The 57671-nt window shown below is 47.6% G+C and carries 51 protein-coding genes and 1 pseudogene (1 of these 52 running past the window's edge); 43 read left to right on the top strand and 9 right to left on the bottom strand.

The genetic code is table 11. The features are described from left to right. On the bottom strand, positions 1 to 780 hold the 5' portion of the coding sequence (locus CALK_RS03390; protein WP_022636251.1) for a diaminopimelate dehydrogenase. Its footprint begins 213 nt before the window's first position; the window shows 780 of its 993 coding nt (coding positions 1–780); its start codon is at positions 778 to 780; its stop codon lies off the left edge, out of view. Positions 781 to 985: 205 nt separating this feature from the next. On the opposite strand from CALK_RS03390, the gene rplU reads away from it, so the two are divergent. The 21 genes from rplU to CALK_RS12015 all read left to right on the top strand — a co-directional run bounded on the left by rplU (position 986) and on the right by CALK_RS12015 (position 19682). Then, on the top strand, positions 986 to 1297 hold the full coding sequence (gene rplU, locus CALK_RS03385) for a 50S ribosomal protein L21 (RefSeq protein WP_022636250.1): 312 nt from the start codon (positions 986 to 988) through the stop codon (positions 1295 to 1297). A gap of 14 nt (positions 1298 to 1311) precedes the next feature. Beyond that, positions 1312 to 1566: a 50S ribosomal protein L27 gene (gene rpmA / locus CALK_RS03380; protein ID WP_022636249.1), complete on the top strand. Its 255-nt coding sequence runs from the start codon at positions 1312 to 1314 to the stop codon at positions 1564 to 1566. Positions 1567 to 1626: 60 nt separating this feature from the next. Further along, positions 1627 to 2535 carry a tRNA modification radical SAM protein MnmL/YtqA gene (mnmL, locus tag CALK_RS03375; protein WP_022636248.1) on the top strand — a complete coding sequence of 303 codons (909 nt, stop codon included), beginning with the start codon at positions 1627 to 1629 and terminating at the stop codon, positions 2533 to 2535. A gap of 35 nt (positions 2536 to 2570) precedes the next feature. Next, a complete protein-coding gene (gene lspA / locus CALK_RS03370; RefSeq protein ID WP_022636247.1) occupies positions 2571 to 3101 on the top strand; it encodes a signal peptidase II in 531 nt (176 codons plus the stop codon). Then, positions 3102 to 4091: an RluA family pseudouridine synthase gene (locus tag CALK_RS03365; RefSeq protein WP_022636246.1), complete on the top strand. Its 990-nt coding sequence runs from the start codon at positions 3102 to 3104 to the stop codon at positions 4089 to 4091. It abuts the gene before it with no gap. 10 nt (positions 4092 to 4101) lie between these two features. Further along, positions 4102 to 4764, top strand: coding sequence for a hypothetical protein (locus CALK_RS03360; RefSeq protein WP_022636245.1), 663 nt, complete (start codon positions 4102 to 4104; stop codon positions 4762 to 4764). Further along, the gene (locus tag CALK_RS03355) at positions 4761 to 5864 is read left to right on the top strand and encodes an ABC transporter permease (RefSeq protein ID WP_022636244.1); all 1104 of its coding nucleotides are present in this window, start codon (positions 4761 to 4763) and stop codon (positions 5862 to 5864) included. Before CALK_RS03360 ends, CALK_RS03355 begins: the two co-directional genes overlap by 4 nt. A gap of 47 nt (positions 5865 to 5911) precedes the next feature. Next, the gene (locus CALK_RS03350; RefSeq protein WP_022636243.1) at positions 5912 to 7648 is read left to right on the top strand and encodes a hypothetical protein; all 1737 of its coding nucleotides are present in this window, start codon (positions 5912 to 5914) and stop codon (positions 7646 to 7648) included. Positions 7649 to 7694: 46 nt separating this feature from the next. After that, the gene (locus CALK_RS03345) at positions 7695 to 8810 is read left to right on the top strand and encodes a CNNM domain-containing protein (RefSeq protein ID WP_022636242.1); all 1116 of its coding nucleotides are present in this window, start codon (positions 7695 to 7697) and stop codon (positions 8808 to 8810) included. Continuing rightward, a complete protein-coding gene (locus CALK_RS03340; RefSeq protein ID WP_022636241.1) occupies positions 8807 to 9511 on the top strand; it encodes a hypothetical protein in 705 nt (234 codons plus the stop codon). Before CALK_RS03345 ends, CALK_RS03340 begins: the two co-directional genes overlap by 4 nt. A 48-nt stretch (positions 9512 to 9559) precedes the next feature. Then, the gene (locus CALK_RS03335; protein ID WP_034636587.1) at positions 9560 to 10063 is read left to right on the top strand and encodes a YceD family protein; all 504 of its coding nucleotides are present in this window, start codon (positions 9560 to 9562) and stop codon (positions 10061 to 10063) included. An 8-nt stretch (positions 10064 to 10071) separates the two neighbouring features. Next, a complete protein-coding gene (gene rpmF / locus CALK_RS12510) occupies positions 10072 to 10251 on the top strand; it encodes a 50S ribosomal protein L32 (RefSeq protein WP_022636319.1) in 180 nt (59 codons plus the stop codon). 2 nt (positions 10252 to 10253) lie between these two features. After that, the gene (locus tag CALK_RS03330) at positions 10254 to 11192 is read left to right on the top strand and encodes a fatty acid/phospholipid synthesis protein PlsX (RefSeq protein WP_022636239.1); all 939 of its coding nucleotides are present in this window, start codon (positions 10254 to 10256) and stop codon (positions 11190 to 11192) included. A 26-nt stretch (positions 11193 to 11218) separates the two neighbouring features. Beyond that, positions 11219 to 12175, top strand: a complete 957-nt coding sequence (locus CALK_RS03325; RefSeq protein WP_022636238.1) for a 3-oxoacyl-ACP synthase III family protein — start codon at positions 11219 to 11221, stop codon at positions 12173 to 12175. 9 nt (positions 12176 to 12184) lie between these two features. Then, complete coding sequence (gene fabD, locus CALK_RS03320; RefSeq protein WP_022636237.1) at positions 12185 to 13099, top strand: ACP S-malonyltransferase; 915 nt, start codon at positions 12185 to 12187, stop codon at positions 13097 to 13099. A gap of 65 nt (positions 13100 to 13164) precedes the next feature. Next, complete coding sequence (gene fabG / locus CALK_RS03315) at positions 13165 to 13908, top strand: 3-oxoacyl-[acyl-carrier-protein] reductase (protein ID WP_034636634.1); 744 nt, start codon at positions 13165 to 13167, stop codon at positions 13906 to 13908. Between the two features lie 41 nt (positions 13909 to 13949). Further along, on the top strand, positions 13950 to 14186 hold the full coding sequence (gene acpP / locus CALK_RS03310) for an acyl carrier protein (protein WP_022636235.1): 237 nt from the start codon (positions 13950 to 13952) through the stop codon (positions 14184 to 14186). A gap of 66 nt (positions 14187 to 14252) precedes the next feature. Beyond that, entirely contained in the window at positions 14253 to 15494 is a 1242-nt protein-coding gene (gene fabF / locus CALK_RS03305; protein WP_022636234.1) for a beta-ketoacyl-ACP synthase II, read from the top strand. An 8-nt stretch (positions 15495 to 15502) separates the two neighbouring features. Next, entirely contained in the window at positions 15503 to 16306 is an 804-nt protein-coding gene (gene rnc / locus CALK_RS03300; protein WP_022636233.1) for a ribonuclease III, read from the top strand. Then, entirely contained in the window at positions 16303 to 16653 is a 351-nt protein-coding gene (yciH, locus tag CALK_RS03295; RefSeq protein WP_022636232.1) for a stress response translation initiation inhibitor YciH, read from the top strand. The genes rnc and yciH overlap by 4 nt, the downstream gene beginning before the upstream one ends. A 227-nt stretch (positions 16654 to 16880) precedes the next feature. Next, positions 16881 to 19682 carry a family 8 glycosyl hydrolase gene (locus CALK_RS12015; RefSeq protein WP_022636231.1) on the top strand — a complete coding sequence of 934 codons (2802 nt, stop codon included), beginning with the start codon at positions 16881 to 16883 and terminating at the stop codon, positions 19680 to 19682. A gap of 30 nt (positions 19683 to 19712) precedes the next feature. Here CALK_RS12015 and CALK_RS03285 read toward each other — a convergent pair whose 3' ends face one another. Next, positions 19713 to 20444: a type 2 periplasmic-binding domain-containing protein gene (locus tag CALK_RS03285; RefSeq protein ID WP_022636230.1), complete on the bottom strand. Its 732-nt coding sequence runs from the start codon at positions 20442 to 20444 to the stop codon at positions 19713 to 19715. 258 nt (positions 20445 to 20702) lie between these two features. Between CALK_RS03285 and CALK_RS03280 the strand changes: the two genes are divergently transcribed. From CALK_RS03280 to CALK_RS03260, 5 genes are all read left to right on the top strand, one after another. Beyond that, positions 20703 to 21347, top strand: coding sequence for a DUF4402 domain-containing protein (locus CALK_RS03280; RefSeq protein ID WP_022636229.1), 645 nt, complete (start codon positions 20703 to 20705; stop codon positions 21345 to 21347). 75 nt (positions 21348 to 21422) lie between these two features. Beyond that, positions 21423 to 22232, top strand: coding sequence for a hypothetical protein (locus CALK_RS12010; protein ID WP_022636228.1), 810 nt, complete (start codon positions 21423 to 21425; stop codon positions 22230 to 22232). A 2-nt stretch (positions 22233 to 22234) separates the two neighbouring features. Beyond that, on the top strand, positions 22235 to 22771 hold the full coding sequence (locus CALK_RS03270; protein WP_022636227.1) for a DUF4402 domain-containing protein: 537 nt from the start codon (positions 22235 to 22237) through the stop codon (positions 22769 to 22771). A gap of 79 nt (positions 22772 to 22850) precedes the next feature. Then, on the top strand, positions 22851 to 26408 hold the full coding sequence (locus CALK_RS03265; RefSeq protein WP_155851776.1) for a hypothetical protein: 3558 nt from the start codon (positions 22851 to 22853) through the stop codon (positions 26406 to 26408). Between the two features lie 86 nt (positions 26409 to 26494). Further along, positions 26495 to 28744, top strand: a complete 2250-nt coding sequence (locus CALK_RS03260; protein WP_022636225.1) for a hybrid sensor histidine kinase/response regulator — start codon at positions 26495 to 26497, stop codon at positions 28742 to 28744. Here CALK_RS03260 and sppA read toward each other — a convergent pair. Together sppA and CALK_RS03250 are read right to left on the bottom strand one after the other, a co-directional pair. Then, the gene (gene sppA / locus CALK_RS03255) at positions 28741 to 29631 is read right to left on the bottom strand and encodes a signal peptide peptidase SppA (protein ID WP_022636224.1); all 891 of its coding nucleotides are present in this window, start codon (positions 29629 to 29631) and stop codon (positions 28741 to 28743) included. The genes CALK_RS03260 and sppA overlap by 4 nt on opposite strands. Before the next feature lie 2 nt (positions 29632 to 29633). Further along, entirely contained in the window at positions 29634 to 32249 is a 2616-nt protein-coding gene (locus tag CALK_RS03250) for a LysM peptidoglycan-binding domain-containing protein (protein ID WP_022636223.1), read from the bottom strand. 154 nt (positions 32250 to 32403) lie between these two features. Here CALK_RS03250 and CALK_RS03245 point away from each other — a divergent pair, with 154 nt between their 5' ends. The 8 genes from CALK_RS03245 to CALK_RS03210 all read left to right on the top strand — a co-directional run bounded on the left by CALK_RS03245 (position 32404) and on the right by CALK_RS03210 (position 44225). After that, positions 32404 to 33357 carry an ACP S-malonyltransferase gene (locus tag CALK_RS03245; RefSeq protein WP_022636222.1) on the top strand — a complete coding sequence of 318 codons (954 nt, stop codon included), beginning with the start codon at positions 32404 to 32406 and terminating at the stop codon, positions 33355 to 33357. After that, positions 33358 to 34011 (top strand): riboflavin synthase, encoded by a 654-nt coding sequence (locus tag CALK_RS03240; protein ID WP_022636221.1) that lies wholly within the window; start codon positions 33358 to 33360, stop codon positions 34009 to 34011. It begins immediately after the preceding gene. Continuing rightward, positions 34008 to 35303 (top strand): bifunctional 3,4-dihydroxy-2-butanone-4-phosphate synthase/GTP cyclohydrolase II, encoded by a 1296-nt coding sequence (locus CALK_RS03235; RefSeq protein ID WP_022636220.1) that lies wholly within the window; start codon positions 34008 to 34010, stop codon positions 35301 to 35303. The genes CALK_RS03240 and CALK_RS03235 overlap by 4 nt, the downstream gene beginning before the upstream one ends. 21 nt (positions 35304 to 35324) lie before the next feature. Continuing rightward, positions 35325 to 35789 carry a 6,7-dimethyl-8-ribityllumazine synthase gene (gene ribH, locus CALK_RS03230; RefSeq protein WP_022636219.1) on the top strand — a complete coding sequence of 155 codons (465 nt, stop codon included), beginning with the start codon at positions 35325 to 35327 and terminating at the stop codon, positions 35787 to 35789. A gap of 7 nt (positions 35790 to 35796) precedes the next feature. Then, complete coding sequence (nusB, locus tag CALK_RS03225) at positions 35797 to 36240, top strand: transcription antitermination factor NusB (protein ID WP_022636218.1); 444 nt, start codon at positions 35797 to 35799, stop codon at positions 36238 to 36240. A 4-nt stretch (positions 36241 to 36244) separates the two neighbouring features. Next, a complete protein-coding gene (locus CALK_RS03220; RefSeq protein WP_022636217.1) occupies positions 36245 to 40246 on the top strand; it encodes a protein O-mannosyl-transferase family in 4002 nt (1333 codons plus the stop codon). A 469-nt stretch (positions 40247 to 40715) separates the two neighbouring features. Then, positions 40716 to 42800, top strand: coding sequence for a TonB-dependent receptor family protein (locus CALK_RS03215; protein WP_081697969.1), 2085 nt, complete (start codon positions 40716 to 40718; stop codon positions 42798 to 42800). Positions 42801 to 42869: 69 nt separating this feature from the next. Continuing rightward, positions 42870 to 44225 carry a GDSL-type esterase/lipase family protein gene (locus CALK_RS03210; RefSeq protein ID WP_022636214.1) on the top strand — a complete coding sequence of 452 codons (1356 nt, stop codon included), beginning with the start codon at positions 42870 to 42872 and terminating at the stop codon, positions 44223 to 44225. Here CALK_RS03210 and CALK_RS03205 read toward each other — a convergent pair. The 3 genes from CALK_RS03205 to CALK_RS03195 all read right to left on the bottom strand — a co-directional run bounded on the left by CALK_RS03205 (position 44183) and on the right by CALK_RS03195 (position 46081). Beyond that, on the bottom strand, positions 44183 to 44758 hold the full coding sequence (locus CALK_RS03205; protein WP_022636213.1) for a YqiA/YcfP family alpha/beta fold hydrolase: 576 nt from the start codon (positions 44756 to 44758) through the stop codon (positions 44183 to 44185). The two genes, CALK_RS03210 and CALK_RS03205, sit on opposite strands and share 43 nt — an antisense overlap. Continuing rightward, entirely contained in the window at positions 44755 to 45294 is a 540-nt protein-coding gene (locus CALK_RS03200) for a YceI family protein (protein ID WP_022636212.1), read from the bottom strand. The genes CALK_RS03205 and CALK_RS03200 overlap by 4 nt, the downstream gene beginning before the upstream one ends. Before the next feature lie 64 nt (positions 45295 to 45358). Continuing rightward, a complete protein-coding gene (locus CALK_RS03195) occupies positions 45359 to 46081 on the bottom strand; it encodes a methyltransferase domain-containing protein (RefSeq protein ID WP_022636211.1) in 723 nt (240 codons plus the stop codon). A gap of 103 nt (positions 46082 to 46184) precedes the next feature. Here CALK_RS03195 and map point away from each other — a divergent pair, with 103 nt between their 5' ends. Genes map through CALK_RS03175 form a run of 4 tightly spaced genes read left to right on the top strand, consistent with a single transcriptional unit; the run spans position 46185 to position 50343 of the window. Then, positions 46185 to 47081 (top strand): type I methionyl aminopeptidase, encoded by an 897-nt coding sequence (gene map / locus CALK_RS03190; protein WP_022636210.1) that lies wholly within the window; start codon positions 46185 to 46187, stop codon positions 47079 to 47081. A gap of 4 nt (positions 47082 to 47085) precedes the next feature. Beyond that, a complete protein-coding gene (hflX, locus tag CALK_RS03185; RefSeq protein ID WP_022636209.1) occupies positions 47086 to 48255 on the top strand; it encodes a GTPase HflX in 1170 nt (389 codons plus the stop codon). Beyond that, positions 48245 to 49114 carry a YihY/virulence factor BrkB family protein gene (locus tag CALK_RS03180; RefSeq protein WP_022636208.1) on the top strand — a complete coding sequence of 290 codons (870 nt, stop codon included), beginning with the start codon at positions 48245 to 48247 and terminating at the stop codon, positions 49112 to 49114. The genes hflX and CALK_RS03180 overlap by 11 nt, the downstream gene beginning before the upstream one ends. Beyond that, positions 49111 to 50343, top strand: coding sequence for a U32 family peptidase (locus CALK_RS03175; protein ID WP_022636207.1), 1233 nt, complete (start codon positions 49111 to 49113; stop codon positions 50341 to 50343). The genes CALK_RS03180 and CALK_RS03175 overlap by 4 nt, the downstream gene beginning before the upstream one ends. Before the next feature lie 51 nt (positions 50344 to 50394). On the opposite strand, the gene CALK_RS03170 is transcribed toward CALK_RS03175, so the two are convergent. Further along, the gene (locus CALK_RS03170; RefSeq protein ID WP_022636206.1) at positions 50395 to 51885 is read right to left on the bottom strand and encodes a phytoene desaturase family protein; all 1491 of its coding nucleotides are present in this window, start codon (positions 51883 to 51885) and stop codon (positions 50395 to 50397) included. Between the two features lie 12 nt (positions 51886 to 51897). After that, complete coding sequence (locus CALK_RS03165) at positions 51898 to 53223, bottom strand: aldehyde dehydrogenase family protein (RefSeq protein WP_022636205.1); 1326 nt, start codon at positions 53221 to 53223, stop codon at positions 51898 to 51900. A gap of 105 nt (positions 53224 to 53328) precedes the next feature. On the opposite strand from CALK_RS03165, the gene CALK_RS03160 reads away from it, so the two are divergent. The 5 genes and pseudogenes from CALK_RS03160 (at position 53329) to CALK_RS03140 (ending at position 57660) form a co-directional block, all read left to right on the top strand. Beyond that, positions 53329 to 54063 carry a hypothetical protein gene (locus tag CALK_RS03160; protein WP_022636204.1) on the top strand — a complete coding sequence of 245 codons (735 nt, stop codon included), beginning with the start codon at positions 53329 to 53331 and terminating at the stop codon, positions 54061 to 54063. Beyond that, positions 54053 to 55546: a phytoene desaturase family protein gene (locus CALK_RS03155; protein ID WP_022636203.1), complete on the top strand. Its 1494-nt coding sequence runs from the start codon at positions 54053 to 54055 to the stop codon at positions 55544 to 55546. Before CALK_RS03160 ends, CALK_RS03155 begins: the two co-directional genes overlap by 11 nt. 12 nt (positions 55547 to 55558) lie before the next feature. After that, positions 55559 to 56647, top strand: coding sequence for a glycosyltransferase family 2 protein (locus CALK_RS03150; RefSeq protein ID WP_022636202.1), 1089 nt, complete (start codon positions 55559 to 55561; stop codon positions 56645 to 56647). Next, positions 56644 to 57119, top strand: a pseudogene (locus tag CALK_RS12005) (glycosyl-4,4'-diaponeurosporenoate acyltransferase CrtO family protein). The gene CALK_RS03150 and the pseudogene CALK_RS12005 overlap by 4 nt, the downstream one beginning before the upstream one ends. A gap of 4 nt (positions 57120 to 57123) precedes the next feature. Then, a complete protein-coding gene (locus CALK_RS03140) occupies positions 57124 to 57660 on the top strand; it encodes a hypothetical protein (RefSeq protein WP_022636200.1) in 537 nt (178 codons plus the stop codon). Positions 57661 to 57671: the final 11 nt, after the last annotated feature.

Here is a 57671-nt window from a genome sequence, read left to right as displayed (position 1 = left end):
CGAACCGATAACCATTCCTCCATGGGGAAACCCTGCGTGGTTTTCTTTGAGCTCTTCGGCAGATATAAAGTGGACTTCTGTTTTGTATGGCGCAAAATAGGCCGGCATGGTTGTAATCTCTTTTTCAATCTTTTCTGCATCTGCACCATCTTCTAATACAACGTAGCATTCCCGCCAATGCATTTCTTCCGGTTTTAGATCAGGGTTTTCTCCACGGCGTACCCGCTCAATGGCTTCAGGGATCGCATGGGTATATTGTCGTGCATCGGCTACTCCTTCTATGGTGCGGAGTGCATCAGAGTGCCCCATGCTGAGTCCGCCCTTTTCCGAGACACCGTAAAATCCGTATGTTTTTGTTCCGGGAAGAAAGGCGTTGCCTAAGACTCGTTCTAAGGAAAAGGTTCCTGGATCCCATCCGGTAGAAATAACAGAAACAGTTTTGTTATCCCGGGCAATCGGGTTCATTTTATTAAAATACTCAGGGATACAGCTGTGGTTGTCATAGCTGTCCACAGTACTTATGTGAGCGGCGAAATGGGGCCCCTGTACGGGAAGGTCGTTTTTTGATCCTCCACAGAGTATTGCCACGGAGCATTTCTGTAAGGCCTGCAAATCGTCCACAGAATATACGGGCACATCCTGAACATCCTGTTTTACCCGCTCAGGAGATCGGGAGAATATCCCCATAAGTTCCATATCAGGGTTCTGTTTGAGGGCGGTCTGTACGCCGCGTCCAACATTTCCGTAACCGATAATCGCTACTGCAATTTTTTGAGACATGGTCTAATCCTTTTGTATAGTACATTTTCGATTTATTTTGCCGTGTAAAATACGTTTTGAGCAGTAAAACCAAAAGGTATGGGGGTATTTTTTCCTTCAAGGTTTGGCACGGAGTGGTTTTCCGGTGTTTTTATAAAAAAAATTGCTTTTCATTGATGGATTGATCTATTTTCAAGCGGAAAATCATGGATATAAGGAGATAATAATGTTTTCAATCGTGGAACAGGCCGGTTTCCAGTATAAGGTAACTGAGGGTGATGTCCTTGAAGTTCCGCTTATTGATGCAAAAGAGGGTGACGAGATTGTTCTTGACCGCGTACTGCTTTTAAGTGATGGAGCAGATACAAAGGTCGGTTCTCCCACTGTTGACGGTGCAGAAGTAAAAGCGGAAGTAGTAGAGCACGGTAAGGGTGCAAAGGTTCTTGTAATCAAGCGGAAACGTCGGAAGGATTACAAGAGAAAGAATGGGCATAGACAAGCCTATACGAAAATTAAGATTACCTCTATAAACAGCTAAATTCGGAGAGTATAATGGCACATAAAAAAGGTCAGGGTAGTTCCAGTAATGGACGCGATAGTAATCCGAAGATGCTCGGTGTAAAAGCCTACGGTGGACAGCTTGTTACTGCGGGCAGCATCATTGTTCGTCAAAAAGGTACCAAAATTCATCCTGGGCAAAATGTCGGTATTGGAAGTGACAATACTCTTTTTGCTAAAGCTGAAGGTACTGTTGAGTTCCGAACCCGCAAAAACAAGCGGAAGTTCGTTAGTATTATTCCCGCGTAAGGGAACTATGAAAATCGATTGTGTAAAGTCCCGACAAGTGTGCGGGACTTTTTTTGTAGTATGAGCCTTCCCTATCGCACCTATCGGCAGTATCTCAAAGAACGCTTTGGAATGCCTGTTGTTAAGGTCCCTATCAACGGGGGGTTCTCTTGTCCGCATATGCAGGGGGCATCCGGAGGGTGTTTCTTCTGTGACAACACTGTTTTTAGCCCGGTGGCACAGCGCGTATCTACCGATGTTGCCCGGGAGCTGCATGAGTCCTGCCGTCGTCTGGCGCGGCGCCATAAAAAAAAGACATCCTTTATTGCATATTTGCAGCCCTATACCAACACCTATGCTCCGCAACCGGTATTGGAGGAGCTTTACGAGGCCCTTTTGGGGGTTCCCGATGTCGTGGGTCTTGCTGTGGGAACCCGTCCCGATGCTTTTACGCACGAGCTGTATGCCTATCTAGGAACGCTTGCGCAGCGCGCATATATCTCCGTTGAACTCGGCTTGCAAAGTGCCCACGATACAACCTTGGCGCGTATTAACCGGGGACACACCTTTGATGATTTTGTCAACTCCGTTGAAGCCTTGCACGCTCAAGGGGTTGAGGTGGTTGCGCATCTTATGGTAGGCCTTCCGGGAGAAACGCGCGAGCAGGTTCTGGATACAGCCCGCCGTGTCGGGCAGCTTCCTGTGGCAGGCGTAAAAATTCATCAGTTGATGATTGTTCGTAATACCCCCTTTGAAAAACTCTATCAAGCAGGGGAGATTGCGCCCGTCTCTCTAGATGAATATGGAGCTCTTCTGATTGAAATGATGCGTGTGCTTCCCCGTAGCATGGTGTATCATCGTATTATGGCTGATACGCCACGGCACGATAATACCCTCTGTGCACCTCTTTGGAGTTATGATAAGCATAAAAGCCTTGCGTTCTTGCAAGATAAAATTTCCAGGAATCTTAATGTGCCTCCCGGTTTCTAATTATATTTAGCCATGTTATTTTTCGTGAGGGTTGTATGAAAACACCGAGTCTTGCGTGGCGATGGTTCTTTCTAATTAGTTGTTCGGCCTTTATTATAGATCTTGTAACCAAGCGTCTTGCTTTGCGATATCTTGAACCCTATACCGATCTGTCAGTGTGGGGTGATGTTTTTTCCCTTACCCTGGTATTTAATCCCGGTGCTCTCTGGAGTATTGACCCATCGGTTTTTATTCCCGGGCTTTCAAGTCGCGCTTTCTTCATTATTTTCGGCATGATCGCCCTTGTGGTTCTTTCCTTCTTTGTGCGGTCGCTTTCCTGGGAAAAAACCCCATGGATGTTTGTGGGAAGTGCCTTTGTACTTGGCGGTGCCTTGGGAAATTTGATGGATCGATTGATATATCCGGAAGGGGTGGTTGATTTTATTAAGGTTGACCTTGGTTTCTTTCCAGCAGACCCGTGGCCCATATTCAATTTTGCTGATATTTGGCTGAGCCTTGGTATTGCCGCTATTCTTATTGGCACTGTGCGTGGCGAAGAGGATGAATCTTCTGGAAAGGGGGCCTGAATGGAGTTCCGTATAACCCCCAACGAGGCTGAAATTCGCCTTGATGTGTTTCTCTCTCATCTTCTTTCTGAGGCATCTCGGACTAGAATCCAAACCGCTATCCAAAAAGGACAGGTGTTAGTAAATGGAAAGAAGAGTAAAAAAAGTTGTGTTCTCTGGGAAGGTGATCTTGTGTCAGTTTTGTTGCAGGAGCTTTTAGCACCTCCCCGGGAGATGGTCGTAGAGCCTGAAGATATTCCCCTTGATATTGTGCACGAAGATGCACATATTATGGTGCTAAATAAACCGGCAGGACAGATTGTACACCCCGGTAATGGAAACCCCGGAGGGACGATTCTCAACGGCGTATATCACTATTTGCGTTCATGCCCCGGCACCCCACGTCTGATTCACCGCCTCGATAAAGATACTAGCGGCATTCTTCTTGTTGCCAAGAATGAAGAAGTGCATGAGAAAATGAGCCGTCTTTTTATGGATCGACAAGTCTACAAGGGCTATCTTGGCATTTGTCTTGGCCGATACCCGGAGCGATCCGGCCGTATTGAGGCTCCCCTGGGGCGTAGTAAGTCGAGCCCTATTAAACGAGCCGTGCGGCAGGATGGGCGGGCAGCCTGTACTGACTATGCACTATTACGCTATCGATGCGGAATCTCTGCCATGGCATTTCGTATTCATACGGGAAGGACGCATCAAATTCGTGTTCATTCTGCCTATGCTGGTTTTCCCATTGTACGTGACGATCTCTATTTGGGGGATAAGAGTCGGGTGAAGTTGTTGGAACCCATGGAGCGTCCCTTTGCATATCGCATGTACGCAGCATTTTCTCGCCAAGCCCTGCATTCCAGATATATTTCCTTTGTCTCTCCCTTTACCCAAAAGAAGCAGATCTTTACAGCTCCCCTGCAGAGCGATTTTTCCAAAGCAATGACAATTCTGGATCTTTCTCCTCAGGAGTATGATCTGTTTGAACGTGATCCCTTGAACGAGTAAGAGGTATTGTATGATACGGAATAAACTGATTCGAAATCTTTTTTTTGCTGTTGCAGCAGTAGCTGTGGTGCTCATTGGAATTTATGCCTATTATGGGGGGTATTCCCGAGTTGAATTTGTAGAAGATTACCGTCCCGGGGGATATCTGGTTCCCATTACCGTATCAGCGCAAAATCCCTATGAAATAGCGGGAACACTGTTGGATTCGCTGATGTCGGATCTTTCCGAGGTTGGTGTTGATACTCTCTCACCCCTGATGAGTGTGTTTTATCCCTATGATGGGGGGGAAGATAGTTTGCTCCACTATATGGCAGGTTTCTTAGTAACTTCCGAAGAGGCAGAGCGTATTCCCGAAGAGCACGATGTTATTTCTCTTTCTCCTTATGCCAGCCTCTCCGCCTATTGGGAGCATAAGGGGCAGATGTCTGTAATTATTGGATTGCATAAGATGCATACCGCCTTGGCAGATCTGGCGGAGGATGATGTCGTGGAGCAGCGCCCAACCGTAAGTGTGCTTGATGCGCGAAATAGTGAACTCTATTATGGCATTGCCCGGGGAGATGACCGAGAGTATTTTGTCGATCTCTGGAAGCGGCTTTCCGGCAATGAACAGGCCGATGGGGAACCCCTGGATGATTCTGCGGTTTCTGAGGAGGATCAGGAGGCGCTGTGAAGACAACCGTTGATGCTCTCAAAAGGCATCCCTTTGCTCTGGTTGGCGGAGGAGTTCTCCTTCTTTTGTATGGGGTAATGTTGTTCGCGGAGTTTCTCGCGCCCTTGGAACCGGATGACGAGTGGCGTCGTCACTCCTATGCACCGCCGACACGCATTTATTTTTTTGATGCAGAGGGGAATTTTTCCTTTCGTCCCTTTTTCTACCAGAGTGAATACACCTTTGATCACTATCGCCAGCGGGTATATCGTGAAGAGCGGAGGCGTCCCTACTATCTTCGGCTTTTTGCACCGGATCCATCGGCTCGCCTCTGGGGGGTATTTCCCCTTGGGCGTCGTCTTGTGGGTACTACCTGCGGCGAAGGCCGTTTTTATCTTTTAGGAGCAGACATGCGTGGGCGGGACCTCTTCAGCCGTATACTCTATGGCTCACGGGTCTCTCTGACCATTGGTTTTGTTGGTGTTGCCGTGAGTACCCTTGTGGGGGTGTTCCTTGGTGGGCTTGCAGGGTATGTTGGTGGCATGGTTGATGGGGCTATTATGCGTCTTACGGAAGTTGTGATGATGATTCCCGGGTTCTACCTCCTCTTGGGGTTGCGGGTTATTTTTCCCATGGATATGCCCTCTTCCCAGGTCTATTTTATGATCGTGTTTATCCTGAGTTTTATCGGATGGGCGGGGATGTCCCGTATTATTCGAGGTATGGCCAAGGCCATTCGCGAGGAAGAGTATGTACAGGCGGCGCAGGCCATGGGGCAGCATCCCGTACGAATTATACTACGCCATATTATTCCACAAACCTTTTCATACCTCGTGGTAACCCTTACTATCTCTATTCCAGGATACATTATTTTTGAAAGCAGTCTTAGTTTTTTGGGGTTGGGCATACAGGATCCGCAGGTGAGCTGGGGATTGCTGCTTTCCGATGCTATGGACGTAACACGTATTGCGGCCTATCCGTGGCTCCTCATCCCCGGATTTTTTATCTTGATTACCGTAATGGCATACAACTTTTTGGGGGATGCCCTGCGTGATGTTTTAGACCCCCATGGAGAATACGCACCACGTTCAGGAAAAAATATGCCGGACAGGGTAAAATAAGCTATTTTAAAGGCGCATTACTCTCTTTTTTCAGAAGGAAAATTTTCATGAAAAAGATGCTCGTTCCTGTTCTTGTCCTTGCGGTTGTTGCCATATCAATTGTTGTTTTTCACTGGACGGATCGTCCCTTGAAGGATGAAGTTCCCGCATTTATTCCCGACAAGGCGGTGTTTTTTACCATGGCACGCTCTTTTGCGTCTCTGGGAGAGGCCTTGCAGTATGATGTGGAAGAAGACTCTATTCTTGGCCAGTTTTCAGTGAAAGAGGCGTGGCAGCTTTTTGCTGAGGGAGCAGAGATTTCGGATGAAACAAGCCCTGCGGAGTTTTTTCGTGGCATCGACCCGTACCGCCCCCTTGGGATTGTCAGTACGAATATGGAACTCAAGATGGATGATTTTACGGGGTCATTTACCTTCTTTCTCCCCCTTTCCGACCCTGCTTTGAAATATCGCTTGGTTGAGTATATTATGGAAGAGATTGATGAGACTGAGGCCACAGTTGAGTGGGACGGGCAGGAGCTCCATCTGACCTTTGCCGGTGATACTCCCATGAGCCTCATTGTGGGAATGAATAAGGATTCCTACCTTCTTATGACCTACGGTGCAACACCGGAACAGGCCCATGAAGAGTATGCAGCCCTTGCAGGGGATCAGACATCCTTGTCACAGAGTTCCTCCTTTCAAAAAAAGCTTGGCGCACTACGCAACACCAATGATGTGTTGATGTATATCGATCCTTCCTACATGGGCGCCATGGTTTTTGAAGCATGGAATCTATTGGAAATTGAATACTCCCTCCTTTCTCATGAAAACTTCTTTTCTTTCCTCAGCTCCTATAAGGGAGTGCTGAGCGGTATATCCATGACGGGTGAAGATTTTCTCTGGGAAACCGTAACCCATGTGGATCAATCGCCAGCTTTTACACGGGATTTCTTTGTAGCCCCCTTTCGAAATCGTGGCACGCAGCAGATAGAAGATGTTCCGACCCTTTTGTCTGTCCTCGGGGTGGATATCGAAGGGTATGTTCGTTTTATTGCACGTATGATTACTGATGAGGGCGCTACTGCCGCAGCAGAACTCATTCAGCAGGTGGGTGATGAATTGGGAGTGGATCCGGCATCGGAGATCTTGCCTGTTCTTGGAGAGGGCATCACCTTTGGTCTCTTTGGTGCTGACGAGATAACCCTGGGAACGTATAATACGGTTTTCACCATGGGCATATCTGATCAGGCTGGTATGGATTCCCTATTAGATGCTGTCTTTGCAGCAAATCGTCATCGTATTCCGGAGATGATAACCGTGCGTCAGGAAGAGATTGTCGGGAACTCCTTTTATCGTATCAACCTCATGGGTATCTTTGGTAATATCTATGTGGGAACCACTCCGACAGAGTTTGTCTTAACTACAGAAAAGAGCCATGTGGAAGATATTGCTCAGCCCCGACGAGATGGGCGTGTTTTTAAATATCTTCCCTATGAGACGGTGGAAGAGCATATGGTTCGTCATACCCCTGTGGGGCTTTCCTACCTTGATTTTCATCAGACGGCGGATCTGCTTCTTTCCTTAGGTGGTATTGTAGCCATGGGAGACCCCTCGGCGGCCCAAGAGCTGAAATCTCTTTCAGAGCAGATACGGCGGTTTCAGTATCTGTATGTGTACGCCGACGAGAGAAGTGATGATATGTATTACGAAAAGGTGCGTCTTTCTACAACCTTTGGTAAACCCTTTCTCGTAGGGCTTGTGGAGCTCATGAGCGACTTGGATGACATGTATCAAACGTGGTAATTAGGAGATACCCGGAGCAGCTGCTCCGGGTATCATCGGGGAGTGTATGGTTTCATTCATAGCAACAGTACTCCTTCTCCTTGTATCGGGGTTTTTCTCTGCTGCCGAGACTGCGCTATTTTCCCTGCGTCGTGAAGAGGTCAGCCGTCTTTCGCAGGGAGATTTTCGGGATAAGGCAATTTACAGTCTTCTCAAAACTCCCGAAGAAACCATAATAACAATCCTTTTGGCAAATCTTTGCCTCAATCTTTTTATTATTAGCGGAACCACACATCTGCTTCACGCTTCTTTTGGAGATTCTCTCCTTATCTCTGTGGCAGGGTCCACGGGAATACTTCTGGTATTTGGAGAGATTATTCCGAAGAGTCGTGCTGTCTCTCATGCTACGGAATATGCACGGTTTTGCGCCCCCATACTTCGCTTTGTGACGAACGCTCTTTCCCCGGGGGTGTTTCTGTTTAAGACCATAAATCGACGCCTGCTTTATTTTAACAGTAGTTATATATTGCGAGCGCCGGCTCCCTATGTAACCCCCGATGAATATCTCACGGCCTTACGAAAAAGTAAGCAACGTCATGAGGTGTCTCAGGAGGCGTACGATTTCATTATGCAGTACATGTCTTTGGGGCAACGTTCTGTGACAGTGTGCGCTTCTCACCGCTTTGAAGTGGGGGCCATTCCGAATTTACACATGGTGTTTCCCCAGTCGGGGAGAGTTCCTGAGCATGTGGTCTATGAGGGACACCATATAGATCCGCCATGGTTTTCTGTACACCGCTCTATTGGTGAGATCTTAGAGTTTTTCCGGGAGCAGGGTGTGTCCCTTGTTCTATTGAATGATGAATATGGCGATTATTACGGTGTGTGTCGTGTCTGTGATGTGTTGCAGTATTGGCAGAATGTGGTTAATCCACCAGTTCATGCTGCGCATTTCCCCCTGTTTATTCGGGGAGATGCTCCGGTAACTGCCTATACAACACTATTGCCCGAGAAGCTCCGCGCGGTAGGGGAAAACTGCAAAACCATCAATGGCGCAGTAATTGGGTATTTGGGAAAAATTCCTCCGCGAGGGTATAGTTTTCGCCTTGAATCATATATATTCACCGTTGTTGCTGCCGATGCTCGTCGTATTCGGAAAATTCAGATAAAGAGGTGTTTATGAATTTTGTTCTTACTGCAGAGGTTATTGGGCTTATTCTACTGTCATCCCTGACGATACTTGCCTACATGATTGCCCTGAATGCACAGGGAATTACCCGTATTTCACTCTCCTTTCTTATGGCGACCATACTTCTTGGTACCAATGTCTTTACGGTTGTTCAGTATGTTAATAATCCCGTAGCGGTGAGAAGTGAAGGCAGAGATGATTCTGCAGAACAGGCTGCGTTGGAACGTGAAGTTCTTGCTGAAAAGCTTGCAGAGCAGAAAGCGGCTATTGAACAGGAGGCCCGGGAAGATCGTGAACGAAAGATGGAAGCGCGTCAAGATGAAGCCCAGAAAATACTCTCATTTATCACGGATCTGGAGCAAACAGCACGGGATTTGCAAAATATGCGATTGGTGGAGCATGGCATGGAGTATGGGCAGTTGACAGGTCGTGCAAGTCGGTATGCCGGGCGCGTTCGTCGACATACAGATGCCTTTTCCCGTTTACAGCAAGATCTTTCCTTTTTTGTATCCCTCGGGCCGGACGTGGCAGATGCCCTGAAAGCGCTTGAACGATCAACCGAAGCCTTTCAACGATATTATACTGCCGAGACCTCTGCACAGGAGGCGCAACGGGAAAATGTAATGCGTCGTTCTGCGCAGGAATCCTTGTCAAAGCTTTCGCAAGTACGAACGCTTCTAACTACGTCAGAATAAAATTGTCTTGACAAGGAGAGTGGTTATTTTTTATCTTTCCGTGCTATTATGAAGATTAGACTACACGAATTATCACAGGGGACAAGTTCCTACTCCGATACACTTCATTTTTCTGCGGAACGATGTCGTCTTGGGGGAATGGCTCCTGAGTTGGCCGTTTCTGGTGATATTGAGCGTGTGCACCATGTCTTTTTTGCAAGGCTCACCTATACGGGGGTGGTGCATCGTGAGTGTGGACGGTGCTTACAGCAGTATGATCTCCCGGTTTCGGGCGTACGAAAATTTGTGTTTAAGCCGGAAGATGATGACGGTGCATATGTGCGGAGCGAGACCGATGTGCTCACCTACACGTATGCTGAAGGATGGGTTGATGTTGAGGAGTATCTCTATGAAGATCTTCTCCTGCAGGTTCCCATGAAGGCTGTTTGCTCCAAAGAGTGTTCGGGGGTGAGCAGTTACTCAACAAAGAACGAGAAGGGCTCTTCCGGTGTAGATCATCGGTGGCATGCGCTTTTGAAATTACAGAACAGTACTAACAATAATTTGGAGTAAGAGTAGTTATGGCAGTACCAAAAAGAAGAACTTCACGGACAAGAAGAGACAAGCGACGCTCGCATGACGCGCTCAATGCAGTGGCTCCGGCAAAATGCAAAAACTGTGGAGAGCCGAAGCTATCACATCGGGTATGCCCCAATTGCGGCTTCTATAAAGGCGAAGAAGTAGTCGTTATAGAAGAGTAGGGATGTCTGATTTTTCTATCGCTGTGGATATGCACGGCGGCGACTACGGGTTTTCTGCCATGGGAGAGGCTGTGTATGCCTCATTACCGTACTTGCCGGAAACCCTTTCGGTCGTTTTGTGTGGTGAAGAGTCGTCTCTTGCACCCTTTATTCAAAGAAACCGCCTTGAGCCGCTGGTTGATTCAGGGCGGATTCGTCTTGTATACGCGCACAATGTGCCCGTAGGGGCTTCTGCGAGCGCTTTTTATAAAAAACATTCTGATTCTTCTCTTGTGAGATCCGTGGCGCTTCAGAAAGAAGGGGCTGTCACCCTTTCTCTCTCTGCCGGCGATACAGGCGCGTTGTACGGCGCGGCTCTGTTTTTATTAGGACGGCAGTCAGGTATCGAGCGTCCTGCCCTTGCTGCAACAGTTCCCTCAGCTCGGGGGTCTGTGGTGCTGCTTCTGGATGTCGGTGCGAACCTTACGTGTCGTAGTCAGCATTTAATTGATTTTGCCCATCTTGGAAGTACCTTTATGGAGCGGGTTATCACGGCTCCCCCCGTGGTTTCTTTGTTGAATGTTGGTATGGAATCTCACAAAGGGACGCGTGAGGTTCGTCAGGCCCATGAGGCACTTTCAAAGTCTTCTCGCCTTGTCTATGATGGATATATTGAGGGCAACCGTGTTCTTACCGGTGATGCTGATGTGATTGTGTGCAATGGCTTTGTGGGCAATGCGGTGTTAAAATTAAGTGAGGGTATTTTCCGGTTTGTTCGACGGGAGTTTCAAGATGGCCTTAATGACCGCGGCAGAAAGAAACTTCATTGTTTTGATGCGGAGCTGTATGGTGCAGTGCCGCTCTTGGGGGTTCGAGGGCACGTCTATAAGGCACATGGCTCTTCATCGGTAACAGCCCTTACCAATGCTTTGGTGACTGCTGCGAAAACATTATATTTGTAAGATTGAATTTATAAAGGCATAGAGATATGAGTATACGAAGAGGTTCTATTGTGTCTGTGGGGGTTGCGCTCCCGGAAACGGTACGTACAAATGCATACTATGAAGAGTATCTGGATACCACCGATGAGTGGATTGTCCGCCGAACGGGAATTCGGGAACGCCGTATCTGGGAAAATGCTCCTGCCGATGCCTGTGCCGAACTGGGCGCCCGTGCAGGGAATCACGCCCTCCATCGCGCCGATGTTTCTCCCGAGTCAGTGGATACGGTTATTTGCGCCACCTTCACGCCGGATAACTTCTTTCCCTCCACCGCAGCGGGCATTTGTGCAAAAATGGGAATTACCAATGCCTTTGCCATGGATATATCTGCGGCCTGTTCCGGTTTTGTCTATGGAATGACCTTGGCCGCCTCGTTAATTGAGTCGGGGCAAAGCTCCCGAGTGCTTTTGGTGGGGAGTGAAATTATCTCCCGAAGTTTAGACTTTTCAGATCGGGGAACCTGTATTCTTTTTGGAGATGGGGCCGGAGCAGTGCTGCTGGAGCCCAGTACCAGTGAAGCAGGAGTCCTTGCGTCCTATAACTATACGGATCCTTCCTTGGGTGATGTTCTAAAACTCCCCTCATGGGATTCACAACAGATTTTGGAAATGGACGGCAAACCTGTATATAAACAGGCGGTTCACCTCATGCCGCAGATGATCCGGTCGGCTTTGGAGAAAACATCCTATACACCGGATGATCTCGATCTTTTGATTCCGCATCAGGCAAATCAACGTATTATTACTAAGGTTGGGGAGAAGTTAGGCTTAGACCCTCAACGTGTTGTTTCAAATGTGGCAAGATATGGCAATACTTCGTCGGCCACCATCCCCATTGCTCTCTACGAGGCGTGGGAGGAATCCCGGGTTTTTCCTGGGGCGTTAGTGGGCTTTACCGCTCTTGGTGGGGGCGTTACGGCCGGTGCAACAATTATTCGTTTTTAAGGAGAGATTATGAAATACGCCTTTCTTTATCCCGGACAGGGTGCTCAGAAAATTGGTATGGGAAAAGATCTGTACGATGCGTTTCCTGTGGCGCAAGACTATTTCAAGCGTGCTGAAGAGGTCCTCGGATATGATTTGACAGAGATTGTTTTTGAAGATTCTCAGTCTCGACTTGGACAAACAGAGTATACGCAACCGGCCCTGTTTACCCTTGAGGCGATCATTACGGAAATTCTTGCAGAGCGGGGCTGTCAACCTGCTATTGCCATGGGACATTCCTTGGGGGAGTATGGTGCTCTCTATGCGGGGAAGGTCTTCTCCTTTGAAACAGGACTCTCCTTAATAGCGCGGCGTGGAAAATACATGGCTGAAGCGGGAGCTGAAAGTACGGGTACCATGGCAGCTGTAATTGGAGTATCCCCCGAGGATATTGCCCGAACCTTAGAGAAGGTATCTTCTGGCACGGTTGTTTCTGCCAATGTGAACTCCCCGGTTCAGACGGTTATTTCTGGAGAAAAAGAGGCCGTCGAGGAAGCTTCTGCTCTCTTGGAAGCAGCGGGGGCAAAACGGGTCGTCCCCCTTGCAGTAAGCGGTGCATTTCACTCTCCCCTCATGCAACCTGCTGCGGATAAGCTTGCCACAGCGCTTGAGGAGATTACCTTTGCAGATCCACACTGTCCTGTAATTTCCAACGTAACTGCCAAAGCGGAAACCAGCGGGGCTGTATTGAAAGGGTTGCTGGTAGATCAGCTTCTTTCTCCTGTGCAGTGGGTTGCCTCAGAGCACACCCTTTCAGGATATGACCTTGATGGGTATCTTGAAGTGGGTCCCGGGAAGGTTTTGGCCGGGTTACTTCGTGCATATGACCGAAAAATGCGGGTAAAATCCTGTGGTGACCTTGCAAGCATAGAAAAAAATTGTTAGTATGGGACTCTATAAATATTGTATATTAAATTTCGATTGCCCGTTATCTGAAGGAGGAAGACGTGATTGATTTGACAGGAAAATCAGCCCTGATTACTGGATCCGCCCGTGGTATCGGTCGGAGTATTGCCGAAAAGCTTGCTGCTGCTGGTGCAAAAATCGGCATTAATGATATCAATGCTGAAGCAGCCGCGGAGACAGCAGAACAGATTGCTGCACAGTATGGGGTTGAAACATGGTCTATTCAGGCAGATGTTTCCTCTGAAGCAGATGTAAAAACCATGATACAAGGGTTTGTAGAAACCTTTGGAGGCATAGATATTTTGGTAAATAATGCGGGTATCACCAAGGATGGCCTCTCTCTTCGTATGAAAGAGTCTGATTGGGATGCAGTTCTGAACATTAATTTAAAAAGCGCCTTTCTGTGTAGCAGAACAGCAGCACGAAAAATGCTGAAGGCAAAACAGGGTAGCATTATTAATATCTCTTCTGTTGTGGGAGTAACGGGCAATGCTGGTCAGGTAAATTACTCTGCAGCGAAGGCGGGAATGCTCGGGCTTACTAAGTCCTTGGCTAAAGAATATGCCGGTAAAGCCGTGCGTGTGAATGCGGTGGCACCGGGGTTTATAAAATCGGCTATGACAGATAAACTCTCACCTGAGGTGATTTCTCAATATGAGGAAGCGATTCCTCTCAAGGAATTGGGTGATCCAGAAGACATCGCCCATGCGGTTCTTTTCCTTTCTTCCGATTTATCTTCCTATATTACCGGCCAGGTAATGGGGGTAAATGGCGGAATGGCAATGTAAGAAAATACTAACTACTATACTACTATTTTAAGGAGTGCGTTGTGAGTGATAATTTGAAAAAAGTGCAGGAAGTTGTAGCAGAGCAACTCGGAATTGAAGAGTCAGAGGTGACGGCGGAAAAGAAATTTGTTGAGGATCTTGGAGCCGACTCTCTTGATCTTGCCGAGCTTGTTATGGAGCTTGAAGAAAAGTTTGAAATTGAAGATGGTATTCCTGAGGAAGACTCTGAGAAGTTTGCCACAGTACAGGATGTGTTAGATTACGTAGAAAAGCAGTAAATTACAGGCAGGTACACCGCATTAACCTGGTGTAGCCTGCTGTTTTTGAAGAAAAGGGAATCATATATGAGCAAAAGAGTAGTTGTTACCGGCATGGGTACGGTAAATCCCGTCGGTAATTCTGTACACGAGTATTGGGATGGATTAATCGCGGGGAAAAGCGGGATTGATACCCTCACTCATTTTACCGACGAAAAAATACCGTCGCAAATTGCAGGCGAAGTTACGGGGGTTGACTTTTCTGAATATGTCGATCGTAAAGAAGTAAAAAAGACCGATCGCTATATTCTACTTGCAATGGCGGCAGCCCAAGAAGCCCTTCAGGATTCAAAGTTATTAGAATCTGCCCCTGATATGGAACGGGTTGGTACAATTATCGGATCCGGTATTGGCGGGATAGACACTCTTGAAACAAACCACTCAAATTTGCTGAATAAGGGAGCACGTCGTGTTTCTCCCTTTCTTATCCCCATGATGATTGCCGATATGGCATCGGGCTTTGTGTCGATGAAATACGGTCTGAAAGGGCCAAACTATTGCGTGGTAAGTGCCTGTGCGTCAAGCTCTCACTCCATTGGAGACGGCTTTATGGCATTGCGGGCCGGCATGATGGATGCATGCCTTGTGGGTGGTGCAGAAGCAGCTATCTCTCGTCTTTCCTATGCTGGATTTGCTTCAATGAAGGCCTTGTCCACACGAAATGAGTCTCCTCAAAAAGCGAGCTCTCCCTTTGATCGCAAACGAGATGGCTTTGTTATGGGTGAAGGAAGCGGTGTGCTCGTGATTGAAACCCTTGAACATGCCTTACAGCGCGGGGCTCCAATTTATGCAGAGCTCACCGGATATGGTGCCACGGGAGATGCCCATCATCTTTCTTCCCCAGCTCCTAATGGTGAGGGTGCAGTTCGTTCTATGAATATGGCCCTGCGTACAGCAGAGTGTGCTCCTGAAGATATTGATTATATTAATGCCCACGGTACGTCAACTCCAATGAATGATAAAAACGAAACTGCGGCTATTAAGACAACCTTTGGTGATCATGCCTATGATCTCTCTGTGAGCTCTACGAAATCTATGACGGGGCATCTCCTTGGTGCCTCCGGGGCTATAGAACTCATTGCCTCAATACAGGCGATACGCGAAGGGATTATTCCCCCCACTATCAATTATGAAGATCCCGACGAAGGTCTTGATTTAGATTATACTCCTAATACAGCAAATAAACGGACCGTGCGGCGGGTTATGAGTAATTCCTTTGGATTTGGCGGGCATAACGCCTCCTTAATTGTCGAAGCGTTTCGGGAGTAGCGTACCTTTTGATTGATACGTTTAAACAGTTTTTAGGAAAAAAAGGGGTGTCTCGTGAAAAAGAAACGGGAGATACCTCTTACGCAGCCCTTGAAGAACGCATTGGGTATACCTTTCGTGATACATCCTATCTTACCAAAGCGTTACGTCATAAGTCAAGTGTCTCTGCCGAGAAAGATCCTCGGGGAATTGAATCAAATGAGCGTTTGGAATTTCTCGGTGATGCCGTTGTAAACTGTCTGGTTACTGAGGAGTTATACCATCGATTCCCCGATAAACCGGAAGGGCATCTATCAAAGTATAAGTCGCTTCTCGTGAGTCGTAAAATTCTCGGGGTCCTTGCCGAACGGATTAATCTATCGGAATTTCTTTTGACTGGCCCGGGGGAGAAGCGGGGGCCTCAAAAGCAGGTTAATTCCATTGCGTCCAATGCCTTTGAGGCTTTAATCGGTGCTGCGTTTCTTGATAGTGGCAGCGATTTTACGGCGGTCAGATCTATTCTGGCACAGCTGTTATATCCCAGTATCAATCATTTTATCAATGATGTGGAAAATCGCAATTACAAGTCGCGTATCTTAGAGCTTGCTCAAGGCGATCATCTGGGATCTCCCCGATACATAACCCTTTCACAGAAAGGACCGGAGCATAATAAGCATTTTATTGTGGCCGTTGAGGTCGGAGGGCTGCGTCTCGGTGAAGGCTCCGGGAAAAATAAAAAAGCAGCTCAGCAGGAAGCAGCCCGTGTGGCAATTCCGAAATATACGGAGTCTTTTGTTGCAAAAGCACGGGAGCACCGGAGCAAAAAGGCATGAGTTCTTCCTTGGTCTATTCCACTGACTCGGGGCGTGTGTGTCCCCAGTGTGAGCAGCCGCAAAATCGATGTGAATGCAAGCAGCAGTCCTCCGCACATACTGCCCCACAGGGGGTGGTGTATTTGCGTCGCGAGACGAAGGGGAGAAAAGGGAAAGGGGTCACCTGTATTACTGGGCTTGCCCTTTCTGATATGGCATGTAAGCTCCTTGCAAAAGAGCTGAAACAGACGTGTGGTTGTGGAGGAACAGTCCGAAACGGAGAGATTGAGATTCAAGGAGATGTGCGCACTACCCTTAAGAAGATTCTGGAGAAAAAGGGGTATGTCTGTAAAATAGCTGGTGCGTAAATCCTTCTTTATTGTCTTGTAAAAGGCTTATGATAGATATTAAAATCCTTTACTTCTCTAAAATATCAATTTGATATAGGCGTTCTTTTCTTTGCGTTTCTACCGACAAAAAAGCAAAACATTCCTTGTAATCTCCTTTTCTTCACAAAATGACGGAGACCTCACTTGTGAAATATATTTGTGTATCTTACTGAGAGAACGTAAAATACTCAGAGAGAGGATTGTATATGAAACGAAAAATACTGGTAACTTGGCTGGCCTGTTTTGGAATGGTTTTCTCCGGAATCGCAGGCGAACACATGCCCTTTCCCCAAAGTCGATCATACGACGGCATGGTAAAACCCGGAATTTCACAGGAGCTCATGAACCAGCATATTCGTGATGCCTATGACACATATAAACGAAATCATCTCACACGTGCACAAAATGTTGAAAATGCGTATTATATGAGTGAGACTTCCACCCATGATGAGGGCGTGACCGTTTCTGAAGCCCATGGGTGGGGTATGGTAATTCTAACACACATGGCTGGATACGATGATTCGGCACAATACTATTTTGATGGTATGTATAATTTTTATAAAGCCTTTCCTGCTACAGGAGCAGGTGGATCTAACCTCATGACGTGGCGTATAGATGGGGGAGTTGGTTCTTGGGAAGATACACAGACCCGAAGAAATTCTGCCACTGATGGCGATCTGGATATTGCCTATGCCTTACTTCTTGCCTATAAGCAGTGGGGGGAGCAACGATATCTCAATCAGGCGCGGGCTATGCTTAATGATATCTATGATCATTTGGTACACCCTGAGACCCAGGCATTACGCATGGGAAACTGGGCAACTTCAGCCAGTGATATGTATTACAATACACGCCCGGCAGATTGGATGGGCGGCCATATGCGAACCTTTGCTGAAGCAACGGGGGACACAAAATGGAACGCCGTTGCTGATAAGGCATACGAGATTTACAATGCTTTTCTGAATGAACCGCAAAATGGAGCATCTGAAACAGGGCTTATTTCCGATTTTGTGTACCATCATCCCCAATATGGAACATGGAATGTAGATTCTTACTTTCTTGAAATGGAGCATGATAATCAGTTTTCTACAAATTCATCACGTGTACCGTGGCGTATCACGGCCGATTATGCTCATTTTGGCACGCAGAATGCCCGTGAGGCGGCACAACGACTGGGTGAGTTTGTTATTGATGCAAGTAATGGTAATGTAGAACAGATATACCCTGGTTACTACTTAAGCGGTACTCCCCTGACTACCAACTATACGTCTCCGACCTTTACCGCCCCCTTTATTGCTGCTGCGGCCGTGGCGGGTGACCAGAATTTTGTCACAGATGGGTGGAACTATTTGCAACGATCTTATATGGAGGGAAGTGACCATTTCTCGCGAGCCATCCGTTTGCAGTCCATGTTGCTTATTTCGGGAAATTGGTGGAGTTGGAGCGACTCTCCCGTGGATGATGGCGATGATGATTTTGATACCAGCGGTATTTATTTTGACCATTTTGAAGATGAAAACCTTGCGCAAACAAACCTTGGATATGAGTACGGCCGTGCGACTATGCCCGACGAGCCGTGGGAAGCAGGAGGGTATTGGTATACCTATGTTGGGGGTGATGAAGGTGGCATTTTCGCTTCTGATGGCACCGAAATTGATAGTGACAACACGGCAAAAATGTTCGATTCTACTGCTGGAACCCTTCGTATTACCATTGAAGAACGCGGTGCTCTTCATGCTCCCTTTCCTGATGATATGGTGGTTGATCTTTCTCAGATGAGTGGTGTAACCGTACGTGGCAGAGGGAGTGATAACATGCGTTTAACCTTTACTACGGAAAATGATGGTTCGGCAGAATCATATTGGGGAGGATATGGACGTAACATTAGGTTGAGCAACTCTTCTGAAAAGTATCAGATTCCGGTGAGTTTACTTAGTCCTGCACCCTGGTCGGACGAAGAAAATGAAGGCATGACGTGGGCCGCTGATGGGGCATCACGGGCAACAGGGGTCACCCTTTCATTGCCGGATGATGTTTCCTCGGCAGAGATAGAACTTGAGTATATCCAATTCAACGGTATCACAACGCACACCTTCGACTTTGAATACGTAGAAGATGATGACGACGGCGATGATGACGGTGATGACGACGGTGATGATGACGGTGATGATGACGGTGATGACGACGGTGATGACGACGGTGATGATGACGGTGATGATGACGGTGATGATGACGGTGATGATGACGGTGATGATGACGGTGATGAGTTGCCCGTGGAAGATATCCTCACTGTTGCGGGGTGGTCTGTTACTACAGACTCCTATGAAACCGGATCATCAGCAGACATTGCTGATAGTGATATCCCTGTGGTGATAGATCTTGTCCAAGGAACAAGCGATGGTGATGCAGGACATTGGGCCTATGCAAATGCCACGGCATCCATGGGGCAGGATTTTGGAGATGTCCAGGCGATAGAAATTGAATACAGTTCAGACGCAGATTTCAATGTTAGTCTTGGCACCGAGACATATGGATTTATTGCACCGCAAAGCTCCGGTACAGGTGAGACGGTTCGTATAGAGATCTCAGACTTTGAAAAAAGTTGGGGTGATAGCGATGAGTTGCACATGAGCGATATCTATGGTGTCGGTTTTGCCACGGCAGAGGAGGGCGCAGTATCCATAGAGGTGCACGCCATACGTCTGGTTGGTTTTGAGTATGATGACGATGACGACTCGGTGAACCTTGTAGAAAGAGAGACGGTACGGAAAAGTCCCTTAGCAATACATGGGGTAACCCCGCAAAGCATACAGATTTCAACTGACGCATCTGGTCTGTATTCTGTCTCAGCGTATGCGCTCAATGGCCAACGTGTGTATACTACAGAGCAGCACCTTTCAGCAGGAGACCATCGTATTTCCGTGCAGGGTCAACTGCCCCGTGGTATGGTGATACTGCGCGTGAATGGGCCGGAAGGTCAGGTGGTAAATCGACACATTGTACGATAACCCATGGGGCTGCCGGAAACGGCAGCCCTATTAATCAAAGGGGATTGGATAGCCATAGTTTTTATATATATTTCGGAACTCCGGGGTTCTATGGAGATCATCCATGGTCTTGTCCCAAAGGGTTTTTAGATAGTCTCCCCGTTCTGTTTGAGCAAAAGCCATGTAGAGCTTGAGATGCATGACAAAGTCGAAATTAAATTGAGATGTATCAATGTCATATTCCGCAACAGCATCCATAATGTCTGATTCGGCTCCAATAAAAAAGTCTGCCCGTCCCTCTTTCAACATAGAAAAAAGGCCACTAATGTAGTCTATCTCTTCGTAGGTTACATCATAGGGGAGATATTGGTCTAAGTTAAAATCTCGCAACCATATGAGATCTTTTCCCACGAGGCTTTCGGCTCCTGTGAATGTCTGCCCCCCATCTACGTGGGACACTGCGATTTGTCGATTTCTATCAAAATGCCAGCGAGGGTACTGGGGAAAATCCTTCTCATCCATGAAGGAAGCAACCCAGCCATCTACAAGGGTATCCTGCACAAGATAGACCGATCGTGCGTAGGGAACAATCTCAAAAGAAACGGTATATCCGTGGGGTTCGTAGACGGCACGAATTAGATCAAAATAGAGCCCGCTCTCATCGCTCCGGGTTAAATCATGCCACGTATCTGAAGAAAACACAATATGTGCATCTTCTATGGGAGAGCCAGAGAGTGACACGAGCAGGAGTATCATGCAAAGAAAGATGGATGGGGTGTTCATGGGAGTTTCCTTGAAAAGTGAATTTCCCATAGTATACCATATTCGAAAAAATAAATAAAAAGAAGTGGAAAAAAAAAGTAATAGTAAAATCTTTAGTGTACTTATTCGAAACAAGTCAGGCTTCGCACGATTCACACTGTATCCAGAAAGGGGGATCACACATACACTTTGTTCGTGCAAAGACTGGTTTTACTAGTAAAATAAACGGTCGGTCCCCAGGGATGACGGGCCGGCATACGTATCAACAGGAGTTTTATTATGAGAAATGTACAAACCAACGTAGCGAGTATTGCCCTTGCTCTCATTTTCTTTGTAAGCATGTCCTTTGGCCAAACCTTTACGGGAGATGCACAAGTTGAATTTACCTCTGAAGCACAAGTAGAAATTGCGCGCATGGAAATAAATGCAAAAATACTTTCAGAGATGAATTTTGGATTGATTACTTTGGCCGGAACTGGTTCAGCGGTACAAGCACAAATCCAACCTCAAGCACATGGTGAAGGAGATGGAAACGCAAGTGTAACGGGCGGGGAAATTGATGATACTGAAGCGTCACAATTGCAGTTCGTTGTATGGGGTGGTGAAGATGGAACTGGGTATACTGTAACTCTTCCCGAGACAGCAACCCTTGAAAACCCACCCGCCTTTGGTGCTGAAGATCAAACAACAGCCACCATGGAAATCGGCAATTTCGCCGTTCTGGGCGGTGAAGGACGAACCATGAGTACAGCAAATGTTGATGAAGCATTTGATCCATCTGATAATAGTTTTGATAATACCCTTGCTGATGGCAATATCGATGATTATGATGTAGTCTCCGTGGGGGCAGTTCTTGGTATTTCTGGAGATCAGCGGGTTGGAACATACACCGGTGATATAACCGTTATGGTAGAGTATAACTAACCCGGTTGTGTCAATATTTCGGCAGGTAGTGGGGTTCCGCTGCCTGCTATTTCTATATCATCTCGGGAGTGCCCCATGAACCATTTTGTTTTTACGGTTGTTTTCTTTGCTGTATTTGTTACGTCTTCGTCGGCCGGTATGTTGGCCATGCTTGATAGAAGTGCCCTGCTTACAGACAATGTACGGAGAAAGCATGTTTCCTTTATGAATGTGGGTAGTGATACTGCACGGTATACTATTCGTTTTACTGAGAGAATTATGCATTCAGATGGATCTTTCTCCACGGTTTCAATTGATTCTGTACCAGAAACACATCGCCCTGCCAGCCCTTACTTGCGGATCTATCCACGATCCATTGTGGTTCCTCCCCGAGAACGTCAAGCGGTCATTATTCAGTATCGCAGAAGTTCGGATATGGCGGAAGGAGAGTATCGTTCGCATCTGTTGTTTACCCCCGAGCCAGTGTCGGAATCCCGCATAGAGGAGTCGCAGGAAGAGAGGGAAGGGTTGGGTACACAAATTAACACTGTGGTGAGTGTCTCTATCCCCGTACGAATTCATGTTGGTACTCCCTCTTCTCGTTCCTCCATAGAGAATGGGTATGTACAGCCCGATTCAAGCGGTAGCCCTTCCTTGGTGGTAGATTTGGAACGTACGGGAAATAGGGAATTTGTAGGATCTCTTCTGCTAGAGCATCTGCCACAGGACGGGAGTGATCCTGTACGAGTCGGCCGTGAAGCTGTGCTTATATACCATGAACTTTCTCAGCGAACCTATGAAATACCCCTTGATGAGACCCTTTCCACAGGAACTCTTCGGCTTCGACTTCTCGAGGAAGATGCTGCAGAGGATTCTCCCCTCGCAGAACATTTCATAGAGTTGTGATTATGGGGGGATGTAGTAAGGCCTTGCTCGTTCTCGGTAGTATTTGTTTTTTTGTCCTGGTTATTTCTGCAGGACCGCTCCATCTTTTTGATCAACACGAAGTATATGTTCCTGCGGAGATGTCTTTGGAAATCGAGAAAGTACAGGATATGCAGATGGGTTCCTTTCTTGTAGGAGGTGCCGGCGGCAGTGTTACTATTACCAGTGCTGGGGGATTCTTTGGCACGGGAGCTGTTGATGTGATCGACATGCCTGCGCGGGGGCAGCCAGCACAATTCTCGCTTACTCTCTGTCCCGATATGGAGCAATCGCAATCCTCTCTTGTCATTATTTCTCTGCTTTCAGAAGGCGTTTTTTCAAACTATACCGACCACAGAATGGATTTTACGCCTCACGACATAGAAATAGTACAGGATACGCTTTTACCAAATGGGTGTACCATGCAGATACTCTCTATCGGGGGCTGTCTCGATATTCCATCGACCATTGGACGGGGGAGTTACTGGGGTGGGATTGTCCTGCAAATCGATCATCAATGAGATTTTCCTCTGTCAAAAACGCTTCGGAGCACCATTCCTAGCAAAGGGTGCTGCTCTTTTCCTGGTGAGCATGGTATGCATGGTTTATTCCCTGGATGATACCGGCCTCAGCTCCTTTGATGAGATACCCGTTTCGGTGTCTTTAGATCGGCATTGGGGCTTTGAAGTGTTTCTCCTTATTACAGAAGATTTTGACACCTATATTCATATGGAAGATCTTTTTTCTCAGCTTGATCTCTATTATGAAAAGCATGATCGGGGAAGAACGATTTCCGGCTGGATAGAGAACCAGGGAAGAACATATCGTGTATCTCATACAGATCAAAGCATTATCTTTGAAGATAAAACCTATGCTGTTGGAGATGAGCTCATTTTGTATAATGATCATTTATATATAAAAAATGAGTTGCTTGGAGAAATTTTCGGCATTCACACAGATCTCAATATCAGGAATTTTCGGTTGAGCCTACAGGCTGAGTTTGAACTCCCACGTTTTAAGGAGATGCGCTTACAACGTATTCGTGAAGAGGCCTTACGTATGCAGGGAAAAGACTTTGTTCCTGATACGGTATACGAACGGATATACAATTGGGCTGTTCCGCACGGCCATTTACAGTGGTCTTACCGCGGTCGGCAGTCCACCGATAATGCTGTTTCAAACACCGTGGGAATTGGCCTTGGGACAGAACTTCTGGGTGGAGAGACAACCATACAGACCTCCTTTTCTGATCAACAACCGTGGCATCAGGATAACCTCTCATATCAGTGGCGATGGGCTGATGATTCAAAGAACCTTGTGAGGCAGGTTGTTTTGGGACGCATTGGTGCGGGAACAGTTTCCTCACAACGTATTCATGGGGCACGTATAACAAATAGTCCCATTACTCAAAAACGCTCCACCGGGCAGTATATTTATAGCGGATATACGGAGCCGCACTGGCTGGTAGAGCTGTATCTCAATGGTACTCTCATAGACGTTGCCACGGCTGATCCCGCAGGGGTCTTTGTCTTTGATGTTCCTATTATGCAGGGGCGCACTGACCTTAAGACTATTGCCTACGGGCCATCGGGAGAGGAAGAAGAGGAGTATGTCTCAGTAAACACCCCCTATGCAGTTATGGGGTTAAATACCTTTCGGTATACCCTTTCCGGTGGAGCCTTGTATGACGATGACGGTGCATTTATGCAGGGATCCTTTCACTACGGATTAAATCGATATATGACACTCTCCGGAGGTCTGGAGTACCTCAACGACACAACGAAAGAGAGTCTTACTCCTTACTCTCGTGTAGCCTTTCAGCCAAATAGGCGTTTTTTTTGTGTCTATGAACGAATATATGAGCAGCACGATAGATTCTCTCTGAATCTCAGGCTATCCCCACGTTTCTCCGTGATGAATGACGCGACGGTGTATCATGAAGAGAATCGGTCTTCTCAGGCAACCCATTCTTGGGGAAGCAGGGTCCATATACCGTATCGTATTTCTCCCTTTTCCGGATTTGTCCGTACGGGAATTGGTCGTACGTACTATTCGTCCTTTGAGCGAACAGAAATTTCTGGCACCCTATCCCTTGCTTATGGGAGGTTTCGCTCCAGCTCAATTATACGCCGGGTAGAACAGCGGGGCGCACATACGAATTATCAGCAATCTTTATCGTATCGAACATCTGCGGGGCTTTCCCTTCGTTCTTCCGTATATTGTGATCTTACGCAGAGAAAATGGCAAAGAGTTACCATGGGTGCTTCAAAACGTCTTTCAAAGGGGATTCTTACCGCCCAGGTTGAACATGCCCTTTCCTCTGGAAGTAATACCGTATCCTTGACATACAACTACGATTTTCCCGCACTTCGTACTACCTATGCAGCTCATCGTACTCCAGAGCGAATACAGTTTTCTCAATCAGCTTCTGGGTCAGTGCTTTTGGGGGGAAGCAAGAAGGCTTCTTTCACGCATGAACCGTCCTTACGCCGAGGGACAGCGGTGCTACAACCTTTTCTTGACAGAAATTATTCTCATCAGTTTGACCCCGGTGACAGCCTTCTTTTCATACCGGTTGCCACGGATGATCGTTCCCTTGAGCGCGGGGAAGAACTCACACGAATCCCTCTTACGTCATCCTTTACGCGACATGATATTTCTCTCAAGAAACTGGATCTTCCTTACATTGGTTGGGAGTTTCCCTTTGAAAAAATTCGTGTGGAGATTGACCCGCACCAGGAAAAAACCGTATACATACCGGTGCATGTTGTGGGAGAGGTTACCGGTTCGGTGTCTATTGATTATCCTCGGAGAGATGAGCGTCCCCTCCCGATGGATGATACTCTGCTTCTTTCAGTAGCGTATGAGTCAGAGCAAATATATCTAGCAGAAGCAGAATACAGGCGTATCCGGGAGTATCAATACCTTGTTGAAAATAATCCCAAAGCAGAGATTCTGCTGGTTGCTCAGGGCACGGATACGCTGCTGCAAACACACCGCCTAACTGCTTTGGCGCAACTCTTAGAAGATCGTCAGTTTATCACAAAAAAGCAAATTGCCATGAAAAGGGCTCCCCATGATACGACTGAACAGGAGCAGGATGCGTGGACAAAGAAGGAAGAGATCAAGGTGTTTCTTCGTGGGGCAGATGATTTTTCTGTTCCCCCTCCACAATGGGAACAGCTTTCATCTGAAGAGCGATCTCAATTTTATACCCGTTCAGCAGCAGGACGAATGCCCCTTACTATTCTTGATGAGACGGGGCGAATTATTGAGACCGTCTCAACAGAAGGTGATGGATACTACAGTTATATGGGGCTTTTGCCGGGAACATACTCCCTTCGTCCATGTTTGCAGACTCTCTATCAACGGGGCTTCTACATTCCTCCTCAGGAAATACCAACTATTGAAATAGAGGCGGAATATGATGGTGACTTTGTTGATGGGGTGGATCTTACGGTGGTTGCCGATACTCCTGCTGTACAAGTTGCGGGATATATGTACCATGTGCCGGATCGTAGTGACTCCTATTTTCCTGATGATATGGTACGAACTTTTTCAATATCCTTCCCGGAAGATACTCCAAGTATCACGCAACGTGACCGAGCGGCTTTAGAGAATAGTGCCACTACCCTTTCCTCTATTCAAGGGTTTTCCCTGCGTATTCAAACAACCTACGATCTTGTTCTTTCCACCGGGGGAATGATGGATTCCTATACCTATCAAGAGGCTGAAAAAACGGCTCAAAAAGCAAAGGATTATCTTGTTGACACCCTTGGTTTTTCTCCTGAGGGTATACGAATTCAGCAGCCCCGTCCCCGTATTATGGGAGAAGAGTCATCACCCCATACGGCAGTAGTTTCCCTGGGTGTGTTTGCTTCGCGGCGTGCGGTGCAAGATATCCCCATTGAAATTGTTGATCATCATATGCAGCCGGTAACGGTTATCTATACCGATAGTACAGGATATTACTCCTTTGGAGGACTCCCCCCCGGTGAGTATACCCTGCGCTCGGTACCGCGTCTTATTGATGAAACAGCTCATGACTATTTTACTCCCATTGTGTTTCGTATTGACCCAACGGGTACGCCGCAGACGCTCTCTCTCCCTGTGGTATCAGAGCCCATGGGAGACACTGGGAAAGACCTTGGTGAATAAGGGGTGAATTACGAAGGGGGTGCGGAAAAAACTTGTGTAATCCATGTTTTTATGATATCCTCAAGGGAACATAAGAAGGATGGGACATGCGAAATCGTCTACAGTTTAAGCTGGTATTACTTCTCTCTCTCTTTAGTATTTTTTCCACTGTTATCGTATCGGGTATAGAAATTCGCAATCGCTATGTTCGCGGATTGGACGATATACAGGCTGAATTGCAGAATCTCATGGAAACCCACGGGGCTACTCTCGGTCAGAATCTATGGCGTTTTGATGAGCCCTCCATTCAACTGCAAATGGAGAGTATGGCCAACTCACCTTCTGTGGTGGGGGTGAAAATTTCTGATCTTCGGGGAGGAATACGCACGTACGGTGATCGAGAGGATCACGTGGATGAGCTCTCTGTGTCTGGAAATATTTACCATGTGTACCAAGACCCACCGGTACATGTGGGAGATATTGCTCTCTTTGGCACGGAGGAGTCTCTTCGCAAAACAATTCTTCGCGATATTCCTGGGATGGTTATTGGCGAGCTGGGACGTACGATCACTTTGGCCGTGTTTTTTTTAGGGCTTTTCTATGTTCTTTTTGGAAAACACATGCGGACTATTATGGAGTATGTCGAAACATTTGATGTTGAAAACTCTCCGGCAAAGATCGTTCTAAAAAGAAACGGTTTTAGGCGTGGTACAGACGAACTCGATCGTCTTGTTGATGCTCTGGAAAAAATGGCCAGTCGAATTAAGCACGATCTTTTAATGCAAAAACAAGCCGAGCAGGAAATCCAACAGCGCGAAGAAGATTTACGGGTTACTCTTGCCTCAATTGGGGATGCCGTCGTAACCACGGACATGGCCGGGTGTATTACACGTATGAATCCTGTGGCGGAGCGATTGACGGGGGAGTCCTTCAAAGAAGTGGAGGGAACCCCCTTTGACGAAGTATTTCATCTGATTCATGCCCATACTCGTGAGAGGGTCGTAAGTCCTATTGATACGGTCATATCTCAAGGAAAGACACAGAGTATTGAGAGAAACGTACTTATTGTCTCACGGCATGGACAGGAGTATCATATTGGAGATTCAGCTGCTCCCATACGTGCGGCATCGGGAGAAGTTATGGGGGCGGTTGTCGTATTTCACGATATGAGCGAAGAGGTAGCCCTACAGGAAAAATTAAATCAGTCTCAGAAAATGGATGCCCTTGGTCAGTTATCCGGGGGGATTGCCCACGATTTTAACAATATTCTTGGGGGGATTCTTGGAGCTGCGGAATTGCTCACCAGTGAAGATCTTTCCCGTGAGGAGCGTGAAAACTACGCCGAACTCATTCGTACCACCGCTGATCGGGGGGCCGGATTAACCCGAAAATTACTCTCCTTTTCTCGGAAAGGTGATGCGGAAAAACGGCAGATGGAGGTCGTCTCTCTCGTAGAGGAAACGGAGGAAATTCTTGAAAGAACCCTTGATAAATCTATTGATATTACCGTACAAAACACGATTGGTTCTTCCGTGTATATCAATGGAGATGAAACCTTACTACAGAATGCTCTTATAAACTTGGGAATTAATGCAAGTCATGCCATGCCTCGCGGGGGGGCACTTCAATACCGTGTCAGCATAGTATCCCTCGATGCTGCCTATTGTGAAAAAAGTACCTTTTCCCTTTCACCGGGGGAGTATGTTGAAATAGCTGTTCGTGATACGGGATGCGGTATGTCTTCTGCGGTACAGCAGCGTATTTTTGAACCCTTTTTTACCACGAAAGAGATGGGTAAGGGCACCGGCTTAGGTTTGTCTGCAGTATATGGCGCCATGCAGGATCATGGCGGAGCTGTCACGGTGTATAGTGAAGAAGGGGTTGGGACGGTCTTTCGTCTCTATTTTCCCCGTGTGCTTCTGACGGGTGAGGTGCGGGATACTTCAGAGAAGGTGGTGCATGGAGCGGGGCTATTGTTGGTTATAGATGATGATGAAATTATGCGTTACACAGCCACGGCCATGTTAGAGTCTCTGGGCTATGAGGTCGTGAGTGCGCAGAATGGCCTTGAAGGATTACAGCTGTTTCAAAGAGAGCCTGAAACCTTTGACCTGGTTCTTCTTGATATGATTATGCCTGTTATGGGTGGGCGGGATACCTTTGAACGGCTTCGCCGTGTGCGGCAGGATATTAAGATTATTATTTCATCGGGATTTTCCCGTGATGAAGCTTTGCAGAGCCTGTATTTACAGGGGCTTGATGGCTTTATCAGTAAGCCCTTTAATCGGGTTGAGTTGAGCCGTATGGTTGCTGCAGTACTACAGAGAACCATGCCGAATTCTGGAAGAAATGATTAGAGAAGAGACGGGGCAAGATAATACAGGCCACTTTCCAATCTCTGTGAGCCAAAAACTCTATTCCACAAAGAGCTTTCCTGAAGATGCTGCAACAGTGGGTGCGGTTCTTTTTTCCGTGCCATGGGGGTTTGAGCGGGAAGACCAAGGGTGTCAATAATATATTGGACGGCCGTGGCGCTGCTTCCGATAGAGTCAATTAATCCATGCTGGAATGCCGTTGTTCCCGTGAAAATTTCACCCTCTGCATAGAGGGAAAGATCTTCTTTGTCCATATCTCTTCCACGGGCAATATCAGCAATAAATCTCTCATGGGTTTCTGTGAGGATATTCTGGAAATATTCGTGCTCTCCATCACTCATGGATCGATACGGGCTGCCCGCGTCTTTTCGATTTCCCGCGGTAATTACCCGCATTTCAACGCCAAGTGTATTGAGAAGGTTGTCGTATCGGGGCAGTTGCATAATAACACCGATACTGCCGGTGAGGGTACTTGGGTTGGCAAAAATTTTATCCGTACCGGCAGCTATATAGTATCCCCCCGAAGCTGAAACCGACTGCATTGTTGTCACCGTAGGCTTTGTAGATGCGTGCAGGGCCTCAAATATTTCCTGAGATGGGGCAACAGCTCCACCGGGGCTGTTTATTTCCACAAGAATAGCCTTCACCGTAGGGGTTCGTTCCAATTTTGCAATACGCTCAACAATATCTTGGGAATCCATGATGATGCCGTCGATGGTAACCACACCGATTACAGGATGTTGAAATGGCGATACACGTCCGTATGCATCGAAGTAGTCACCAAAGAGATGTACCTTTACAAGGGCAATAAGAAGCGGAAGACCGATAAGAGCAATGAGCACTATACAGAGAGGGAGATATTTTTTCATGACTACTCCGATTGACGTATCAGTAGGGTATCACCGGGATACAGACGTGTTGATGTTTCAATATTATTGGTGACGCAAATTTCATGTACGGTTGTATTAAAGGCACGTGAAATACTCCAGAGATTATCTCCCTGCTGGACAGTGTAGGTTGTCAACTCCGCGGAGTCGGATGCGGCTGCTGGTTTTTCTTGAGAGGGGCGGGGCCCTGTTGTATCAGGAATGTGAAGAATCTCCCCAACGCGAAGAACCTCCGTGGTGTCCCGGTTGTTCGCGGCGGCAATTTCTTTTGCTGAGGTACTAAATTTTCGGGCAATGCTAAAATAGCTATCACCACGGTTGACACGGTATCGAATGTGGTCTTGTGGGGCCTGAGAGGTTGTATAGTAGATAAGGCGTTCCCCAGGGTGGATTACCGGAGCGTGTACATCCTTGTCATTCCAGGTAATCAGTGAACTTACCGGAACAGAGAGAGCCTGCGAGATGGAAAAAAGAGTTTCTCCCTGGGATACCCGATAGTAACGCTTTTCTTTTTCCTCTGAAGAAGAGGAAGAGGGTTCTTCGGCAGGAGGAGTAGTTTCTTGGTGCGCTGTTTCATCTTTGGGTTGTTCTCCGAATATGGTAAGAGTATCACCAATGGAAAGGCGCCCTAGATCGTGTCCTGCATTCCATGATCGCAGGCTGTCAAGAGAGACCGCGTACTCCCTGCTGATGGCATAGGCTGTTTCTCCCGATTCCACCCTGTGGTACTGTTTTTGGTTCCGGCTTGGTTTTGCTGAAGCAGACTCAGGGGGTGTTCCTGTTTCAGGAGATCCCAGAAAGAGCGTGTCTCCTACACTGAGGCGGGCGAGATTTTTTCCTGGGTTATGTTGGCGTAATTCGTCGAGGCTGATCCCGTACTTCCGTGCAATGGCATATCCAGAATCTCCGGAGACGACCCGATGGGTTTTGGCATGATCATGGTCGGTGTAGATAGTAAGTATTTGTCCTGGTCGTATACGAGAAAGGGACACATCGGGGTTCCAAGAACGCATATCAGAAAGGGACACTCCCATGGTATGAGCTATTTCAGAGGCTGTTTCTCCGGCAGAAACACGATATCTTCGTTTTTGTCTTCCCGTGTCCTGAGGCTTCCCCCGCTGTTTTAACAGTCGTTCTGCCTCCTGGGTTGATTCAACGGGAATAAAGATATACCGTCCGGCCACAATGCGACTGCTCCGCATGGAATTAATGGATTGAATGGCGCTGACGCTGGTATTAAACGTACGGGCAATGGTGCTGAGGTTGTCACCGGGTTGCACTTTATACCGATACCACTCAACCATATCTGCTGGGGTAAGGCTGGCGTAGTAGGTATCGAAGGCGTCCCGTGTTCCCTCAGGCAGATACAAAATAACATCATCCATATTAGGCGGAGTTGCCCAGTGGAGAATGTGGGGGTTTAAGCTTTGTAGCTCATCATAGGTAACGCCGATTCCTTCAGCAATTCTCCGCATGTCAAGGCAGTCTGACACCATGACCGTATCGAAAGTGTAGAGCTCTTCCACGGGACCGTAGTCAAAGCCAAAACAGCGGGCATTCTTGGCAATAATTTGATAGGCAATATAGAGAGGCACGTAGTTCATGGTTTCACGGGGAAGACGGTCTAAATCCCAGTATGTATCGCCATCGGAGCGGTTTAGTTCTCGTCGGACCCGTCCCTCACCACAATTATAGGCTGCCAAGGCAAGATACCAATCATCAAATAGTCCATGGAGCCGAGAAAAATACCGGGCAGATGCAATGGTTGCTTTTATGGGGTCGCGTCGTTCATCAATCCAGTAATTCTGACGGAGATCAAAGATTTTTCCTGTTGAAGGAATAAACTGCCATACTCCCGAGGCGTGTGCCACGGAATACGCTTTGAGATTAAAGGCGCTCTCAAGAAGGGGCAGATAGGTGAGATCTGTGGGGAGGCCGTATTCTTCATAGATCTCATTCATAAAGGGGCGGAATTGTTCCCCCCGGTGTAGGAGACGGTTCATATAGGGCCGTCGATGTTCTGCAAGGAGTGTCAATAGTGCCGCGTTGACCCGTGCGTTATGGGTTATGGGGATATTATACGGGGCGGAAAAACAGTCTGTGGGAATAAGGGCGGTATCCATGGTCGTCGTGTCGAGACTACTCATAACAGATTCCAGCTGCATTTGTGTAACGTAGGGGGCTATTTCATCGGGCAGAGAGTCGAGATAGCTTTCGGGGGCAAGATTGACATAAAAATTCCCCATGCGTTCGTAAATGCGTAATTCCGCGATAAGGTCTTCATGGTGAGAAATTTCTTCGTGCGATAAAAGCACTTCAAAGGCAAGTTGTACCAACTCATTCCCCGTGGAAAAGTCGCCATCCATGGCAAATAATTCCGCTGCAGAGATGAGTGTATCAGAAATTAAGAGCACCTCAATAGGGTCGGTGATGAGGCGACTTTCATCCTCCGGAAGGTCCTTTCGGGGCTCTTGGGTTTGTTCCAGGGAGTCACGGACCACCTCAGCGCGGCTTCTCACGCGCTCCTCGCGCATGGCGGGAGAGCAGGCAGATATGAGGAGAATACCTACAATTGTACAAAAAAGAAGTGGTGTTTTCATAGGCCCCATTTATTTGTTGAATGTTTCTAAAATACGTTTTCGTAGAGCTGTAGTAAAAGCGTATTGTATAAAAAAATAATCAAATATTTGGGATGCATACATATTTGATATATTTTCCACCCTAGTAATGTTTCGTTTTTCAGATGGTGAGGCCATGGGAGAGACCCGGATTATTCTACTTCCCGGACAAGGGGCGCATTTCCCAGGAATGGGACGTGACCTTCTTTCATGCACGGCGTCACGTTTCCCCTATTACTTGGAAGCAGCCAGTGATTATGCGGGGGAAGATCTCTCACGTCTTGGTGAAGATATGGATTCGCACTCCTTTTGCCGGTCTGCCTACATCCAACCGCTTATCACAGCCATAAGCTTGGCCTATTACGCTCTCTTACAAGATGCTGGTGTGGAAGTTGATTATGTTCTGGGACACTCCCTGGGAGAGATTAGTGCTCTCGGTGTGGCCGGCGTTCTTTCTCCGGAAGAGACCATTGAAACAGCAGCATTTCGAGGAATTCACATGGATCAATGTGCCGCAGCGGTTACGGGAGGAATGTTTGTCCCGTTATTTCTGGAGTATGATACGGTTGCTGAAGAGATTCGTCGTCTGGGACTGGATAAAGAACTCTATATTGCGAATATAAATGCTCCGCAACAGCTGGTGCTTTCCGGGACTGTTCGTGCCTTTGATACACTTGCTGCATCCTTGGAGCGCTCCCATACCTTCCGTACGAAGCGACTTGCCGTGAATGGTCCTTGGCACACACCGTTTCTTGAAGAGGCTCGTGCCGCTTTTATTGAATGGGCTCCCACTCGTACGTTCCATGATGCCTCCATACCGCTCATCATGAACGCGACCGGTTCCTGTGAGGTGTCTGCATCGGTGATATGCCAACGTATTGCGGACCAACTGGTGTCTCCGGTATATTGGGGCAAATGTCTTACCTCAGCCGTTGATTTTTATGGGTGTACCACCGTATACGAGTTAGGGCCGGGGGGGATTTTAAAATCAACCCTTCGTGCGAACGGTCTGCAGAAAAAAATAACCTCCTACCATAGTCTCTCCACTGTTGAGGCGTTGAATCGCTTTATCACAGCGCAGGAGGTATAAGTGTTTACCGGGCTTATAGAGACCACCGGTGTTGTAACGACCATCTTTCGTGAAAACCGAAGTTTGGTAATGGGCATTACCCCTCAAACCGACCCCTACGACGTTTCACGGGGGGATTCCGTGGCCATAAATGGTGTCTGTCTTACGGTAGAGCGGTCTCGCGGAAGAGAGCTGTTCTTTCGGGCTGTCTTTGAAACGGTTGCAAGCACCACCTTGGGCACTGTATCTCATGGGGGGGTTGTAAATATGGAACGGGCCCTTGCTGTGGGAGGGCGTCTTGATGGACATATTGTGCAGGGGCATGTGGATACGCAGGCGACCCTTGTGGAAATACGCCCTGTGGGAGATTCCTTCTTATACGGATTTGATATTCCGGCTGCCCATGAACCCTATATTGTATCCAAAGGTTCTGTGGCAATAGATGGTATCTCACTGACCATAGCCCGTCAGGAAAAAGGGCGTTTTTGGGTTTCTGTTATCCCCGTTACTATGGAAGAAACAAATCTTCATTGTACAAAAATACACAACAAGGTAAACATTGAGTGCGATATTCTCGCCCGCTATGTTGAACGACTTCTCCGCTGTACATCAAAAGATGATGAGGGGCGGGGAGATACTGGTCTTATGAATTTATTGCAAAGGAGTGGGTTTTGAAATCCCTTGAAGAGATACAGGCCATCATTGAAGTATATAAACAGGGTGGTATGGTTATTATTGTGGATGATGAGGATCGGGAAAATGAAGGTGACCTTGCCTATGCCGGTCAGTTTTCCACGCCCGAAAAGGTGAATTTTATGGCTCGGTATGGTCGGGGGCTTATTTGCGCTGCTTGCGATGCTCCTGTTATTGAGCGGTTGCAACTTCCCATGATGACCAGTAACAATACGGCCTATCTTGAGACCGCCTTTACGGTATCCGTAGAAGCTCGTGAAGGGACCACCACGGGAATATCAGCCGAGGATAGAAGTACGACAATTCTCGCATTGAGCGATCCAAACTCGACCCATGCAGACTTTGTTATTCCGGGACATATGTTTCCCTTGAAGGCCAAGCCCGGGGGAGTGTTGCAGCGTATCGGTCAGACGGAAGGAAGTGTTGACCTTGCAAAGCTGGCCGGATTAGAGCCGGTTGCTGTTATTTGCGAAATTATGAATGAAGACGGCACCATGGCCCGACGTCCTGAATTAGATGAGTTTTCACACACCCATTCAATCCCCATTATTTCTGTGGCGGATATTGTGCGGTATCGACGGCGCACCGAGACCTTAATTGTCCAAAGTGCCGAGGCAAATATGCCCACAAGCCACGGTGAGTTTCGCATTCGTGCCTATGAAGATACCCTCTCCGGTAAAACCCATGTTGCGCTGTTTATTGGGGATATCTCTTCCGGTGAGCCGGTTATAACCCGTATGCACTCCGAGTGTCTTACCGGTGATGTGCTTGGGTCTTTGCGATGTGATTGCGGAAATCAGCTTGCCCATGCCATGGAGCAGGTGTCCCGTGAAGGGCGCGGGGTAGTCATTTATTTGCGTCAAGAGGGGCGCGGCATTGGCCTTGCCAACAAAATAAAGGCGTATGGTTTGCAAGATGACGGCTATGATACGGTTGAGGCAAATCATGAACTTGGCTTTGAAGATGATTTACGTGATTATGGTATTGGTGCCCAGATTCTAAATGAACTTGGGGTAGAAAAGATTCGTCTTCTTACAAATAATATGCGGAAGGTTGTTGGCCTCGAAGGCTATGGGATAGAGATTGTAGAACGACTTCCCATTGTGACAGAAGAGTGTGAACATAATCGTGCCTACTTGAGTACCAAACGAGACAAGTTGGGGCATCTTTTTGTAGACGAAAAAGAGCAGGAAGAATCTGTTGAGAACGTGGAGGAGTCGTCGCAAGATGATGACCGCTCTGATCTTGCAGGGTTCGGCCTGGAAACACTGTAACTGGAAGTAAAGGAGCAGATAATGGCACAGGTAATAGAGGGAATGCTTACGGGTAAGGGGCGAAAGGTTGCTCTGGTAACGGGGCGCTTTAATGACCTTATCACAGAAAAACTGCAGGGCGGTGCCGTGGATGGGTTGATTCGTCACGGGGTGCAGAGCGATGCGATTACCGTGGTAAAGGTTCCCGGTGCCTTTGAGATTCCCCTGGCAGCTCGCAAGCTTGCGGTGAGCAAGCAGTATGATGCGGTGATCTGCCTTGGAGCGGTTATCCGTGGTGCCACACCGCACTTTGAATATGTTTCCAGTGAGCTTGCGAAGGGTATTGGGCAGGTTTCTCTTGAAACCGGGGTGCCTGTTATATTTGGTGTTCTTACAACAGACACTATCGAGCAGGCTGTGGAGCGGGCTGGTACAAAATCGGGGAATAAGGGCTTTGATGCAGCCGTAACAGCTATTGAAATGATTAACGTTTTGGAAAAACTATAGGAACTTCATGGAATTAAGTAAAACGCAGAAGCGCAAAGGTAGAATTCTGGCTTTGCAGGTGTTGTACAGTTATGAGCATAATCGCAGTGCATCTATCGTAGATGTATTTGAGGCCGTAAGCAGTATTCCTGAGGCAGGACTATCATCGAATGACACAATTCGTTTTGCAAAGTCCCTTTGTGTCCTTGCGGTGCGATATATTACCCATATTGATAAAGTATTGTCTGATTATACAGATAACTGGGATATTACGCGGTTATCCTCCATTGATAGGAATACCCTTCGTCTTGCCGCCGCTGAAATTATTAGCGATCATGCAACTCCCTTTGCAGTGGTAATTAACGAAGCGGTGGAAATTGCAAAGGAGTATGGGACGGATGAGTCTGCCTCCTTTATTAATGGAGTGCTCGATGCCGCAAAGAATGAAATTCAAAAAATAAACAAGGAGTAGTCTTGTGAAACACAGTGTTGCCCATCGTCTTATTGGATGTGCGGTTTTTCTTACCGCCTTCTTAGTTTTCCTTAGTACTATGGCGCCTTCGGTCTCGTTCTGGGATTGCGGGGAGTATATCGCAACAACGCATATTCTTGGTATTCCCCATCCTCCGGGAAACCCTTTTTATATAGTACTGGGACGATTTTTTTCAATACTTCTCAGTGTCACCGAAATTCCTGTGGCACAGCGTATCAATAGTATCTCTGTTATTTCGGCGGCCTTTAGTGCTCTGTTCATCTACTTAATCATCGGCCGTATTTTACGGGCCACTTGGGGAACACCTGAAAAACGAGCAGATCGGGCAATCTTCTATATCTCTGGTGTTGTGGGTGCTTTTTTCGGTGTGTTTAACTACACCTTTTGGTTCTCTGCTGTAGAGGCATCTGTCTATATTCCCTCAATTCTTACGGTTCTGATTGGGGTATATACCGCACTTGTGTGGGCCCAATCGACGGAGTCAAATCGCGATCGATATCTCTTACTTTTTTCATACATTGCCTTTCTTGGTATCGGCATCCATATGATGGCCCTTTTTGCTCTTATCCCCGTCATGGCTTATGTAATGTTGATTGATCGGGATATGCGTCAAGACTGGCGTCTGTGGTGTATTGCTCTCATTCTTGGAAGTGTCGCTTACGATGTTTCTTCCTTTATTATTATAGCCCCCTTTCTTTTGTTGACCACCGGCTTATACACCTACCTACCTCTTATGGCAGCGCGAGTGGTTAATGTGCTCGTGGCGGTATCCCTCGTGATGTACAAGTTGGTTACTGCTCATGGTGCGGGAGAGTTGAATGTCGGTGGGCTTATTGGACTTGCTCCTTTTCTTTTGTTTGCAGGTATGACTGTGTATGCCTTTTTTACCACAGAAGGCATTGAAGCTTCGTTGCGGCGATGGCGTTTTGTCTTTTCCCTTGTTGTGTTTTCACTGTTGGGGTTTTCTATTCACGCGTTCATCCCGATTCGTTCAGCCATGGAACCCGTCATTAATGAGAATCATCCGACCATTGAGTTGGGAAATCGGAATCGCTCTCAACACGCCTATGAGGCATTCAAAACACTTCTTTCAGAGGAAAATCAAGCGGGACCTGCCTATGAAGCCTTTCAGGAGACGTTGCAGGAGCATGAAGAGGCGTATGACCTTTGGCGGGAGTTACGTCGAAGTCTTACCGGTGACTATCTCTCTCCTCATGCGGCGTATGAAGCATTCCAAAGGGCTCTTGAAGAAACCGATTTAGTTACATATCGTCGTGCGTTTATGGATGCTCTTGCGGAGAATGATGAACAAGCCCACGCCTTTGAGATGTATCAGAATGCCTTGGAAGAAGAGGCTCCCCGTGAGGAGGTGCAAGCATTGCATGAAGCCTTTACAAATTCCTTGCGTGCTGGTGAGGCGGATCTGCGTCAATCCTATGTGCAGTATATCCGCACGGTTCGCTCCCATGACACAGTGGGTGCTTTGTATCGTAACTTTGTACGGGCTCGTACCACTCGTGAAGGAAGCCGTGTATATGAAGAGTTACAGGAAGTACTACGGGAAACCCCCATCCTTCAAAATGCGTATAATGAATTGCAGGATGCTTTGGAACAACAAGGGTTTCAGTCATACTATACCGACCTTGTGTCTGCCATAGAAAACAATGCCCCTCATGGTGATAGCCTTCTTGCGAAGTTTGAGCGAACCCTTGCCGAATCGCGTGGGCCCGTTGCGGAGCAGTATGGAGAATTCGTCGAGACCGTAGAGGACGATGAAGAGTTGGCACGTTTGCGTATGCGCTACATGGATGCAGTTCGGCGAAACCGTGTTGGCAAAGATGCCTATGAAGAGTTTTTGGAAGCCCTTGAAGAGCATCCTGATGCTGCTGCTTCGTATGAAGCATTCCGTGCTGCCTTGGAACAGGACACCCAACGTCGTGCAGCATATGAAGATTTTGAACAGGCCCTTGGGTATGCCTCGGTGTTTGATCTCCACTGGGATGATTTTCGCGGGTTTCTTGAGCGGCAACAGTATGGAACCGAATCTATGATTACTCGTATGTTTCATCGTCGTGGTGATGTAACAACGCAGTTTGGCTTTGATGGGCATATGGGATATCTCGGGTTTCATCTTACGCAGTTTTTTCATTTCGGTGATCATATCTATCAAGATCGTATGGCCACGGCCGAGGATGAGCACTTTCGCCCCGGTGCACGTATGCGCAATACTGTCCTGGGAGATCACGGTGCGTTTTCTTTCTTTGCTTTTCTGGTGTACCTCATCCCAACTCTTATTATGCTCTGGGGGATCTACTTCTGGTATGGGCAAAACAAGCCCGCAACCATAATGCTCACGGTGCTTTTAGTAACCACAACCATTGCGTTTGGCCTCTACATGAACTTTGCAGACGGGACTCGACCGGATTCTCGCCGCGATGTTGAGGTGTATGAACAACAGGTAGAGCAGTGGCAGGAGCGACTGGATGAGTTTCAAGAAATTCGGGTCATGGCCTTGAATAATCCCCAGGTAAATGTTGATGAGGTTGATCGTGTCATCTCTCAATTGGAGGATAATAAGCCAGAGGCGCGACTTGTGCATCGGGAAGTGCGCATACGGGATTATTTCTACACTGCCGGGTTTATGTCTTTTGGTATGTGGATTGGTCTTGCCGTGGCAGGAATTCTTTTTACCCTGTTTTACTCTCCTGTACCACAGGTAAAAGAGCTGGTAGCACCCTTTGCTGCAGCCCTGTTCCTCGTGGCTCCCCTTCTTCCTCTCACTCAAAACTATGAGTTAAATGACCGGAGTCATGACTGGATACCCTACGATTATGCCTATAACTTGCTCAACTCGTGTTCAGAGAATGCAATTCTGTTTACGGGGGGCGATAATGACACCTTTCCTCTGTGGTTTATTCAGGAAGCAGCCGGGGTTCGGCGTGATGTGCGTGTGGTGAATTTTTCTCTTTTAAATACAAAATGGTACATTCGCCAATTGCGTGATCTTGAGCCCCGAGTTCCTATTACCCTTTCCGACTACGAGATAGATCAGCTTTCTCCGTCCCGGAATGAATATGGGATTGATCTTGAACCGCAACAACAACCGCGACCTCAATTTTTGGAGAATGCAAATATTAGTATTACTCCGCCAACCTACGATCAGAAGCCCTTTCTTTCGGTATCAAATAAGATGCTTTTGAAGATTGTTGATGAGAATGCTTGGGAGAAGCCACTTTACTTTGCTTTTGGGACGCAAGGGAGTGATCTCATGGGGCTGGAGCCTTATATGGAGACCCATGGTATGGTTCGTCGTCTTCGGCGGAGTCGGGGAAATCAAATGGATATGGAACGAACAAAATATCTTATGGATAGTGTGTACCAGTTCCGTGGTATCTCCGGTGATGAGTCTGTTGTGCTTAGTGAGACGGCGGAGAAAACAGTCCGTCACTATGTCTTTATGTATTTTCGTTACATAAATGAGCTTACCGGGCTGCGTCAGATTCAGCAGAATAGACAAATGATTCGTCAAGCGGAGCAACTTCTTCCCATGCGGCGGGAACGCCTTGCGCAGTTTGAGGCCGAGGGGAGTCCGGAGCAAGCTGAATTTGTTCACTCTCTTCGACAGCAGATCAGTCAAATAGAGGGTGAAAAAGTTCGTGCCCAAGATGAGTTAGACCGTCTTCTCCAGGGGTTTGATGAACATGTTGAAGAAGCGTTGTACTACGCCGATCGGGCCATAGAGTTATTGCCGAAATTCCCCATGTCCTATATTACGAAAGCTGAGATTTATCGGGCTGCAGAAGATGTTGAAGCGGCTATCGCTACTCTTCGAACCGGTATTGATGCATGTCGTATTCCTGAAAATGCTGATTTATATCACATGCTTCTTGGTATTCTTGAAGAAATGGGCGATATGGAACGGGTGCGTCTTCTACAACAGGAGATGGAAGAGATGTTGCCCGCGGAGTATCTTACACGTCAGTAACTACGCAATTGTGGGTGCCCCCCTTACCATACGCTGACGAAAAGAATATAAAAGAAGGTCCCTTGCAGGACCTTCTTTTTTTGTGTACAGAGCGGGGAGAGATCCCCGTTCTTTGATGGGTTAATCGTCGTAATGAGTAGGGATTGAAGTAGAAAAAAAACGGTTGTATATGTATTTTACCGCTTTGAAAACTACCACAAGTTTAACAATTTTCGACACTTTCATATGCAGCTCCTCTCGTATAAATTTCAGCGTATATAAAGATATACTCTGTCTCTTTCACTGAGGGGTTCCTTTTAAGAAATACTTTGTCACCAGGGTAAAGCGCTTTTCCAAAGAAGGTTTTTTTACCGAATCCGATGAGATCAAATAAAAAGACGACAAAAGTAAGTTGCGTCTAACATGTTCTGCAACCCTGTTGTATATTAGGCGACAATGTAGATAAACAATCAAAGAATTGGAGACCAAGATGAACAAATTCGTACAGCTTAAACGATTAGGGAGCATTTTAACGACGCTCTCCATGCTTTCTGCACAGCCCCAAGAGATGCCGCAGATTGATATTGTCACTACCCGGGGTGATACAACATCCTTTACTGGCGGTAGCTATACACGTATCTCAGAAGAAGCCCTGGCGCAATTACAACCCTTAAGCACGCAAGATGCGCTTCGAACAACCCCCGGGGTACATGTGGTAGAAACAGACGGGTACGGGTTTTACCCTCGCATTGGGATTCGTGGGCTCAATCCTGATATGAGCAAGAAGGTTTTGATTCTTGAAGATGGGGCCCCCGTGCAGCTTGGGCCCTTCATAGATCCGGCGGCCTACTATAGTCCTCCCGTGGAGCGTATGAAAGAGATCGAAGTGTTGAAAGGCAGTAGCTCTCTTCGCTATGGGCCTTCCACTATCGGTGGTGCAATTAACTATATAACGAAGCGCCCCGAAAAAGGTACTTCCGGCCATCTAACAGCTGTTGCGGGAAACCGTGGCTATCGATCAGTGGGACTTGATTTTGGTGTCGCAACGGATACCACTTCCGCATCCGTCTCCATGCTTCGCAAGGAGGGAGAAGGATGGCGGGATATGCCCTTTACGGTAAACGATATTGTTGCACGGGGCAGTATCACCCCAAACGAAATGCACTCCTTTTCGGTGAAAGCAAGTTATTATGACCAATCTGCAAATCACACGTATATCGGTCTTACGGACAAGGAGTACCGCCACAATCCTCTGCTCAATCGTGCCGATCACGATCACATGAAGGTTGAACGGTTTGGACTGGATATAAACCATCGTGCCTGGATCTCAGATAGAGCTCAAGTACAGACTCTTATCTATGGAAATAATGCACATCGAGACTGGTTTCGTGAGGAGTTTTCCTTTAATGCCGCAACGGGACAAAATGAAATGGAAGGATGGCGTTCCGGACGGGTTCGAGAGTTCAGCGTTGCCGGGGTAGACAGTCGTATTTCCCTTGACCATTCCATGGGCGATATGGAACACTATCTTGAAGCAGGGATACGTCCACAGTATGAACGGATGCAGAATAACCGAATTGATGTTCATGACACCCTCGATGTAAACCCTCTCACAAGCACTCAGGGGTTGTTGCGTGAACACGACACGCGGGAAGTACATAATGTGGCTGTTTTTGCTATGAACCGTATAGATATTACGGATAACCTCCGTATTACTCCCGGGGCACGCTTTGAGTATTATCAGCAAACACGAACACACCATCAAAAGGAGTATGCCCCCGTATCAATAGAAACCACCAGTGATGATGCAGTTTTTATTCCCGGTATTAGTGCGGGATATACCTTTGGTGATGCTGCAGAGGTGTTTGGTGGGGTTCATCGGGGGTTTGCGCCACCACGAGTGCAGGATGCAATTGATGGAGCGGGCAATGAGGTAAAACTTAAGGCAGAAGAAAGTGTAAACTATGAACTTGGGGTACGCGGCGCACTGGATTGGCTACGGTATGAACTGACCGGTTTTATCTACGATTTTGATAATCAAATAATTGCCGCCAGTGAAGCAGGCGGAGCCTCTGCCACACAAAATACAAACGCCGGAAAAAGTCTTAATCAAGGTGTTGAAACCGGGGTTGTTATGGATCTTCCGGCGTTTTTCAGTCTTGATGCAAACTGGACATGGGTGCCTGTGGCAGAATTTAGAAGTGACCTCTTTAATAGTGATAACGAGCAGGTAACCTTCGACGGAAACCGTCTTCCCTATGCGCCGAAACACACTGTAAATACACGTTTCGGGTTCTCCACCGGAGGAATAACTGCAGGCATCTCCCTCACTGCGGTGTCATCACAATATACGGATCATGAGAACCTCTCCACGGGAACACCCAACGGCCGAGCAGGTAAAATTGACGGATATCATGTATGGAATAGTGATATTTCCTATGAGGTAGGGCGGGTGCGCGTTTTTGGTACAGCCAAAAATATTGAGGATGCCCGGTACATCTCCTCTCGTTCTCCCCGGGGTATTTTTCCCGGTGCGGGGAGAACCTTTATGATTGGTTCAACGGTTTCATTCTAAGGGGAAAAGGGTACAAAAAGTCTTGCTTCGGAGCAGAAACAATTTTATACTGTAGCTCTCGGAGGTATCATGAAATGTATCTTGTTTCTTTTGAGCAGTGTCGCCCTTGTGGCGGCAGGCTTTTTCCCTGCAGATCACCGTTCTTTTATGTACGAAGGACGGTTTGATTTTTCCGATCCTGCTGCACCCCGTTTCAGTTGGCCGGGAATCGCTATTTCAGTGGGGTTTACCGGGCAGAAGGTTTCCGTTGTTCTTGAAGATGGGCTTGGGCGGTATGATATCTGGATTAACGATTCCGCTGCTGGTGTACTTTCCACAGATAGTGGGACGGAGAAGGTGGACACCTTTGTTGTTGCCCGTGACCTTCCCAAGGGGGCTCATGAGTTGCGACTGATCAAACGAAATGAAACCGCATGGAGTGATCAGCGTTTTCACGGAGTAGTTGTTTCAGCAGGAGAGACCCTTTTCACGCCGTCCCTGTCCCGCACCGGCTCCATTGAGATTCTTGGAGACTCCTTTGTTGCTGGTTATGGTAATGAGGCATCAGGACGGGACAGCGGCTTGGTGCCGGAAACCACGAATACGGGAAAATCCTTTGGGCACATCTTGGCAGACCGCCTCGGGGCAAAGCGGCACATCCTTGCCTATTCAGGCAAGGGTATGGTGCAAAATCTCGGTGGAGATTCTCCGGGAAGGGAGTTTCCCGCATACTATGAAGCCACGGTGCATGCAGATATAGAGCAGGGAAGAGAGGTTGATATCTGGGATGTTTCTTCATGGAATCCAGATCTCACCATTATCCATCTTGGAATTAATGACTTTAGCGATCAGGGCGCGGCTCCTCCCGCTGATACCGCCCTGTTTCGAAAAGGGGCTGAATCGTTCTTGCATCGCCTACGTACAAAGAACACAAACCCCTCAGCACACTATCTCTTCATGGCGTTTCAGGATTGGCCAAATCGGTATATTCTCCAGTCACTCCAGCGCCTTATTCGTGACGAACACGAAGCAGGGCATGAAGATGTCGCTCTGTTCTCTTACACGACCTCCCTTGATGCCTTGCATTGGCACCCCTCTGTGGAGGAACATGCAGAAATTGCCGAAGCCCTTGAAGGCTTTATTTATGAACAGGGGCTCTTTCTTCCTACCTCTGTGTACTCCGAAGAAAGGGACAGGCCAAATACCGCCCTCGTGAACATAACTTCGCAGGGATATAGGCTTTCTGAGGAAATTTCATCAGTATCGGTGTATTCAGTGCGGGGAGAACACCAAGAGCTGCATATATCGGAAAGAGTGTTTTCTTTAGACGACAAACTTTCACCGGGGATGTACATCCTTTCAGTACAAACCCATGCAGGGAAACGGTATCACCGTCTTATTCGTCATGAGCGAGAAGACGCTTCGGCAAAAAAACCGTCGATGTGAGAAAAATGCCGGGAAATATCGCTGAAACCATGGTCTCCTCCCTCTTCCAAAACAAGTTGCTCCGGTGAGAATGTGTTCTGTACAGTCCTGTAATTGAGTATTTCGTCACCCTTTTTTTGAAACACCAAAATGGCGGAATCATCGTGGCCGGTTTGTTGTGCCATATGGCTGAGTGCTTGCAGGTGTGATTCTTCTACATAAAAACGGCTTCCATCGTAGTAGTGGCGCACTTGCTGTGCATGGTGTCGCAACAGGGTGTGCGGTGCTAAGGCGGGGTTGATAAGAACGGCTGGAAGACCATATTCGTGAGAAATAATTCGTGCATAGAACCCTCCCAGAGAAGAGCCGATAAGGCCTATGGGGTGTTCAGGCTTGAGGGTGTCGATGAGATCTCGCAAGGTGTGCATGGCTAAGTCGGGTACCACCGAGAGGGTGGGAGAAAGAAAGGGCTCCCGTCCCTCATAATGGCTTCGAAATAGAGACGATTTATAGCCTGTTCCGGAGCTGGCAAAGCCATGAATATAGAGTATCATGACGGATCCACATATACAGAAAGAGATACTTCTACATCATCGTGCACGCGTAATCCCGGCAAGGGAGAGCCGGGGTCAAGGTCAAAGGTCTCGAGAGAGACCGTGAAAGAAAGAGAAAATGAGATCTGTCCATTTTCATCTTCCCAGTCTGAAATGGTACCTTTAATATCTTCTGTCATATCCCTAATCGTAAGGGAAAGGGGGAGTTTCTGGGCATCGCGCAGGGTCTTCAAGGGAACCTCCGTAACTTCTCCGGTGATATTTTCGTAGGCGTCAGTTTCAAACATTTCATACATATTATTATCACGCCGTGAGTTATTTGTGGAGATATCTGTAACAGGTACAGAAAGGGTCATGGATACAGTACTATCGTCCATACGGAGCGTGGCATCGCCAGACTGGGTGGGAAACTCACCTGAAAAAGAGTGTCCCGTGGCGCGAGCGTCGAATCCGCCTTCAACAACAGCAACGGCTGTACGGGAGTCTGCCCATACGATTAGAGGAAGAATACAAATGAGAATGCAGAGGTGTTTCATAATAACTCCTTAATACTAGATATAAGTAATATAGGTGGTGTGTTTCATAATACCAAATAGGCGGTTACAGGAAGCTACTTTTCCAAATACACCGGAAAGGGAATGTACCACGAGTGACAAGGGGGATATCAGGGCATGCCCGGAGCATATTCTGTGCTTCATCGTGAGTAAATCCTTTTTGTATTGATAAGAGGCCGTCCTTCCGTGCAAAGCTCTTACGAAAGAATAGGGAGGCGGCAAAGAAGTAGAGCACGTAGGCCATACAAGAGCGACGCAAATCGTTAAAGACAACTCCCCGGCGGGCGCGCTGGTATGCTTGCGTGAGCATGGGGGGGATCTGTGCATCCGCGAGATGGTGTAGTAGGTGGTTTGCAAATACGTAATCTACTTCATAGGCCGGTCCTGAAAGATCAAAAAAGTCTGCTTCAACGATGGTGATACACGGTTCTTTGGCACAGGCCGTACGAAGAAACTCCACGGCACGCGGGTCTTTCTCGCAGCAGATAATACTGAGGGAGAGCCCCATAGATCTGCTTTTTTTGATAAGCCAACGGGCGGTGTCTCCCCCTCCAGATCCGATTTCAAGAAGAACCCGATGTGTTTTGGGGGATTGCTCCATGTCACGAAGGACTGTTCTCCGAAGCAGCTTCCGTGATCCCGTGAAGAAGAGGTTTATGAGAGAAAAGTGACGAAGGGTACGGTAGAGTTTCTCTTTATCACTATGGGGCAGGTCCATCATCTCGGGTTTTTGGCTCCGGGTTTTCAAAAAAAAGCAGGGTCGGCGCATAGAATTTCCTCCAGGGTAATGAATTAAAATACTTTTTTGAGGCGTATCTTCCGCAGATGAAGCCAATTTATCTATTTTTACGTGTACTCTGAAGTGAGGTTGTATGATAGGACGGAATGAACCATGCTGGTGCGGTTCGGGAAAGAAATATAAGAAATGTCATCTGAGACAAGATAAAGAGCAGAACAGGGGGGTGCAGAAAAACCCCTTGATAAAAAGTGCCGATGAGATTGAGAAGATGCGGGCTGCAGGGGCGTTTAACGCTTCTTTAATGGATTACCTTCGTCCCTTTATTGTCCCAGGCATTTCCACAGAAAAAATAAACAGCCTCGCCCATGAATACACCCTAGACCATGGGCATCGTCCGGCAACCCTCGGATATCACGGATTTCCCAAGTCTCTCTGTACCTCCATAAACAACGTGGTCTGTCATGGCATCCCGTCCTCGGAAGATATTCTGCGTGACGGAGATATCGTAAATGTGGATATTACCACTGTGGTGGACGGATATTTTGGAGATCAATCAGAAACATTTCTTATCGGTGCCGTTTCGCCACCGGTAAAAGAGCTCGTACGGGTAACAGCGGAAGCAACTATGCGAGCTATTGGCGCGATTGCACCGGGGAGACCACTCTCCATTGTAGGAGATGAGATAGACCCCTTTGTACGACAGGCAGGCTATTCTGTTGTGCGGAGTTATACCGGGCACGGGATCGGTAGTCGCTTTCATGAGAATATGACCGTACTCCACCATAAAAATCGCGAAGGGCGGGGCACAATTCTTGAGCCGGGCATGACCTTCACCATAGAACCCATGGTAAACATGGGGGGGTATGCCGTGTATACTGATCGCACTGATGGGTGGACGGTGTACACCAAGGACGGCAGTCTTTCAGCACAGTTTGAGCACACACTTCTCGTGACCGACGACGGATATGAGGTGCTTACACAGACCGCATCTCAGAAAGAGGCGGGAACCCTTATCGTACTACCGGAGTGATATAATGTTTGATATTGAACGAGAGCAGTCGCTTTCAGAATCAGTAATCTTGGCAGCTCTCTACATGCCACGAAAGATGGATGAAGAGCTCTTTGAAGAAGATTTAGCAGAGATGGAAACCCTTATCGCAACCGCCGGAGCTGAGGTTGCAGATATCTTTGTGCAAAAACGTGATAAACCACGTTTTTCTACGTGGTTTGGTGCAGGTAAATTAGATGAGATTTCTCGGCGCATGAAAGAAACAAATAGTAAATGTCTGGTGATAGATGCTGAGCTCAAGCCAAGTCAAATACAAAATATCGAGGCTATCATCTGCGGGAAGGTCATTGATAGAAGTCAGCTTATTTTGGATATCTTTGCCCTTCATGCCCGTACGAATGAAGCAAAAATTCAGGTGGAATTGGCCCAGCTCAATCTCATGTACCCGCGTTTGACCCGCATGTGGTCTCACTTGTCTCGTCAAAGCGGGGGTATTGGTACGCGAGGTCCCGGTGAAACACAGTTGGAGACAGATAAACGGTTAGTGCAAAAAAAGATTGCTCAGCTGAAAAAATCGCTTAAGAAAATTAAGAAAAGTCGTGAAGTGCAACGCCGGGGCCGTTCTGATACCTTCCGCATCTCCCTTGTGGGGTATACCAATGTGGGTAAGTCAACCCTCCTGAATGCTCTGTGTGGGGCTGATGTGCTCGTGCGGGACGAACTGTTTGCAACCCTTGATACGGCCTCCAAAAAAGGGTATATCCCCTCTGTAGGTGAGGTTGTTATTTCCGATACCGTTGGTTTTTTGCGAAAGCTTCCCCACCATTTGGTGGCCTCCTTTCGTAGTACCTTAGAGGTGGCGCAGGAGACAGATCTTCTTCTGATTGTCATGGATGCTTCCAGTAAATGGTTCTCACACCAGCTCGATACGGTGCGGGATGTTTTGGGTGATCTCTCTGCTGGGCATAAACCAGCAAAGATTATCTTCAATAAGATTGATCGTGTGGATGATCCTTTGCAGTTACGACAGATTGAGTGTGAATTTCCCCAAGCTTCCTTTGTATCAGCCCTGGATAAGGAGTCTGTCCAGCAATTAAAGCACGATTTGGGAGAGACCATCCATGAAGTTCGTGCCGACAAAAAGCAGGCCGCAGCTATAGAAAAACGAGCTGGAACATATATCCATGTGGGGTAAGAGGGCTCCTGGACAGGTTGTACTTTCTGTCCTGAGTACGTTTTGGCAGTTGTGTCGTACCTACATTCGTCGGCGGGGTAATTTCTACGCTAAGGCCATGGCTTTCTCGTTTCTTCTGACCTTTATTCCCATTGTTATGGTTTTGCTCTGGGGGGTAAGTATGCTTCTGTCACGCAATGTAGAGTTGCAGAATGTGTTTATTTCACAATTGGTAGAAATGGTCCCCCCGGCGGCATCAGAGTTTGTACAGGAGCGTATATACGAGATTATCCGTAGTCGCTCGTGGCGGAATCTCGGCATATTCGGTATTGTTATTCTTATCTGGGCGCCAAATTCTCTGTTCTCTACGCTTATACACGGCTTGCGTGTAATGATGCAGGTTGATGAACCTGCACACTCTCCATGGGTTCGACATCTATTCACCTTTACCGTACACTATCTCGTGGCATTTCTTGTGGTTCTTTTCAGTCTGATCTCTATGGTCCTCAACTCCTTCCTTCCTGTTGACTCGCTTCCGCCAATTCTGGAGGGGGTACAGTCCTATTGGGTGACGACCATGGTACTCTTTCTTACCTTGGCATCTCTGTATCTTATGAGTTATGGTGAAGGCCTTTCCTGGCGTATTCTTGCCCTTGTCTCCTTTGCTCTTGCAGTATTATGGCATGTCTTTCATTTTCTGGGAGCCCGGATTATCAGCAGCTCCGGCGAAGCGGAAGTTTTTTACGGGATCTTTGCCGGGGTTGCTGTGGTTATGACCTGGTCCTTACTATTCTCTGCGGCCATACTGTTTGGTGGGCTGTGTATTGCCTCTATGAGCTCTTCTGAAGAGGCAGGGCCAGAAAGGAAGTATAATTTATGAAGTTGAGTGTCGCATATACCTTCGAGCCGGGACTTATTGAAGGGCTGGCTCCCTATTCTGAAATATATGAAGTGTACGGTAAAGCCGGGGAAGACCCCCTTGGGGGAGGACGTTCCTCCTATACCTTACGCCAAGTATCCTTCCGCTCTCTGGCGAAAACGGTGCAAAAATGCCATGCCCAGGGAATCGCCTTCAACTATCTTTTGAACGGAGCAAGTCTTGGCGGTATTGAACAGACCCGTCGCGGACACCGCATTATACGAAAACTTCTAGACCGATTAAGCCACATGGGGGTTGACAGTCTCACCGTAACATCCCCGTTTCTTACGCGGCTTATCAAGAAGCAGTACCCGCATTTTTCCATACGAGTGAGTGCCTTTGCCATGATTGATTCTCCCGAAAAGGCACGGCAATGGGAAGATCTTGGGGGTGATGCCCTTTGTTTGAGTGCCATTTCCTGCAACAGAGATTTGAGACTTCTTGAAGACATCCGGCGTTCCGTACAAACAGATCTGCAGCTTATTGTGAATTCTTCCTGTCTGCCGTACTGTGCCTATGAGCCAACTCATATGAATCTTCTCAGCGACTCATCTCGCAAGGGGCACCCCTTGAAAGGGATGTGTATTGATTACTGTATTCTTAATTGTGCGCAAAAGCGTTTTTCCGACCCGAGAAATTTTCTTCGCGCTGTATGGATACGTCCAGAAGATGTACATATCTACGAATCTATTGGGATTAACTCCTTCAAGATTCTTGAGCGAAGCTGTCCAAAAGATCTCCTTATCAAGCGGGTGGAAGCGTATGCCCGTCGTTCTTTTACAGGTAATCTCTATGAGTTGGTGGGGCCGGTGGCTGCCATAAAAAAAGAGCAGGGCACAGAACTGCGGCAACGACTGAAGATGATTCGTACCATGTTTAAACCGGGCAAGGTTCCCATGAAAAGTTTATTGCGTATGAAGCGGTTCGGTGAATCCCTTATTCCACACGCCTACGATCGCGACTCCAGCTATATTTACATTGATAACACGCGTTTGAACGGTTTTTTAGAGTCCTATCTGGCAAAACCAACGACTTGCGGCACCTGCGGTGCTACTTGTGTGTGTGCGTCGTGGGTAGACCGGGCAGTTTCTTACTCCCCCTCACAGCTCGCGCAACTTGCCCATGAAGCAGCGGCTTTAGAAGAGGATGTTCATACCTCGCGGTTTTGGGGATGCTCTTTCTCTGAATAATATGTGCGAAAAAGGGAGTTCTCCATGCCGGAGGAACTCCCGAATGGGGCTTTAGGAGAGAGGATACTCCTCGGAAACGAGGTTCGCAGAGATCTTCCCTGATTCATAAATGGTGGGAAGCCCTGAGCCGGGGTGGGTACCACCGCCAACCAAATAACAGTTCCCGACTTCTTCAAACTTATTTCGTGGACGCAGGTACAGCATTTGAGAAAGATTATGTCCTAAATTAAAGGTGGAACCATCAAAGAGGTTGAACTCATGTTCCCACATATCAGGGGTCAGGCATTTTTCTTCCACAATATGTGACTCAAGATCTTTCATGCCTGTTCGCGCAATGATACGATCAAGGATTTTTCTCCGGTATTCCCGGGTCCGTTTTTCATCCCATGAGAAGGGCGCGCGGGTATTACTGACCGGCACCAGAATGTACAGCGCCGAATGACCTTTGGGAGCTAGGGTTGGATCTGTTTTGCTGGCATTTCGAATATAAATTGACATGTCATCGGAGAGGCGTTTCTCCGACACTATATCGCCGATGTTTGCCTTGTAGTCTTCCGCAAAGACAATTTGGTGGTGGGGTTCGTCATAGAGTGTATCCAGACCAAGATAGAGCATAAAGGTTGAGCAGGAATATTTTTTCTTATCAAGGGTCTTTTTCTGCCACTTGCGAATCACTCCCGGTGCAAAGAGGTTGGTTGCCGCGTAGCCGAAGTCTGCATTAACAATTACCGCATCGTAGGAGTGTCGTTCTCCCGATTCCAAAATAACACCCCGTGCTCGTTTTTTGCTGTCTGTCTCAATCTGTTTTACCGGTGTGGAGAGGTAGATTTTTCCACCGTGTTCACGGGTTACCTGTGCCATTGCCTCTGAGATAGCACTGAGGCCACCCGTGACGTGGTCAATGCCGAAGGCGTGTTCCACGTAGGGGATCATTGTGTAGAGGCCGGGGCATTGCCAAGGAGACATACCGATATATTTTGCCTGAAAGGTGAAGGCTGTTTTCAACTCTTCACTCTGAAAGTAATCGGAGAGCACGCCATAGAGTGATTTTCCCATGGAGAGATGCGGTACTGCCCGTAATAGCGTTTTGGAAAGCATTGAGCCAGCAGTGCTGTATGGGCGCTGTAAACAGGGGTACATATATTCATAGCGGCTTTTTTCCCGTTTCAGTAATCGGTCAAAGCCCTCCTCTTCTCCGGGAAAGAGGCGTGCGATTTGAGCGCGCATCTTTTCATGATGCGCACTCGGTTCAAGGGAAATTTCACCAAAATCAAGGCGGTACATTGGGTCAAGGGGGATAACCGTACAGTAATCATCCAGATTCTTTCCCGCGTGCTCAAAGACCTCCCGTAAAATAAAGGTCATCATGAGAAAGGTAGGGCCCACATCGAAGGTGTAGTCGCCCAATTGTAAAGACGCATTTCGACCGCCAAGGGTTGCTTCTTTTTCAAAGACATCAACATCATATCCTCTGTGTGCCAAAATCATGGCGGAGGTGAGCCCTCCGGGGCCAGCGCCGACAATACCAATTCGAGGTGCCATTATCACTCCTAACTACATATATTTTCCGATCCATTTCAGTATCTTTTTACTCATCGTATAGGGCGGGTATATCCCGGATATCTCCCTCGTTTTATGTTTCAGAACAAGGGTCTTTTCATAGGAAAAGGCTAAAAAGCCGGCCTTACCGTGATACCGGCCAAAACCACTTTTTCCGACACCACCAAAGGGGATGCGTGGTGAGGCCATGCGATGGAGGGTTCCATTAATAACAAGGGAGCCCGTATTAATTGCAGAAAGACGTGCTTTCGTTTTCTTTGTATCGCCAAAGCCGTAGAGGGCAAGGGAGTCGTTCTGTGCAAGAAGCTCCTCTACGTGGTTTTCGATATTTTCCACAGAAATAAGGGGGAGTATGGGGGCAAAAATTTCTTCTTGCACAAGGGGGCTCTCCTTGTCACAGCGTAGCAGGGTTGGTGCAATATACTTCTGAGAGGGAGAGAAATCTCCTCCACAAATAATCTCCGCACCCTGGATTCGCTTTTGGACTTCTTCCACGGCTCGGGAGTCGATCATGCGCCCGTAATGGGGGGATTCTTGTGGAGCATCCCCATAGAACTCCGTGATTGTTTGTTGTAGTAGGTGGGTAAACTCTTCGGCAACATCTGCAGAGATATAGCAGTGATTTGGGGCTACGCACGTTTGGCCGCTATTGAAAAATTTCCCCCAAGCAATACGCTCTGCGGCAGCTTTTAGGTCTGCGTGAGAAAACACCAAGGCAGGGTTTGCTCCACCCAGCTCAAGTAAAACAGGGATTGGACGTTGTGCTGCATCGGCCATTACCACCCGTCCTGTGGCTGTTGAACCGGTAAAACAGACCATATCAGCCTCTATTTTTATACGTTTGCGCACCTCTTCTGTGCTTCCCGTGCAAAGCTCAATATACGGACGGCACCATTTTTGAGAAAACAGTTCTGAGAGGACTTGTTCGGTTTTGGGGGCACGTTCTGATGGTTTGAGGATTACCCGGTTGCCTGCGGCAATGGCCCCAATGAGGGGAGAAAGAATAAGTCCTGCGGGATAATTCCAGGGTGAAATAATGAGCACTGTTCCAAAGGGATGGCGTTCCGTGAAGGATCTGCCCGGAAAAAAAAGGGGACAGAAAGGCATTTTTTTCGGACGCATCCACGCGGCAAGATGCTTTATAATATGATCTATTTCCGAATAGACAATACCAATTTCACTGGGCCATGCTTCATGCCATGGTTTTCCCAAATCTTCTTTCAGAGCTGCCACGAGGGCAGACTCCCCTTCCATGAGGGCTGATTTAATTTGGGTGAGTACGTGCACGCGTGTTGCAATATCTCTATTCTCTGTTTTCATTGGTAAGATTCCTGTATCTTTCTGTACAAAGCGAGAAAAATTACGCTGTGGATCATGTATATAAAACTATATTACAGGAAGCGATAATTCACAAAAGGAGTTGGGTTGAGGCTCTTTTTTCTTGCTTTCCTTAATATATCGGTCTCTGTGGGAGCTGTGGAAACAGGGCAGAATCTATTTCAACACGCCTATGCGGAGTGGGATAGCGACGCCTTTGCAGAGGCCTATGACGCTTTCTCACAGAACACTGATTCAGGCCGGTATTGGCGGGCAGTAACGGGGTTTCATTGGATAAACTATTATTTATACGGGTATGACCACCATCGAGATACGCGGCGTGGGCTTGCTCTTATTGACTCCGTACAAGCGGACCTCGCGGCAATTCGAAAGCCACGACGTTTTTCCGGCGAAGTAGAGGCGCTTGAAGCGACGATTCTCGGGGTTTATGTGACGCTCCATCCAACTCGCGCACCCTTTTTGGGACGAAGGATACAGAATGGGCTGGATGAAGCCTTTGCGGCTGACTCAACTAACCCACGAACGCTCTACCTGCTTGGGGTGAGTTATTACCATATGCCGGGGTTTCTCGGCGGTGGTTTTTCGGCAGGGCGGGAGTATCTTCTGCGGAGCGACTCCTTATTTATGGAAGAAGAGCAGACTGGCCGTGCTGCCCCGCAGTGGGGACATAGTACGGGGCGGGCTTTTCTCGGTGAGATATATCGCGCTGAGGGAAATGTAGCACAGGCAATGGCGTGGTATGATCGCGCCAAAGATATTAATCCTCAAGACGGTCTTGCCCGTCTGGGGCGAAAGAAAGCACAGGATGGGTATGAACAATAAACAGACAGCCGTTGTTATCGGCGGAGGGCTGGGGGGGCTGTCAGCAGCAATTTCCTTGGCAAATCGGGGCTACACCGTAGACCTTTATGAAAAAAATGATCACGTGGGTGGGAAGCTCAACACAGCATCTATGGAAGGGTTTCAATTTGATCTTGGACCGTCTATTCTGACCTTGCCGGATATATTTCGTACGCTCTTTACAGAGGCAGGAAAAAATTTTGATGACTACTGCACTATCTTTGAGCTTTCAACCCATTGGCGTAACTTCTTTGAAGATGGTACGGTCTTTGATTTTTCAGCGTCGAAAGAGAAAACACGCACTGAGATAGACGCGCTCTTTCCCGGAATGGGGAAAAAGCTGGATGCGTATTTCGCCTACTGCGAAGAGCAGTATGAGATTTGTCAGAGGGGGTATTTTTCAAAGGGAGTTGATACTTTTACCGGAATGTTTCGTGCGACCCCTTTGGGAGATCTCCTAAGACGACTGGATATCTTTCGCACCATGCACCGAACGAACACGGCTTATTTTGGTAACACCCCGGTACGTGATGCCTTCGATTATTTCATAAAATATGTGGGAGCCTCTGCTTTGGATGCTCCGGGATTTATGAATCTCTTGAGCGGAGTTCAGTTTGAAAAGGGCCTATGGTATGTACAGGGCGGATTATTTTCTCTTTCTCGTGCTCTGGAGCGACTTGCGCGAGAGGTGGGAGTACGTTTGCATACGGGACAGGAGGTGCGGCACATATGCACAGATGGAACGAAGGCGACGGGGGTATCTGTTGATGGGAAAGATGTTTTCGCATCAGTGGTTGTGTGCAATATGGAGGTTTTACCTGCCCTTCGTACTCTTACTTCGGTTTCTGAAAAGAGAATCGCTCGACTTGAAGAACGGTTTCCCCCTGCCTGCTCCGGTATTGTGATTCACCTCGGTGTAGACATGACCTACCCTAACCTTGCCCATCATAACTTTATCTATGCCCACGATCAGATAGATCATTTTAAACGGGTATTCCGAAAGAAGATTCTTCCCGATGATCCAACTCTGTATGTTGTTGCTTCAACGCGAACGGATGCTTCTCAGGCCCCCGCAGGATGTGAGAATATTAAAATACTTCCTCATATACCACCTCTTGATCCTGAAACCCCGCTTTCCCGGGAAGAGTATGATACTCTTGCAGAGGTCTGTATTAATAAATTAGAACGGCTGGCATGTCCGAACCTGCGTCGTCATATTGTGGTACGTGATCAGTGGTGTCCGTGGGATATCCAGAAGCGGTACTATTCAAACCGCGGTGCTATTTATGGTACCGACACGATACATCGGCGTAATTTTGCCCTGAAGATTCCCAAAAAGAGCAAAGATTTAGAAAATCTCTGGTTTGTCGGGGGCAGTGTGAACCCAGGAGGAGGAATGCCCATGGCGGTTCTTTCGGGTATCCAGGCGGCACGGCAGATTACTCGTGAACTCCCTCTCTATTAAGGAGGTGTAAGGATGCTCTTGGGGGTACTCACGATTATTCTCTGTCTTGGGGCTGTGGCTGGTGTTCTGGTTCTTGGCCGTATTCGCCTTCTTCCCCAGGGTGATGATGCGGAACTCGGAGGCAGAATTGATTGTTCAATTATTATTCCTGCTCGAAATGAGGCAGAGCGTCTTCCCTCTTTACTTTCAGGGATACAACAACAGGATATCTCCTTTCGGGAGCTTATTGTGGTTGATGATTCCTCAGACGATGCTACCGCAGAGGTGGCTCGTTCCTATGGGGCATCGGTTGTATCGGTGGCGGATAAGCCCGCTGGTTGGACGGGTAAAACCTATGCACTTCAGTATGGTGCACGTCATGCCCACGGCACATATCTTGTTTTTCTGGATGCGGATCTAGTGCCGCAGCCCTCCTTTCTGCGTCGTCTCTTTGCCACGAATATTCCTCGCGGAACCATTCGATCTGTTCAGCCATGGCACCGGGTTGTGAAGCCGTATGAACAACTCTCTCTCATATTTAATTTGTTGCAACTTGCTGGCTCCGGTGGTTTTTCTCTTTTTTCCGCATCTCCTTCGGGAAGTTTCGGTCCATGCATGGCACTTCATAGAACCACCTATGATTCCTTGGGAGGGCATGAGCGGGTAAAAAACTGCGTCTTAGAGAATTTTTCCTTGGGGCGAATCCTGCAAGATGAAGGGGGGAACCAAGAGCTTTTTGTTGGTGCAGGGGCACTGGCTTTTCGTATGTACCCTCAGGGTGTCAAAGAACTCTGGGATGGGTGGGTGAAAGGTTTTGCCAGTGGTGCAGATAGTACAAAACCACTATTTTTACTGCTGTCTGTTCTCTGGGTTTCCGCCCTTCTCTTTACATGGGCTCCTCAGTTTTTCCTCCAGAGCGCTCCTCATATTTCTACGGCTCTTCTTCTTCTGTTTCCTATTCAGCTTTTATGTGTCATGTTTCGCACAGGTTCTTTCTCGTGGTATAACATCCTCGTTTTGCCCTTGCACGGTCTCTTTTTTATTACCGTATTTGCCGTATCTACAGTGCGAATCAAAATTCTCAAACGGGTTTCTTGGCGGGGGCGGGAGATATCTCTGTGAGTATCCCGCTTTTTGTTCCCCCATGGCCGTGGTTAGTGGCTGGAAATATCGCAGGATGGCTTTGTCTCCATCTTATCATTGCCTTTGGCGGCACCCTTTTACCCGCTGCACGTATTTCCATAGACTGGAGACTTTTTGCTCCTCTTCGCGGGGAAGCCAACTTATATCGCCTGCTTCGGGTAAAGCGCTGGAAAGATCGTATCCCCGATGGAGCGGTATGGTTTCCTGGAGGGATTGCAAAAAAGGGGGTTGTGTGGAATCGTGAAACAGTGCCAGTACTGTTGCGAGAGACGTGCCGAGGTGAATTGGTACATTGGATTGTTCTCTCCTGTGTGCCTCTCTTTTTTTATTTAATCCACCTCTGGTATGGCCGGTTCATGTGATGTATGCTCTGTGTGCCAATGTTCCGTGTATACTCATTCAGCGCTATAATCGCCCCCGTTTGTTTCGGCTTCAAAGCAAAGGGATGTAAGGCCGTGGTACGTTTTGGCGTTGTCCTTGTTATTTCATTTGCTCTTCTATTGTGGGGTGGCTGTGCGCATACCATGCATATACCCCGTGATGAAATACGCTCTGAGCTGGCGAAGTATTTTCCGGTATCAATAGATCAGGGGCCGATTCGTGGAAAACTCCTGTTAGATGATGCTGAAGTATCTCTGTTTGAAGAACAACTTGTGATCCATCTTTTCTGCACTGCTCACGGGACATTTTTTCGTGTACCCTTTACCCGCTCCATACGTCTTGACCTGCAGGGGCGTTTTGTAGTTAGCAAAAACAGTGTCTATTGGGAGAAAGAGCGGGTGTCTTTGGTTTCTCATCATGAAGAAAATCCTACGGGGAGCATTATATCCTCAGTGATCAACCCTATTATAGATAGAGCTGTGGAAAATCGATATCTTCTGTATACCGCAGAGACTAGACGCGCGCAACGATACCTCACCGCACGGACGGTTAAAAATATTGCCGTGGAAAGAGAGGCGGTTGTGGTAACCCTTGGGCGCTCAGAAAAATAATACAAAAAAAC

Origin of the sequence: Chitinivibrio alkaliphilus ACht1 (assembly GCF_000474745.1) — a bacterium.
GTDB lineage: Bacteria > Fibrobacterota > Chitinivibrionia > Chitinivibrionales > Chitinivibrionaceae > Chitinivibrio > Chitinivibrio alkaliphilus.
This window is presented reverse-complemented; position numbering and strand designations above follow the sequence as displayed.

What these genes read in the sequence shown, in the direction of transcription:
- CALK_RS03265 (WP_155851776.1), top strand. Translation starts at nt 22,851, where the DNA reads ATGGTTTATTCCCTGGATGATACCGGCCTCAGCTCCTTTGATGAGATA.
- mnmL (WP_022636248.1), top strand. Translation starts at nt 1,627, where the DNA reads ATGAGCCTTCCCTATCGCACCTATCGGCAGTATCTCAAAGAACGCTTT.
- ribH (WP_022636219.1), top strand. Translation starts at nt 35,325, where the DNA reads ATGGCACAGGTAATAGAGGGAATGCTTACGGGTAAGGGGCGAAAGGTT.
- CALK_RS03155 (WP_022636203.1), top strand. Translation starts at nt 54,053, where the DNA reads ATGAACAATAAACAGACAGCCGTTGTTATCGGCGGAGGGCTGGGGGGG.
- yciH (WP_022636232.1), top strand. Translation starts at nt 16,303, where the DNA reads ATGAGTTCTTCCTTGGTCTATTCCACTGACTCGGGGCGTGTGTGTCCC.
- lspA (WP_022636247.1), top strand. Translation starts at nt 2,571, where the DNA reads ATGAAAACACCGAGTCTTGCGTGGCGATGGTTCTTTCTAATTAGTTGT.
- CALK_RS03180 (WP_022636208.1), top strand. Translation starts at nt 48,245, where the DNA reads ATGTGGGGTAAGAGGGCTCCTGGACAGGTTGTACTTTCTGTCCTGAGT.
- rpmA (WP_022636249.1), top strand. Translation starts at nt 1,312, where the DNA reads ATGGCACATAAAAAAGGTCAGGGTAGTTCCAGTAATGGACGCGATAGT.
- CALK_RS03170 (WP_022636206.1), bottom strand. Translation starts at nt 51,885, where the DNA reads ATGGCACCTCGAATTGGTATTGTCGGCGCTGGCCCCGGAGGGCTCACC.
- CALK_RS03205 (WP_022636213.1), bottom strand. Translation starts at nt 44,758, where the DNA reads ATGATACTCTATATTCATGGCTTTGCCAGCTCCGGAACAGGCTATAAA.
- CALK_RS03165 (WP_022636205.1), bottom strand. Translation starts at nt 53,223, where the DNA reads ATGAAAACAGAGAATAGAGATATTGCAACACGCGTGCACGTACTCACC.
- CALK_RS12010 (WP_022636228.1), top strand. Translation starts at nt 21,423, where the DNA reads ATGAACCATTTTGTTTTTACGGTTGTTTTCTTTGCTGTATTTGTTACG.
- CALK_RS03215 (WP_081697969.1), top strand. Translation starts at nt 40,716, where the DNA reads ATGAACAAATTCGTACAGCTTAAACGATTAGGGAGCATTTTAACGACG.
- rpmF (WP_022636319.1), top strand. Translation starts at nt 10,072, where the DNA reads ATGGCAGTACCAAAAAGAAGAACTTCACGGACAAGAAGAGACAAGCGA.
- CALK_RS03285 (WP_022636230.1), bottom strand. Translation starts at nt 20,444, where the DNA reads ATGAACACCCCATCCATCTTTCTTTGCATGATACTCCTGCTCGTGTCA.
- CALK_RS12015 (WP_022636231.1), top strand. Translation starts at nt 16,881, where the DNA reads ATGAAACGAAAAATACTGGTAACTTGGCTGGCCTGTTTTGGAATGGTT.
- CALK_RS03250 (WP_022636223.1), bottom strand. Translation starts at nt 32,249, where the DNA reads ATGAAAACACCACTTCTTTTTTGTACAATTGTAGGTATTCTCCTCATA.
- hflX (WP_022636209.1), top strand. Translation starts at nt 47,086, where the DNA reads ATGTTTGATATTGAACGAGAGCAGTCGCTTTCAGAATCAGTAATCTTG.
- CALK_RS03360 (WP_022636245.1), top strand. Translation starts at nt 4,102, where the DNA reads ATGATACGGAATAAACTGATTCGAAATCTTTTTTTTGCTGTTGCAGCA.
- CALK_RS03365 (WP_022636246.1), top strand. Translation starts at nt 3,102, where the DNA reads ATGGAGTTCCGTATAACCCCCAACGAGGCTGAAATTCGCCTTGATGTG.
- fabF (WP_022636234.1), top strand. Translation starts at nt 14,253, where the DNA reads ATGAGCAAAAGAGTAGTTGTTACCGGCATGGGTACGGTAAATCCCGTC.
- nusB (WP_022636218.1), top strand. Translation starts at nt 35,797, where the DNA reads ATGGAATTAAGTAAAACGCAGAAGCGCAAAGGTAGAATTCTGGCTTTG.
- CALK_RS03200 (WP_022636212.1), bottom strand. Translation starts at nt 45,294, where the DNA reads ATGAAACACCTCTGCATTCTCATTTGTATTCTTCCTCTAATCGTATGG.
- CALK_RS03260 (WP_022636225.1), top strand. Translation starts at nt 26,495, where the DNA reads ATGCGAAATCGTCTACAGTTTAAGCTGGTATTACTTCTCTCTCTCTTT.
- CALK_RS03150 (WP_022636202.1), top strand. Translation starts at nt 55,559, where the DNA reads ATGCTCTTGGGGGTACTCACGATTATTCTCTGTCTTGGGGCTGTGGCT.
- CALK_RS03335 (WP_034636587.1), top strand. Translation starts at nt 9,560, where the DNA reads ATGAAGATTAGACTACACGAATTATCACAGGGGACAAGTTCCTACTCC.
- CALK_RS03340 (WP_022636241.1), top strand. Translation starts at nt 8,807, where the DNA reads ATGAATTTTGTTCTTACTGCAGAGGTTATTGGGCTTATTCTACTGTCA.
- CALK_RS03325 (WP_022636238.1), top strand. Translation starts at nt 11,219, where the DNA reads ATGAGTATACGAAGAGGTTCTATTGTGTCTGTGGGGGTTGCGCTCCCG.
- fabD (WP_022636237.1), top strand. Translation starts at nt 12,185, where the DNA reads ATGAAATACGCCTTTCTTTATCCCGGACAGGGTGCTCAGAAAATTGGT.
- CALK_RS03350 (WP_022636243.1), top strand. Translation starts at nt 5,912, where the DNA reads ATGAAAAAGATGCTCGTTCCTGTTCTTGTCCTTGCGGTTGTTGCCATA.
- CALK_RS03245 (WP_022636222.1), top strand. Translation starts at nt 32,404, where the DNA reads ATGGGAGAGACCCGGATTATTCTACTTCCCGGACAAGGGGCGCATTTC.
- CALK_RS03280 (WP_022636229.1), top strand. Translation starts at nt 20,703, where the DNA reads ATGAGAAATGTACAAACCAACGTAGCGAGTATTGCCCTTGCTCTCATT.
- CALK_RS03195 (WP_022636211.1), bottom strand. Translation starts at nt 46,081, where the DNA reads ATGCGCCGACCCTGCTTTTTTTTGAAAACCCGGAGCCAAAAACCCGAG.
- sppA (WP_022636224.1), bottom strand. Translation starts at nt 29,631, where the DNA reads ATGAAAAAATATCTCCCTCTCTGTATAGTGCTCATTGCTCTTATCGGT.
- CALK_RS03345 (WP_022636242.1), top strand. Translation starts at nt 7,695, where the DNA reads ATGGTTTCATTCATAGCAACAGTACTCCTTCTCCTTGTATCGGGGTTT.
- CALK_RS03175 (WP_022636207.1), top strand. Translation starts at nt 49,111, where the DNA reads ATGAAGTTGAGTGTCGCATATACCTTCGAGCCGGGACTTATTGAAGGG.
- CALK_RS03330 (WP_022636239.1), top strand. Translation starts at nt 10,254, where the DNA reads ATGTCTGATTTTTCTATCGCTGTGGATATGCACGGCGGCGACTACGGG.
- CALK_RS03270 (WP_022636227.1), top strand. Translation starts at nt 22,235, where the DNA reads ATGGGGGGATGTAGTAAGGCCTTGCTCGTTCTCGGTAGTATTTGTTTT.
- CALK_RS03210 (WP_022636214.1), top strand. Translation starts at nt 42,870, where the DNA reads ATGAAATGTATCTTGTTTCTTTTGAGCAGTGTCGCCCTTGTGGCGGCA.
- rplU (WP_022636250.1), top strand. Translation starts at nt 986, where the DNA reads ATGTTTTCAATCGTGGAACAGGCCGGTTTCCAGTATAAGGTAACTGAG.
- map (WP_022636210.1), top strand. Translation starts at nt 46,185, where the DNA reads ATGATAGGACGGAATGAACCATGCTGGTGCGGTTCGGGAAAGAAATAT.